This is a genomic window from Pseudomonas asiatica (assembly GCF_040214835.1).
Classification (GTDB): Bacteria; Pseudomonadota; Gammaproteobacteria; order Pseudomonadales; family Pseudomonadaceae; genus Aquipseudomonas; species Aquipseudomonas putida_Z.
Genome location: NZ_CP157874.1, coordinates 5,004,694 through 5,062,364 on the forward strand (window position 1 = coordinate 5,004,694; position 57,671 = coordinate 5,062,364).

The window sequence follows — 57,671 nt, forward strand, 5'->3', positions numbered from 1 at the left end:
TCGACAAGCCGTTCAACCAGGCGCCTTCACTGCATATTGCCCTGCTGGTGATCATCTGGACGATGTTTGCCCGGCACGTGCAGCGCCAGCCCTGGCGTTGGCTGATGCATGGCTGGATGGCACTGATCGGGGTGTCGGTGCTGACCACCTGGCAGCACCATTTCATCGACGTGCCGACCGGGGCATTGGCGGGGTTCGTCTGCGTATGGTTGTGGCCATATCGGGGGCAGCTGCCCTGGCAGCAGGTGCGCCTTGCGCGGGATGCCAAGCGTTGGCGGTTGGCGTTGTTCTATACAGTGGGTGGGCTGCTGTGCGCAGTGCCTGTCGTTGCGTTGGGCGGCGCCTGGCTGTGGTTGAGCTGGCCGGCTGTATCGCTGGCTTTGGTGGCGCTGAACTATGGCGTGCTCGGTGCAGGCGGGTTTCAGAAAGGCGCCGATGGGCGCTTGTCGCATGCAGCCAGCTGGCTGCTGGCGCCTTATCTGGTGGGGGCGTGGGTCAACTCGCGGTTGTGGACCTGGCGGCACCCGCAGGCGGATGAAGTGTGTGATGGCGTCTACCTTGGGCGGATTCCTGGGTGTGGCGCGCAGTTCGCTGCGGTGGTCGATTTGTGCGCAGAGCTACCGTGCCATGTTCAGGACAGCGCGGACAATTGTAGGAGCGGCCTTGTGTCGCGAAAGGGCTGCGAAGCGGCCCCAGCAATATCTGCTGCGAAGCTGAAAATCTGGGACCGCTTCGCAGCCCTTTCGCGACACAAGGCCGCTCCTACACAGGTCGCGTCCGCCGTTGGCTACGCATGTTTTCCTACCCTGGACCTGATCGCCCCGGAAAGCCCATTGCTGCACCAGGCCGCCATCGCTATCGAACGCCTGCGCTCCCAAGGCCCGGTGCTGGTCTGTTGCGCCCTGGGCTATTCGCGCAGTGCCAGCGCCGTGGCCGCCTGGCTGGTGCTCACGGGCCGCTGCACTGACGCTCGCCAGGCCGAGGCGCTGATCCGCAAGGCCCGCCCCGGCGTGCTCCTGCACAGCGCACACCGCCAGGCCTTGCAACAGCTAGGGACACAACCATGACGCTGTACGTGGTGGCCAGCCTGCTGGGCCGTGGCAAACAACTGGAACGCCTGTCGGACGGCCTCACCCTGCTGGCCCTGGCCTACGGCCTGGCGCCCTTGCTGGGTACACAGTTGCAACCACTGGCCAGCCTGCTGTGCATTGCGCTGCTGGTACTAGGCGTGCTGCACAAGTACTGGGCCATTCGCGTGGCCCTGGATGCCGAACTGTTCGCCCGCCTCGCCGCCAGCCGCGACCTGGCGGCGGACACCCAGGCCCTGGACCACGCCCTGTTCGAGCTGAAACTCAAACCGCAGGCCACCGATTCCCGCGCCTGGCCTGCACGCAGCCAGGCCGCGCTGGCCCTGTTACGCCGCCAGGCAGTGTGCCTGGGCCTGCAGCTGTCGCTGGCCTTGGCTACCCTGCTGACACTGCCTTTGAAGGGATGACTACCGATCCATGCTCGCCAACCTGACCGCCTACCTCATCACTTCCGCCGCCCGCCTGATCACCGGCGCCCGCGCCCTGTGGCTGGGCTGCACGCCGCTGCCGGTGCAGCGCCTGTATTTCGCCAACCACAGCAGCCATGGCGACTTCGTACTGCTGTGGGCCTCGCTGCCACAACCGCTGCGCAAGCGTACCCGTCCGGTAGCCGGCGCCGACTACTGGGCCAAGCCGGGCATTCGCGACTTTCTCATCCGCAAGGTCTTCAATGGTGTGCTGATCAACCGGCAACACAGCGCTGGCCAGGGCAGCCCGTTGCAACCGATCCTCGAAGCCGTGGCCCAGGGCGACTCGCTGATCTTCTTCCCGGAGGGCACTCGCAATCTCGGCGACGAGCCGCTGATGCCGTTCAGGAGCGGGCTGTACCACCTGGCAGCAGCCAACCCCGAAGTCGAACTGGTGCCGGTATGGATAGCCAACCTCAACCGGGTGATGCCCAAGGGCCGTGCCTTGCCGTTGCCGTTGTTGTGCACATTGAGCTTTGGCGAGCCGCTGCACCTGCAGGCGGATGAAAGCAAGCAAGCCTTTCTCGAGCGGGCCAGCCAGGCCCTGCTGAACCTGGCCCCCAAGGATGCCTGAGATGGACGACAACACCCTTTCCCTGTTCGCCGGCATCGGCGCCCTGCTGCTGCTCGCCAGCGTGATCGGCCGCCTGCTCAAATGGCGCGCCGGCCAGGCACCGCACGCGGTGATCGACAACCTCAACGCCCGAATCAACGCCTGGTGGGTGATGGTACTGGTGATCGGCATCGCCTTCCTGTTCGGCAAGTACGGCGTGATCGTGCTGTTCTACGGCGTATCGTTCTATGCCTTGCGCGAGTTCATGACGCTCACCCCGACCCGGCGCAGCGACTACCCGGCACTGGTGGCGGCGTTCTATGTGGCGCTGCCGGTGCAGTACGTGCTGATCGCCATGGACTGGTACGGGTTGTTCAGCATCTTCATCCCGGTGTACCTGTTCCTGTTGCTGCCGATCCTGGCCAGCTTCGGCGGCGACACCACGCGCTTTCTCGAGCGTGCCTCGAAGGTGCAGTGGGGGCTGATGATCGCGGTGTACTGCGTGTCGTCGGTGCCGGCATTGATGACCCTGGACATCCCGGGTTACGAGGGCCGCAACTTGCTGCTGATTGCCTGGCTGATCCTGGTGGTGCAGATCAGCGACGTGCTGCAGTACGTGTGCGGCAAGCTGTTCGGCAAGCACAAGGTAGCGCCCAACCTGTCGCCATCCAAGACCGTCGAAGGCCTGGCCGGCGGCGTGGCACTGGCCACCCTGATCGGCGCCCTGCTGTGCTGGATCACCCCATTCACCTTCTGGCAGGCCGCACTCATGGCGCTGGCGGTGAACGCCATGGGTTTCTTCGGCGGGTTGGTGATGTCGGCGATCAAGCGCGACCGTGGGGTGAAGGACTGGGGGCACATGATCGAAGGCCACGGCGGCATGCTCGACCGCATGGATTCGGTATGCTTTGCCGCGCCGGTGTTCTTCCACTTTGTGCGGTATTGGTGGGCGTAGCGAAAGTGAGCGTACCGATCAGTGCGAAAGGGCCAACTCTCGCAGTGCTGCCGACGCCAGAAAACCGGAGCGGGACGCATAGCGATGATCACGCTTCACTTTTTCGTCGATTCGTTGAAGCAGGTTTTCCGGCAGCGTTGCATTGAAGCGAACCGCCTTGCCCAGGTACGGGGTGACATCAAAATCCACAACGGCCCAGACCCCACCTTCATAGTCAGGGTTCGCCACATGGACGTCGACTTCCTGTGCCTGCGGCAATGCCTCGTTATCTGCGACCAACCCTTCAAAATGCAGTGCCAGCGCTTCCTGAACATTCTCCAGTGCTTTTGCAACAGTGGCACCGGCGCTGAAGCAACCGGGCACATCAGGTACGGTCACGCCGTAGTCCGAGTCGGCGTCTTTGTGCAATACGACCGGGAATTTCATTGACTACCTCCGTTGATGCTCGTGCTGACAGTGCCGTTGGCTTGAATCAAGCCAGCCTGCTTCAAGATGCTGCGTACTGTGCCCTTGGGGAGCTCACTCTTGGGATGAGGAACCGTGACTCGCCCCCTTTTTTTCGGGTGCCTGAACTGGTGATGACTACCTTTCACATCAACCTGATACCAGCCGTCGGCTTCGATAAGCTGGATAACTTCACGACTGCGCATTCATTCTTCCTCGGCAGTCGATGTGTATCATACACACCGAATTGACCAGAACAAAGCGCACTACACACTATGCACACACGTCGCGACTAGCGGACAGATTGGATGGCAAAGTAAGAACATGCCTTCTGACACGTAGGAAATCAGCAAGCACCATCGGGTACCAATACCCCCCTAGGGTATCGGTGCCGCCGGTCTGCTACTTGAGGTACGACCGCAGCAACGTCGCCACCTTGTCCGCCTCGTCCTGCCGCTCCTCGGCACTCAGCCCGTCCGCCACCAGGTGTTCGCGGATATGCCCTTCCATCACTTCGGCCATCAGCCCGTTCACCGCACCGCGCACGGCGGCGATCTGCTGCAGTATCGCCAGGCAGTCCTTGTCCTGCTCCAGCGCTGTCTCCAGGGCGGCGGCCTGGCCTTTGATCTTGCGCACCCGGGTCAGCAGCTGCTTCTTGCTCTTCAGGGTATGTGCCATTGGGTTTCACACCATGCTAGGTATACTGGGGTATAGTATATTTCTCGACGTTCCGGGAGCATGATAAACCATGGCGACACAAACCTCAGACCGCTGGCAGCACAGCCACCAGTTCCATACCAGCAACCTGGGCGCCGAGCGCAAGACGCGCCTGGCCGTTTGGCTGACCGCGGTGATGATGGTGGCGGAAATTACCGGTGGCTGGTTCTTCAATTCCATGGCGTTGCTGGCCGACGGCTGGCACATGAGCTCCCACGCCCTGGCCCTGGGCCTGTCGCTGCTGGCCTATGCCGCCGCGCGGCGTTATGCCGGCGACCGGCGCTTTGCCTTCGGCACCTGGAAGATCGAGATTCTCGGCGGCTACTCCAGCGCCCTGCTGTTGCTGGGCGTGGCCGGGCTGATGGCATTCCAGTCGGTGGAGCGCCTGCTGGCACCGGGGCCGATCCGCTATGACGAGGCGATCTTCATCGCCGCCGTGGGCCTGGCCGTCAACCTGATCTGCGCCTGGCTGCTGCGTGACGACCATCACCATCACGATCATCATCACCATGACCACGGCCACCATCACCACGACCTGAACCTGCGCTCGGCCTACCTGCATGTGATGGCCGACGCCGCGACTTCGGTGCTGGCTATCGTCGCCCTGCTGGCCGGCAAGTACTGGGGCGCCGGCTGGCTCGACCCGGTCATGGGCCTGGTCGGTGCGCTGCTGGTGGCGCTGTGGGCCCGCGGGCTGCTGCGCGATACCGGGTGGGTGCTGCTGGATGCGGAGATGGACGCGCCGGTAGTGGAAGAAATCCGCGCGGTGGTCGCGCAGCTGCCGGTGCCGGCCAGCATCACCGACCTGCACGTGTGGCGCGTGGGCAAGGACCAGTACGCCTGCATTCTTGGCCTGGCCGCCCAGGCCGAACTCAGCGCCGACAGCGTGCGCCAGGCCCTGGGCGTACACGAAGAACTGGCGCACATCACCGTCGAGGTCAACCGCCTGGCATAGCGCGACCAGACAGCTGGACGTCGAGCCCAGGCAACTGCGGCTCGGCCGATGGCCCTATGGTGACGAGTCATTCAGCCAGTCACCAGGAGTTGTGCCATGTCCGATTTCATCACCGTCCTGCGCGAAACCTGCCCGACGCCGGTCGTGGACGCCACCAAGTGGAAGCGCATCGGCGGCGATCCGCACACCGTCAACCTCAACGCCTATCTGTCAGCCGACGGCAGCAAGATCATGGGCACCTGGATCTGCACCCCGGGCAAGTTCGAGGTCAACTACGAGAAGTGGGAGTTCTGCCACTTCCTCGATGGCTACTGCATCATCACCCCGGAAGGCGAAGAGCCGAAGCACCTGAAAGCGGGTGATGTGTTCGTGATCGAACCGGGGATGAAAGGCACCTGGGAAGTGGTCGAGACCGTGCGCAAGTACTTTGTCTTTGCTTGATTCATAAGCGGACTTTGCCTGGTCATGTGGGATGCGCAAAAAGTCCCACATGACGCCGCTCAGGTTCAAGCATGATGATCAAAGGGTCCGCGAGTCGAATAAAATATCCTGCTGCAAGTATAACAGTGGCTTTCGGCGCATCGCCCTCGACTAGGAGTGGTCACTCTTCAAAGGTTTCACACCCTTCTGAGAAAGACAAACGACTCTGTAGTTGACTTTGTTTCGCGAGGTACGATCTTCGATAGACCTCAGGAACTTTTCCGGTTCTGCCAGATTCAGCTCTCTCAAGGTAGCAGTATCCAAATCCCACCACTCGCTGTCCATGAGCCTGGCAATGATGTCTTCAGCATGTCGATACTTGATGACTTTTGCCGGATTCCCACCCACGATCGCATACGGCGGCACATCACGCGACACCAAAGCCTGGGTCGCGATGATGGCTCCGGTCCCGACCTTCACGCCTGCAAGGACAGTGGCTCCGGCGCCAATCCATACGTCGTGACCTATCTGGGCAAGCGCTTCATCAGCTCGGTACTCCAGATTTCCTCCATCTTCATACTGAAATGGATGGGTACTTACCCAGGAGGATGGGTGTGTGTGTTTCTCTTGACCAATGACACAATCGGAGCCAATGGAGCAGAATCGACCTATGGAAGATACAAATGAAAGATGGGTACCACTTCTAATATAGGTGTAAGCACCAATCCCAACTTGGGAAGATCGGATTTTTATATGGCCCAGCTGAACATATTCCTCTAGATCCGCACTGGCATATTTACTGAATGTTGATGGCCCGGCAGCAATCTTACCCCCGTGAGACCTGACTATTCGCTTGTAACGAGCGGTTTTGATTGACTCTATTATCTTGAACATGAAGATGGCTCGAGTTTCCCTATCTGGAAACTATAGCAAATTGACATCTTAGGTTGAAGATGCTTGTTGCCTGTGCAAATGTCAGTAAACCCATCACAATACGTGGAATAAATCTGGCCGCCCGCCGGCAAAAAAAATCGCGGATCAGACGCCCTTCCCTCTGGTGCGCAGTTACAGAGGGAAGGCCGCCTGGCCCGCGATGAAGTCCTCGCTCGTCAATCTTTCTTGCGGTAACCCTCGACGATCGCCGAGAAGTCCTTGCCACCCTCGCCGCGCAGGCTCATGGCCTGATATAGCTGCTGGGCCACAGCCCCCAGAATCACCGGTTGATGCGCCTGGCGTGCAGCCTCGGTGGCCAGCCCCAGGTCCTTGAGCATCAGCTCGGCGCCAAAGCCACCGGTATAGCCACGCGATGCCGGCGCGGTTTCGATGATGCCCGGCCACGGGTTGTAGGTGTCCGAGCTCCAGCAACGCCCGGTCGAACTGTTGATGATGCCGGCCAGCACCTTGGTGTCGATGCCCAGCGCATTGCCCAGGGCCATGGCCTCGGACACGCCGATCATCGAGATGCCCAGCAGCAGGTTGTTGCAGATCTTGGCGATCTGCCCTGTGCCGACTTCACCGCAGTGCACGATGTTGCGGCCCATCTGCTCCAGTACCGGCTTGAGGGTGGCAAACAGCTCGGTGCTGGCACCGACCATGAAGGTCAGGGTGCCTGCCGCCGCGCCGCCGGTGCCACCGGACACCGGCGCATCGCCCATGTCCACGCCCTTGGCCGCTGCGGCCTTGGACACATCACGCGCAGTCTGCGGGTCGATGGTGCTGCAATCCACGGTCGGCGTGCCGGGGCGAATGCCGGCCAGCACGCCGTCTTCGTTCAGGTACACGCTGCGCACATGGGCAGCAGCCGGCAGCATGGTGATCACCAGCTCGCTATTGGCCGCCGCGTCCTTTGGCGAAGGGCTGATCTGCCCGCCCAGTTCTGCCAGCTCGGCCAGCACGGCCTTGTTCAGGTCGAACAGGTTCAGTTGGTGCCCGGCCTTGATCAGGTTGCGGGCCATGGGTGCGCCCATGTTGCCGAGCCCGATGAATGCGATACGCATGACTCTCTCCTTAGCGCAGGCTGATGGCTTAGCGCAGGCTGATGGTGGTGTTCACACCGTCGTTGACGCTGTCATCATCGAACCAGCGGGCGGTGACGGTCTTGGTCTGAGTGTAGAACTGCACCACTTGCTTGCCGTACGGGCCGAGGTCGCCGAGCTTGGAACCACGCGAGCCGGTGAAGCTGAAGAACGGTACCGGGACCGGGATCGGGATGTTGATGCCGACCTGGCCGATGTCGATTTCGCTCTGGAACTTGCGCGCTGCCGCGCCGCTCTGGGTGAACAGGCCGGTGCCGTTGCCGAACGGGTTGGCGTTGACCAGGGCGATGGCCTCGTCGAGCGTATCGACTTCCAGGGTCACCAGCACGGGGCCGAAGATTTCCTGGGTGTACACCTGCATGTCAGTCTTCACGCCCGAGAACAGGGTCGGGCCAATGAAGTTGCCTTGCTCGTAGCCCGGCACCGTGACGTCACGGCCGTCGAGTTCCAGCTTGGCGCCTTCCTTGATGCCGCTTTCGATCAGGCCCAGCACACGCTCCTTGGCGCGCTTGGAAACCACCGGGCCGACATCGGTGCCTGGCTCGCAACCGGCATTGACCTTGAGCTTGCTGGCCGCGTCCTTGATATCCGGCAGCCATTCGCGAGCCTTGCCCACCAACACCGCCACCGAGGTGGCCATGCAGCGTTGGCCTGCTGCACCGAAGGCGGCACCGACCAGGGCGTTGACGGTTTGCGTGCGGTTGGCATCGGGCAGCACCACCGCGTGGTTCTTGGCGCCCATCATCGACTGCACGCGCTTGCCGTGCTGGCTGCCCAGGTTGTACACGTGGGTGCCCACTTCGGTGGAGCCGACGAAGGAAATCGCCTTGATGTCCTGGTGGGTGCAAATGGCATCCACCACTTGCTTGCCGCCATGCACCACGTTGAGCACGCCAGCCGGTACGCCGGCTTCCAGCGCCAGTTCGACCAGCAGCATGGTCGACAGCGGGTCCTGCTCGGACGGTTTGAGCACGAAGGTGTTGCCGCAGACGATGGCCATGGGGAACATCCACAGCGGGATCATCGCCGGGAAGTTGAACGGGGTGATGCCGGCGCACACGCCGATCGGCTGGCGCAGGGTGTAGGTATCGACGCCGCCGGCAACGTTCTCGGCGAACTCGCCCATCTGCAGGGTGCCGATGGAGGCGGCGTGCTCGACCACTTCCAGGCCGCGGAAGATATCGCCTTCGGCGTCGGCCAGGGTCTTGCCCTGCTCGGCACTGAGGACCTGGGCGATGCGTTTGGTGTTTTCGCGGATCAGCGCCTGCAGCTTGAGCATGATGCGCATGCGCGCGCCGATCGGCGTGTTACGCCAGGTCTGGAAGGCACGTTGGGCAGCGGCCACGGCCGCGTCGACTTCTTCGACGGTGGCGAACGGTACGCGCGCCAGCACCTCTTGGGTGGCCGGGTTGACGATGTCGCGCCATTCGGTGGTCGTGGACTCGACCCATTGGCCGTCGATCAGCAGCTTGACCTGCTCGATTTTGGTCTGGTTAGGGGATTGCGGTGCGTTCATCTGCGTTCTCCTTGGAATTATTGTCGGGACGAGATCGCCAGCGCCGTGCAAACGCGAGGTGGCGTCCTGAGGCTTGTTTCGAGTATAGATGTGCAAACATCCAACAAGAACGCACAAAAAAACCGGATCATCATGCAAAAAGACCTCACATCCCTGAGCGCGCTCAACTGGGACGACCTGAAGTTCTTCCTTGAAGTGGCGCGTACCCGCAAGGCCAGCAGCGCCGCCAAGCGCCTGAGCGTGGACTACACCACGGTGTCGCGGCGCATCAGCTCGCTGGAGGGGGCGCTGGGCACCTTGCTGTTCGAGAAATCCCGGACCAACGGCTTTGTCCTCACCGCCGAGGGCCAGCGCCTGCTTGGCTATGCCGAGTCGATCGAGAGCACGCTGCACATGGCCTGCGAGCAGGTGTCCGGGTCGGGCGTGGCGTTGTCGGGGCATGTACGCATGGGCTGCACCGAAGGCTTCGGCAGCTTCTTCGTCACCCCGCAGCTAAGCCACTTCGTCGATGCCTACCCGGCGATTTCGGTGGATATCCTGCCGCTGCCGCACTTCATCAGCCTGTCCAAGCGCGAGGCGGACATAGTCATCGCCCTGGAGCGGCCGGAGCATGGGCCTTATGTGTGCTGCAAGCTGTGCGACTACCGCTTGCGGCTGTACGCGACCCAGGGCTACCTGGACAGCCATGCACCGATCAACCAGATCGCGGACCTGGCCAGGCACCCGTTCATCAGCTACGTGGACGACCTGGCGTTCAGTTCGGAGCTGCTGTACCTGGCCAACCTGATCCCCAGCGCCAGCGCGCATTTGCGCAGTACCAGCGTGATTGCGCAGTACACGGCTGCGTTGCAGGGGCGTGGGCTGGCGATCTTGCCGTGCTTCCTTGCGGCGCAGGACCCGCGGCTGGTGACGGTGTTGCCGGAGGAGATCGAGGTGACACGCCAGTTCTGGATGTATTGCCGGGAGGATTTGAGGAAGTTGAAGCGGATTACCCTGCTGTGGGATTACATTCGCGGGGTGACCGAGGCGAATGCACCGTTGTTGATGGGGGAGACCCGAGAGATGCGGTTTGCTCAGGAATAAGGGGGCTGCGTTGCAGCCCATCGCCGGCAAGCCAGCTCCCACGGGTGCAGCGTTGATCTCGAGGTTATCGCTGTACCTGTAGGAGCGGCCTTGTGTCGCGAAAGGGCTGCAGAGCAGCCCCGGCAACTTGTGCATCTGCGCTGAAACCCCGGGGGTAACACAGATAAAGTGGGAGCGGGTTTACCCGCGAAGCAGACAACTCGGTGCATGGCACCGGCTTCGCCGGTGTTCGCGGGTGAACCCGCTCCCACAGGGATATCTGATAGCCCGTATGCTGTGGTCAGTAGGAAGCCACCACAATGGACACCCGCCGGTTCTCGGTGCGCCCGGCGCTGGTGCGGTTGTTCGCCACCGGCTGGCTGCTGCCCAGCCCGCGGGACTGGATGTTCTGCGCCGGCATGCCTACCCCGACCAGCGCCCTGGCCACGCTCTGCGCGCGGCGCTCGGACAGCTGCTGGTTATACGCCGCCTTGCCGGATGAGTCGGCATGCCCATCCACCCGCACGCCCTGGATGCCAACGCCGAGCAGCGCCTTGCCAATGCGTTCGACAATCGCCTGGCTCTGGCTGTTGAGGCTGTCCAGGTCGCTGCCGAACAGCACCTTGCCGGACAAATCGTAGGCCCAGCCTTCGTCGGTCGGGGTAAAGCCTTCACGCTTGAGCACGGCAATCTGCTCGGCGGTCAGGCCTTTGGGCGGAGCGCTCTGGCAGCCGGTCAGCGCCAGCACGGCAAGCAACAAGGCCCAAAGGGGGAAACGCAAAGCCTGTATCACGGGTTCAACTCCTGTTCTTGATTTCGCTGGCGGACCGTTCCGTCTGCGCCATTTGCCAATGACCACGGCGTTTGCGCTTGGCCTGGTACATCGCTGCATCGGCGGCATTCAGAAGACTGGCAGGGTCAGCGCCGTCATCCGGGTAATAGGCAATACCGACACTCAACGAGGTGGCGATACTGCGACCGCTGTCCAGCTGCACCGGCAACTTCATGCTGGCAACGATCTTCTCGGCAATGTGCTCGGCGTCCTGGCGCGAATGCAAAGGCGTCAGCAGCACGGCGAACTCGTCGCCACCCAAACGCGCCACCAGGTCGTGCTCGCGCAGTTGGGCACGCACGCGGTCGGCCACGCTGATCAGCACTTCGTCGCCCACCGCATGGCCGAGGGTGTCGTTGATCTGCTTGAAGTGGTCGCTGTCGAGGAACAGCAGCGCCAGGTGATCTTGCTGCCGTTCTGCATTGCGCACACTGCGGCTCAGGCGCCCCTCGAAGAAGGCGCGGTTGGGCAGGCCGGTCAGGCTGTCGTGGCTGGCCTGGTGCGCCAGGGTCTGGTTTTCGCTCTGCAGGTGGCTTTGCCACACCTCCAGTTCGTCCAGCAGGGCGTTGAAGTCATTGCCCAGTTCGTTGAGCTCGGCAATCGGCGCTTCCGGCACGCGCCGGTCAAAACTGCGCTCGCGGCGGGCGGCGTGGGCGACACTGGCCAGGCCACGCAGCGGGCGGACGATATCGCTGAGCAGACGCCGCGACAGGTATTGGGCAGCCAGGGCGCTGAGCACCGTGCAGAACAGGATGCCGGTCAGCCCGCTGAACAGGAACAGCAACAGGCTTCGCCCCTGGCCAACCAGCTCGATGCGCCCGACCTGCTGTTGCTGGTGCGTGATCGGCAGGTTGATCGGCTCATCCAGCAAGGCGGTGGCCACCTGCGCCTCCAGCCGCGCGAGCACGCCGGTATCGCTGCGCTGCCAATGCGCCAACTGCTCGCCTTCGTTGTTGAAGACCCTGGCTTCGGCCACTTCCTCGGTACTGGCAATCAGCGCCAGCGACTCATTGGCCGCTGCGCTGTCGTCAAACACCACCGCCGCTTCCACGGTGTAGCTGATCGAGCGGGCGATCAGGTGCAGGTTGTCGTTGGCGTAGACACGCAGGGCGAGCACGCCCAGCAGGGTCAGGGATATGCCGGCCAGGCCCACGGCGAGCAAGGCGACGCTGAGATGGCCACGGCCCAGCACCGAGCGCAGGGTCGGGCGCACGCCGCGCTTGCGGGTTCGTTTCATGGTTGCACCGCCCGGCGCCGCGACAATTGCAGCACGCTGGGGTGAATGCGCACGCCGGAGCGTGCCACCGAATCCAGGTTGACTTCAAAGGCTACCTGCTGGTCGCTGACCCGCAAGCAGAACAGGCTGCCGACCGTGCACGGGTCGTCTGCCTCGCTGATGCTCAGCACCGGGTGGCCACTGACGCGCTCGAACAGCCGGTCGCGCTGGCCCTGGTCGAGTTTGCCGATGTAGATGGCGTCGCAGGCCTGGGCGACCTGGCTATCGTCTGCCAGCAGCCGCCGCACCTGCAGCGGTCGGCCGGACTCCTGCACATGGCCTTTGATCAGGTCATCGGCGTATTCGGTCGGGCCGACCACGCACAGGCGCAAGGGCGAGGGTTCGACGGGCCAGCGGGCGTAACTGAAGATGCCCAGCACCACCTGGGTGACGGCCTTGGCACGTTGCTGCGCCTGGGCGGCAGTTATGGCGGGGTCTGCCTGGGCCGGGCCTGCGGAAAGGAACAGGGCGGCCAGCAATAGCGAAAGCACACAGCTCGTCACTCGCCTTGCGGCCACTTTCATGTGGGAAATCTCTTAAGGTCCTTTCCGATATCGGCGCAACGATAGCACATGGCCGCATGCTTGTATGAAAGCCGCTGATCCAATGCGATCCTTGTGGGAGCGGGCGTGCCCGCGAAGCAGGCACCACGGTGGCTGGCACGGGCTGCGCCCGTGTTCGCGGGCACGCCCGCTCCCACAGGGGATCTCCCATTGGCTCACTACAGGGTCAGACCTGCTCCAGCATCAACCCGGAAATTCGCCGTACCTTGCGCGCCACCGCCTCTTCGAAAATACCCTGGCGGGGCTCGACCAGGCTGAAGCAGTGCTTGGCGCGAGTGATGCCGGTGTATACCAGCTCCTTGGTCAGCACCGGGTTGAGCGCATCCGGCAGCACCAGCGCGGTGTGGCTGAACTCCGAGCCCTGGGACTTGTGCACGGTCATGGCGAATACCGTTTCCACTTCGTTCAGCCGGCTGGGCAGGACGAAGCGTACGCCGCCGCTGCCGTCGTTACGCGGGAAGGCCACGCGCAACAGGGGTTCGCCGCGCTCGTCCGGCAGGCGCAGGGCAATGCCGATGTCACCGTTCATCAGGCCCAGGCCGTAATCGTTGCGGGTTACCAGCACCGGGCGCCCTTCGTACCAAGGCTGCTGGCTGTCGATCAGCCCGGCATTGTGCAGTACCCGCGCCACCCGCTCGTTGAGGCCTTCGACACCCCAGGCGCCGCGGCGTACCGCACACAGCAGCTGGAAGTCTTCGAAGCTGTGCAGCACCTTGCCCGCCCATTGCTCCCACGCGGGGTCGTCAACGGCGGTATCGAGTGCCGGGCGAAAACGGCCAAGGGTACGCAGGTAGCTGCGATAACCCTGCGGGCCGTCGCTGCCGCGGTTCAGGCCGTCGAGCAGCAGGCGGTCGAAGGCGCGGTCCTGTTCGTGCTTCAGGGCCAGGCTGTACACATCGGGCGGCGGCGTGGCCAGCAGGTTGCGCGCCGCATGGGCGTCCTGGCGGTTGACCAGCCGGGCCAGCTGGCCAATGCCGCTGCCTTCGCCGAAACGCCGCGAGAAGCGCAGCATTACCACCTGCTGGGCCAACGGGTTACGTTGCTCATCGCCGGCCTTGAGGCCGCTGCCCGCCAGCGACTCGCCACCGGTCTGCTCCAGCCATGCCTCGGTCGCCGGTGAGTAACAGCCCTCCTCGGCATCCCGGCACAGGTCACCCAGTACCGCACCGGCTTCGACCGAGGCCAGCTGGTCCTTGTCGCCCAGCAGTACCAGACGTGCCCGTGGCGGCAGGGCATCGAGCAGGTTGGCCATCATTTCCAGGTCGATCATCGACGCTTCGTCGACCACCAGCACATCCAACGGCAGCGGGTTGCCGGCATGGTGGCGGAAGTGCCGCGAACCGGGGCGGCTGCCGAGCAGGCGGTGCACGGTGCTGACCTCGGTGGGGATCTGCCCGCGCACCTCGGTGCTGACCTGCAGGCGCTCGACCTGTTGGCCAATGGATTCGGTCAGGCGCGCGGCCGCCTTGCCTGTCGGCGCGGCCAGGCGAATGCGCAATGGCCTGCCCTGCTCTACCGCCGGCGCCTGCAGCAAGGCCAGCAGGCGCACCACGGTAGTCGTCTTACCTGTGCCGGGGCCCCCGGTGATGATGCTGAAGCCTGCGCGGGTGGCCAGGGCGCAGGCGAGCTTCTGCCAGTCCACCTGGCCTGCCGGCGCACCACCGTCGAACAGTTGCGCCAGACGGCCAGGCAGGTCGGCCGGAGGCGCTTCGGCCTGGGTCAGGCGCTGGCGAAGGGTATGGTCGATGCGCCGCTCGTAACTCCAGTAACGGCGCAAGTACAAACGCTCGCCGCTGAGCACCAGAGGCCGCGCTTGCTGGCCCGGGGTATCCCCGGCGGCCACCAGGGGGCTGGCAGTAATGCGCTGGCGCCAGGCGTGCAGGTCGAGGTTGGCCAGCAACTGCGAGGGCAGCAGCAAGGGGCCGGTCAAGGCGTCGCCTTCAGGCGGCAACGACAGGGCAAAATCGGGCTCGGCCAGGGTTTGCTGCAGGTCGAGGCAGACATGGCCGTGGCCCAGTTGGTGGCTGGCCAGGGCGGCGGCCAGCAACAGCAGGGGGTCGCTACCGGGGGCTCGCTCCTCCAGGAACGATACGAACGCACGGTCCAGGGCACGCAGCCAACCCCGCTCTACCCAGCGGTCGAGCAGTTGCAGCAGGTCACCGCTGTCATGCTGCGGCGCCAGTGCGAGCAGATGCTCGGCGTGCAGCGGGGTGGGCAACAGGTCGACGAGGCTTCGGCTCATATCACGGCTCCGGCAAACAGGTCCTGCTGTACGGGCGGATGCTCACCACGGAACAGCGCATCGAGGCTTTCGATCAGCTCACGCGGTGGCTTGGCGTGGTAAACGCCGTGGCCGCTGCTGCTGGCACCTCGCAGGAAGATGAACAGGGCGCCGCCGACATGGCGGTCGTAGTCGTAGTCAGGCAGGCGGGCGCGCAACTGGCGATGCAGGGCCAGCAGGTACAGCACGTACTGCAGGTCGTAGCGATGCTCGAGGATGGCCTTTTCCATGGCCTGGGCATCGTAGGCCTGGATATCCGGGCCCAGCCAGTTGGACTTGTAGTCGGTCACGTAGTAACGCCCGTCCAGCTCGAAGGCCAGGTCGATGAAACCTTTGAACATGCCATTGAGCACGGTCGGCTGCGCCGCCGGGCGTGCCAGGCCGGGGTGGGTGTGGCGTGCCACCAGGCGGTCGAGTTGTTCGGCATCGACCTGGTGGCTGGCGAACCAGAACTCCATTTCGATCTGGTAGTGGCGCAGCTGCCCGAGCGTCACACCGAGGTCGTTGCCCGGCAACGGCAGCGCTTCGCCCAGCAGGCGCTGCAGCCAGTGCGTCAGGGTGGGGATCCAGCCGGTCCAGTCGCGACGGTTGCAGCGCTGGCCAACGGTTCGCTCGATCAGCCGTGCATTGCCGCTGACCTGGCTGAAGCCCTCGCGGCCAACCCATTCCAGCAAGCCATGCAGGAAGGTGCCGGGGTTAGGCCCGCGCGGGAAGCGGTGAATATCGCCACTGTCGGCCGGGACCTCGCGCAGCACCTGGGTATCGACCACTTCATCATCCAGTAACTGCTGGGCCTGGGAGCTGTCGGCACCGAGGGTCTGGTCGCCGACGCGCAGGGCACTGTACGAGGCAATCCACCAATGCTCGGCGCCCGCTGCGCGGCGCGGTTTGCGGGCAGGTAGCAGCTCATGCTCGGCGTGCGGCATGCGATACACCTGCTCATCTGCCGGCGGCAGGCTCGGGCAAGAGATGTGCGGGCAGGTCTTGGCCAAGGCCTGCAACCAGTCCGTCAGTTGCTGCGAGCCCGGCAGGGCGAGGCCGCCACCCAGCAGGTAGCCGAACGCCGAGCGGTGCAGTTGCGAGCTCTTCTGGTTGCCCCGCTTGAGGTCGGCGACACCCAGCCAGCAGGCATGCTGGGCGCGGGTCAGGGCCACATAGAGCAGGCGCAGGTCTTCGGCCAGGCGCTCGTCGTCGGCGCGCTCGATCTGTTCCTGGTCTGGTGTGAGGGTGAGATGGGCGTTGCCCTGGCTATCATGCCAGGCCAGCGGCAGGCGGCTGCCGTCCACCGGTTTGCTGGTGCAGATGAACGGCAGGTAGACCAAGGGGTATTCCAGGCCCTTGGATTTGTGGATGGTCACCACTTTCACCAACTGCTCGTCACTCTCCAGGCGCAGGATCTGCTCTTCACCAGCCTGGCCGGAACTGGCCAGGTGCTCGGCCAGGTGGCGGATCAGCGCCTGCTCGCCGTCCAGTTCGCCGGCGGCCTGTTGCAGCAGCTCGGCCAGGTGCAGCAGGTTGGTCAGCACCCGCTCGCCATCGCTGCGGCGGATCAGCGTGCGCGGCAGCTGGAAGTCATGCAGCAGGTGCCGCAGCATCGGCAACACGCCCTGGCGCTGCCAGGTGTCGCGGTAACGGCGAAAACGCATGACCCAGTCTTCCCAGACCCGCTCGTCCTGGTTCAGGCGGTCCAGCGCAGCCAGCGACAGATCGAGGGTAAGGCTGGCCAGGGCGGCCTTGAGCAGGCGCTCCGAGTCGGGTTCGGCGCAGGCCTTTAGCCAGGCCAACAGGTCGTGGGCTTCCTGGGCAGCGAATACCGAGTCCTTGTCGGACAGGTACACACTACGCACCTCGCGCGCGGCAAGCTCGGCGCGGACCATCTGCGCTTCATGGCCATCGCGCACCAGGATGGCGATGTCCGATGGCAGGCACGGGCGCAGTTCGCCCTCGGCATTCTGGAAACCAGCCGTGCCTTGCTGGCCGCCATTGAGCAAGGCGACGATATGGCTGGCGCAACTTGCTGCCAGCTGCTGCCGGTAAACGCTGCCGGAGACCGGCTCTTCGCTTTCCAGATGCCAGCATTGAAGGGCTGCGCAGGCTTCACCGTCGATCAACAGCTGCTCGCCACGGCCTTTGGCGCGGACCTCGATGAACGGCAGCGGGTTGTCATCAGCCTCGCGGAACAGGAATGCGCCACGCCCTGCCTCACGCGCCTCGGCCTGCAGGAACACCTGGTTGACCGCCGCGACCATGGCCTTGCTGGAGCGGTAGTTGGTGTCCAGGCTGTGCAGGCGCCCACTCGTGGCACGGCGGGCGGCGAGGTAGGTGTAGATGTCGGCGCCACGGAAGGCATAGATAGCCTGCTTGGGGTCGCCGATCATGAACAGGCCGGTTTCGGCGCGGTTTTCGCTGATCTGGTAGATGCGCTCGAAGATGCCGTACTGCACCGGGTCGGTGTCCTGGAACTCGTCGATCAACGCCACCGGGAACTGTTCGCGGATCAGGCTGGCCAAGCGCTCGCCGGCCTCGCTGGCAAGGGCGTGCTGCAGGCGCAGGAGCATGTCGTCGAAGCCCATTTCCGCACGCCGACGCTTCTCCACTTCGAAGCGTGCCGATACCCAGTTGGCGGCATGCTCGAGCAATGGGGCATCCGGGCTGTCCAGGGCTTGGAGCTGTTGCTGCAAGCTCTGCATGGCATTGAGGGCCGGGTGCTCGGGTGGCTCGCCCTTCCAGGCTTCGGCCATGCCCGCCGGGGTCAGGCGGGTAAAGCCGGTGCCCAGGTCGAGCTCCACCAGTTGTTCGTCTGCCGCCCAGGAACAGAGCTTGTCGAACCAGGGTTCGAAGTAACGGGCCTGCATCTTGCGGCCATCGACCTGTTTGGCGGCCAGTGCATCACGGCAGATCTGGCGCAACTCCTCGGCCCATTGCGCCCAAGGCGCCTTGAGCCGGGCCAACTGCTCGCCACGCTGCTGCAGCGATGCCTGGATCAGTGCCGACGGCTCGGGCCCGTCGTGCTGGGCGCGCACGCGACCGAACAGCGGCCGGATCCGGGGCAGCAAGGCGTCGGGGCTGCCCCAATGGCCACGCACCCAGGCCAGCGCGTCGCCTTGCATGCCGTAGCAGAAGCGCCGCCAGTAGTCGCGCATGACCTGGCCCAGCAGTTCGCTGTGGTCGGTTTCCAGGGTCTGGGTGAACAGGCTGCCGCTGTCGAAGGCATGTTCGCGCAGCATGCGCTGGCACCAACCGTGGATGGTCGATACCGCGGCCTCGTCCATCCACTGCACGGCGATTTCCAGGCGCCCGGCACAGCGTGGCCAGGCTTCTTCCGGATAGTCGTCACGCAGCTGGTGCAGCAGCGGGTCGGCCGCCTCCAGCTCGCCACGGAAGAACCGCGCAGCTTCGGCCAGGCGGGCGCGGATACGTTCGCGCAGCTCTTTGGTGGCGGCGTCGGTGAAGGTCACCACGAGGATCTGCGGTGGTAGCAGCTCGCGGTCGAAGCCCTGCTCGCCACCGTGACCGAGGATCAAGCGCAGGTACAGCGCCGAAATGGTGAAGGTCTTGCCCGTGCCGGCGCTTGCCTCGATCAGCTGGCTGCCATGCAGGGGGAAACTCAGTGCCAGGGGACGGTCCTGGGTCATGCGCCTTTCTCCGGGTTGCCCAGGGTCTGCCACGGGGCGTTGAACAATGGGCGGTACAAGGCTTCGCACCAGCCTTCGAAGGTTTCATCGGCGGTGAGCGCGGCAAAGTCGCGGAACTGCCGGGCCAGGGCGATGCTTTCACTGCGCTCGCCGAAGCTGGTGCGCTCGTCGCCTTCGTAGGCGCGGGCAGCAGCAGCCAGGGCTTTGTCGCTATCGTCCTGGGCCAGCCAGGCGAACGCGGTCTTGGCCGCGACCGGCAACGGCGCATTCATCGCCGCCTGGCGGGCTACCAGCAAGTCGCCCAGCAATTGCGCCGCCTGCTCTTGCGGCAGTGGCGCAAGCAGCAGGGTCAGGTCGCTGGCCACCAGCGCGCTGTTATAGGGGTAGCCCGCCGCGCAGGCCGCCAGGTGCGTGACCCAGGGCGCGATCAGGCGGTGCCACTTGAGGGCGTTACGCCCGGCACTGATGGTGTTGGGTACGGTGGTGATGCTGAGCAGGCTCTGGTCATCCGCCTGGAACACCCGCCCCAGCCAGCCTTCGAGGCGATGCTGGCCGTGCTCGAAATGCACTGGCAATGCCCCCTCGACCAGCTGCGGCCAGCGTTGCAATAGCTGGCGGTGGCGTTGCAGCAGGTCTGGCAGGGGCTCGATCAGCTCGCGCTGCAGTAGTTCGCCGAAGCCGGCCAGTGGCAGCACGCCACAGGCCTGCAAGCGCCGGGCCTGGGCCTGCAGGGCCTGTTCGGCATTGTCCGGCTCGGCCAGCGCTGCACCCAGCAGGCTTTCACTGGCGCCGTAACGTTGCAGGGTGTCGAGGACGAAGGGTTCCTCGTCCGGGGTCGGTGCTTCCAGCGCTTCGAAGTACACCTTCAGACGCTGGCTGAAGAAATGCCGCACCGGGTGGCGCAGGAAGTCATTCAGCTGGGTCAGGCTCAAGGCCTCATCGTCATGGTATGGCGGCAGGCCGGGGTCAGCCTGCTGGTCCTCCTGGCCCTGCTGGTGCAACACCTGCCATTCGTGGGCAAAGCTGAACAGCGGGCTGCCCTTCTGGAAGTAGCGTGGGCTGAACGGTTGCAGCGGGTGCTCCTGGGTCAGTGCGTGCAGCAGTTGCTCGCCCGGTTCTGCTGGCTGCCCCTGCTCCGCGCCTGCCAGCTGCCAGCCGGCTGCAAGGTGATCGCGCAACTGGCCGATCAGTACCGAGGCCGGGCGTTCGCTGTTATCGCGGATGCTGCGCCCGACCCAGCTGACATACAGCTGGTCGCGGGCCGACAACAATGCTTCCAGCAGCAGGTAGCGGTCATCCTCACGGCGCGAGCGGTCACCGGGGCGGTAGTCGCTGGCCATCAGGTCGAAGTCCAGCGGCTGCTGGGCGCGGGGGTAATCGCCATCGTTCATGCCCAGCAGGCAGACCACCCGGAACGGGATGGCGCGCATCGGCATGAGGGTACAGAAGTTCACCGAGCCGGCGAGGAAGCGCTGGGACAACTTGCCCTGGTCGAGGCCCGACAGCCAGGCTTCGCGCACTACGGTCAGCGGCAATGGGTCTTGCAGGCCGACTGCTTCGCACACTTCAAGCCAGCTATCGCGCAGATCCTGCAACTGCATCAGCAGGAACTCGTCGTGCTCGCCCTCGGCCAGGAAAAACACTTGCAGCAAGGCATGCAGGCGCTCGCCCCACTGGCTGACAGTGGCAGGCTCGGACAGGGCCTGGCCGGCCACTTCGAGGGCGTCCAGCAAGGCGACCAGCGGGCCGATCAGTGCCGCATCCAGGCCACCGATTTCATCGTAGGGTTCGATGCCGTCACAGGCCTCACCCACGCCGACGGCATAACCCAGCAGCATGCGCCGCAGGCCGAACCGCCAGCTGTTCTGTTCCAGCCCGGCGGGCAAGCCCAGGCTGGCCCGCTGCTCGGCATTGAGGCCCCAGCGGATGCCAGCCCCCTCGATCCAGCGGTGCAGCGTGGGCAGGTCGTTTTCGCGTATGCCGAAACGGGCGCGGACTGCCGGCACATCCAGCAGGTCGAGCACTTCGCTGACCGCGAAGCGGCTGTCCGGTAGCTTCAGCAGGTGTTCGAGGGCAATCAGCAAGGGTTCGCGGCCACGCTGGCCCTGGTCGGTCAGGGTGAACGGGATGTAGCGCGGATCGTTGCGCTGCAACTGGCCGAATACCGCGCGAATATGCGGCGCATAGGTATCGATGGCCGGCAGCATGACGATCACGTCACGTGGGCGCAGGGTTGGGTCGGCGTTGAACCGGGCCAGTAACTGATCGTGAAGGATCTCCACTTCACGTTGCGGGCTGTGGGCGATGTGGAAGCGAATCGAGCGGTCCTTCGCCGGGTCGACTGGATGCCACTGCTCGCGGGTTTCGGCGAGCGGACGCAGTTCGAGGATGTCGTCCTGCAACTGATTGAGCAGCGTGGTGGGCGAGCCGTCACTGAACAGGTCGATGCGACCGTCGCTGAACACGCCCTGGTAACTGCCAGGGTCATCGTAGCTGTCGAGCAAGTTGATGTAGTCGCGGCCTTGTTTGCCCCAGGCGGCCAGCAAAGGGTGGGCATGCTGGTGCAGCGACTGGTCGTCCAGTTGCAAGGGCATGCCCTGCTTGCGTTGCTGGCGCTTGTACTGGTGGCGCAGCAGGTCCTTGTCGGCAACGATATCGGCCCAGTGGTGGCGGCAGGGGTTGTGCACGCACAGCAGCACCTGGCTGAAGCGTGCCAGGCCGGCCAGTGCCTCGAGGGCCTGGGCTGGCAGCGAGGAGATACCGAATACGATCACCCGGGCCGGCAGACCGGCAGGAGCCTGCTCCAGGCTGTTGATACGTTCGATGAAGCGTTGATGTACGCCGGCACGGCTCTGCGCCATGCCCTGCTCGCCAACATCCTCCAGCAATGCACGCCACAACTCGGCCTGCCAGCGGTTGCCCGGGGGCAGCGCCTTGCGCTCACCGCGAGCGGTGTTGAGGATGTGCTCGCCAGCGGCCCAGTCCTTGAGCCAGTCGGCGCGGTAGACCTGATACTGGTCGAACAGGTCGGCCAGGCGCTCGGCGAGCTGATAGCGCTTGCGCAGGTCGCTGTCGTCGGTGAGGAAGCGTCGCAACGGCTCGAAATGTGGGCGTTCGATCAAGGCCGGGAGCAGACGCATCAGACGCCAGGTCAGCGGTGCCTTGTCGAGCAGGGAGACCTCGGGAATTTCGTCACGGCCCAGCACGCTGCGGTACAGCTGCCACATGAAGCTGCCTGGCAGTTGCACGTCGATGGCGGCGGCGATGCCACAACCACCCTGGTCATCGTCCTGAGGGTCTTCGGCAAGCGCCAGTTTGAGCCATTGGGCGATGCCATTGCTTTGCACCAGGGCGATTTCGTTTTCCAGAGGTGCCAAGGGATAGCGACGCATCCAGCTCACCACCAGGCTGCGCAGGTCGTCGAGGCGGTTGCCGTGGACGATCATGAAGCCGGGGTGGAGGTGAGTGGTAGTGGGCATCGGGAGGTCTCTGGCTGGCGCTGGGGATGAGGGGAAACGATATCACGTAGGTACCATACGGAGAGTATGGCGCAGTGCCATTAGCCGATTGACAAGGCATCGGTGGAACCCTGTTAGCGGCCTTGCGCCGTCTCTGTGGGAGCGGCTTTAGCCACGAAGCAAGCGACGCGGTGGATGGCACCGGCTATGCCGGTGTTCGCGGGTGAACCCGCTCCCACAGAGGAGGGTTGTGCAGGCCTGGGATTTTTTTTGCCAGAAAGACAAAACCCCTACCTGCATGCGCAGATAGGGGTTTTGCGAAATGAATCTTGACGATGACCTACTCTCACATGGGGAAACCCCACACTACCATCGGCGATGCATCGTTTCACTGCTGAGTTCGGGATGGGATCAGGTGGTTCCAATGCTCTATGGTCGTCAAGAAATTCTGTTGCCAGAATGTCCAGATGGACAGCCCAGCGAATTCGGATATGCGATATTTGTGATGTTGCGAACTTTCGGTTATTTCGTCTTCACCACCACAATTTGGCTTTCGTGCGCAAATTGCTTGGGTGTTATATGGTCAAGCCTCACGGGCAATTAGTATTGGTTAGCTCAACGCCTCACAGCGCTTACACACCCAACCTATCAACGTCGTAGTCTTCGACGGCCCTTCAGGGGATTCAAGATCCCAGTGAGATCTCATCTTGAGGCAAGTTTCCCGCTTAGATGCTTTCAGCGGTTATCTCTTCCGAACATAGCTACCCGGCAATGCCACTGGCGTGACAACCGGAACACCAGAGGTTCGTCCACTCCGGTCCTCTCGTACTAGGAGCAGCCCCTCTCAAATCTCAAACGTCCACGGCAGATAGGGACCGAACTGTCTCACGACGTTCTAAACCCAGCTCGCGTACCACTTTAAATGGCGAACAGCCATACCCTTGGGACCGGCTTCAGCCCCAGGATGTGATGAGCCGACATCGAGGTGCCAAACACCGCCGTCGATATGAACTCTTGGGCGGTATCAGCCTGTTATCCCCGGAGTACCTTTTATCCGTTGAGCGATGGCCCTTCCATACAGAACCACCGGATCACTAAGACCTACTTTCGTACCTGCTCGACGTGTTTGTCTCGCAGTCAAGCGCGCTTTTGCCTTTATACTCTACGACCGATTTCCGACCGGTCTGAGCGCACCTTCGTACTCCTCCGTTACTCTTTGGGAGGAGACCGCCCCAGTCAAACTACCCACCATACACTGTCCTCGATCCGGATAACGGACCTGAGTTAGAACCTCAAAGTTGCCAGGGTGGTATTTCAAGGATGGCTCCATGAGAACTGGCGTCCCCACTTCAAAGCCTCCCACCTATCCTACACAAGCAAATTCAAAGTCCAGTGCAAAGCTATAGTAAAGGTTCACGGGGTCTTTCCGTCTAGCCGCGGATACACTGCATCTTCACAGCGATTTCAATTTCACTGAGTCTCGGGTGGAGACAGCGCCGCCATCGTTACGCCATTCGTGCAGGTCGGAACTTACCCGACAAGGAATTTCGCTACCTTAGGACCGTTATAGTTACGGCCGCCGTTTACCGGGGCTTCGATCAAGAGCTTCGCTTGCGCTAACCCCATCAATTAACCTTCCGGCACCGGGCAGGCGTCACACCCTATACGTCCACTTTCGTGTTTGCAGAGTGCTGTGTTTTTAATAAACAGTCGCAGCGGCCTGGTATCTTCGACCGGCATGGGCTTACGGAGCAAGTCCTTCACCCTCGCCGGCGCACCTTCTCCCGAAGTTACGGTGCCATTTTGCCTAGTTCCTTCACCCGAGTTCTCTCAAGCGCCTTGGTATTCTCTACCTAACCACCTGTGTCGGTTTGGGGTACGGTTCCCAGTTATCTGAAGCTTAGGAGCTTTTCTTGGAAGCATGGTATCAACCACTTCGTCGCCTGAAGGCAACTCGTCATCAGCTCTCGGCCTTGAAATCCCGGATTTGCCTAAGATTTCAGCCTACCACCTTAAACCTGGACAACCAACGCCAGGCTGGCCTAACCTTCTCCGTCCCTCCATCGCAATAACTGGAAGTACAGGAATATTAACCTGTTTTCCATCGACTACGCTTTTCAGCCTCGCCTTAGGGACCGACTAACCCTGCGTCGATTAACGTTGCGCAGGAAACCTTGGTCTTTCGGCGTGCGAGTTTTTCACTCGCATTGTCGTTACTCATGTCAGCATTCGCACTTCTGATACCTCCAGCAAGCTTCTCAACTCACCTTCACAGGCTTACAGAACGCTCCTCTACCGCGTCATCAAAGATGACACCCGTAGCTTCGGTGCATGGTTTGAGCCCCGTTACATCTTCCGCGCAGGCCGACTCGACTAGTGAGCTATTACGCTTTCTTTAAAGGGTGGCTGCTTCTAAGCCAACCTCCTAGCTGTCTAAGCCTTCCCACATCGTTTCCCACTTAACCATGACTTTGGGACCTTAGCTGACGGTCTGGGTTGTTTCCCTTTTCACGACGGACGTTAGCACCCGCCGTGTGTCTCCCATGCTCGGCACTTCCAGGTATTCGGAGTTTGCATCGGTTTGGTAAGTCGGGATGACCCCCTAGCCGAAACAGTGCTCTACCCCCTGGAGTGATACATGAGGCGCTACCTAAATAGCTTTCGAGGAGAACCAGCTATCTCCGAGCTTGATTAGCCTTTCACTCCGATCCACAGGTCATCCGCTAACTTTTCAACGGTAGTCGGTTCGGTCCTCCAGTCAGTGTTACCTAACCTTCAACCTGCCCATGGATAGATCGCCCGGTTTCGGGTCTATACCCAGCGACTAAACGCCCTATTAAGACTCGCTTTCGCTACGCCTCCCCTATTCGGTTAAGCTCGCCACTGAATATAAGTCGCTGACCCATTATACAAAAGGTACGCAGTCACCTAACAAAGTAGGCTCCCACTGCTTGTACGCATACGGTTTCAGGTTCTATTTCACTCCCCTCTCCGGGGTTCTTTTCGCCTTTCCCTCACGGTACTGGTTCACTATCGGTCAGTCAGTAGTATTTAGCCTTGGAGGATGGTCCCCCCATATTCAGACAAAGTTTCTCGTGCTCCGTCCTACTCGATTTCATTGACAAGAGATTTTCGTGTACGGGGCTATCACCCACTATGGCCGCACTTTCCAGAGCGTTCCACTAATCTCAAATCAACTTAAGGGCTGGTCCCCGTTCGCTCGCCACTACTAAGGGAATCTCGGTTGATTTCTTTTCCTCAGGGTACTTAGATGTTTCAGTTCCCCTGGTTCGCCTCTTGCACCTATGTATTCAGTACAAGATACTCAGCTTATGCTGAGTGGGTTCCCCCATTCAGAGATCTCTGGATCACAGTCTGTTTGCCGACTCCCCAAAGCTTATCGCAGGCTACCACGTCTTTCATCGCCTCTGACTGCCAAGGCATCCACCGTATGCGCTTCTTCACTTGACCATATAACCCCAAGCAATCTGGTTATACTGTGAAGACGACATTCGCCGAAAATTCGCATGTTGCTCTTTCGAGCAGAACTCACAAATTTTACCTTAGCCTGATTTCCAGCAGTGAAACTGGTCATCAGTCTATATCTATCACATATCCGAATTTTTAAAGAACGATCTGACAAAAGCCAGAAATCAACATTCGAAGCGAATGCTCATTTCCGAGTTCTGATCAGGAACAACATTCGACCCATGCAGGGCCTGATCGCCTTCAACCATGAATCAAGCAATTCGTGTGGGAGCTCATCAGCAGGCTGATGTCGTCGATTAAGGAGGTGATCCAGCCGCAGGTTCCCCTACGGCTACCTTGTTACGACTTCACCCCAGTCATGAATCACACCGTGGTAACCGTCCCCCCGAAGGTTAGACTAGCTACTTCTGGTGCAACCCACTCCCATGGTGTGACGGGCGGTGTGTACAAGGCCCGGGAACGTATTCACCGCGACATTCTGATTCGCGATTACTAGCGATTCCGACTTCACGCAGTCGAGTTGCAGACTGCGATCCGGACTACGATCGGTTTTGTGAGATTAGCTCCACCTCGCGGCTTGGCAACCCTCTGTACCGACCATTGTAGCACGTGTGTAGCCCAGGCCGTAAGGGCCATGATGACTTGACGTCATCCCCACCTTCCTCCGGTTTGTCACCGGCAGTCTCCTTAGAGTGCCCACCATGACGTGCTGGTAACTAAGGACAAGGGTTGCGCTCGTTACGGGACTTAACCCAACATCTCACGACACGAGCTGACGACAGCCATGCAGCACCTGTGTCAGAGTTCCCGAAGGCACCAATCCATCTCTGGAAAGTTCTCTGCATGTCAAGGCCTGGTAAGGTTCTTCGCGTTGCTTCGAATTAAACCACATGCTCCACCGCTTGTGCGGGCCCCCGTCAATTCATTTGAGTTTTAACCTTGCGGCCGTACTCCCCAGGCGGTCAACTTAATGCGTTAGCTGCGCCACTAAAATCTCAAGGATTCCAACGGCTAGTTGACATCGTTTACGGCGTGGACTACCAGGGTATCTAATCCTGTTTGCTCCCCACGCTTTCGCACCTCAGTGTCAGTATCAGTCCAGGTGGTCGCCTTCGCCACTGGTGTTCCTTCCTATATCTACGCATTTCACCGCTACACAGGAAATTCCACCACCCTCTACCGTACTCTAGCTCGCCAGTTTTGGATGCAGTTCCCAGGTTGAGCCCGGGGCTTTCACATCCAACTTAACGAACCACCTACGCGCGCTTTACGCCCAGTAATTCCGATTAACGCTTGCACCCTCTGTATTACCGCGGCTGCTGGCACAGAGTTAGCCGGTGCTTATTCTGTCGGTAACGTCAAAACAGCAAGGTATTAACTTACTGCCCTTCCTCCCAACTTAAAGTGCTTTACAATCCGAAGACCTTCTTCACACACGCGGCATGGCTGGATCAGGCTTTCGCCCATTGTCCAATATTCCCCACTGCTGCCTCCCGTAGGAGTCTGGACCGTGTCTCAGTTCCAGTGTGACTGATCATCCTCTCAGACCAGTTACGGATCGTCGCCTTGGTGAGCCATTACCCCACCAACTAGCTAATCCGACCTAGGCTCATCTGATAGCGCAAGGCCCGAAGGTCCCCTGCTTTCTCCCGTAGGACGTATGCGGTATTAGCGTTCCTTTCGAAACGTTGTCCCCCACTACCAGGCAGATTCCTAGGCATTACTCACCCGTCCGCCGCTGAATCAAGGAGCAAGCTCCCGTCATCCGCTCGACTTGCATGTGTTAGGCCTGCCGCCAGCGTTCAATCTGAGCCATGATCAAACTCTTCAGTTCAATACTGCTTGGGTTTTTAAGAAACCCTAAACTTGGCTCAGCAATCTCAAATGACTATGTGATTTCTCGCATGGCCACTTGTGATGCTGATAATCTTTGTGACTATCAGTCCGTACTCACAAGCACCCACACGAATTGCTTGATTCGATTTGTTAAAGAGCGTTTGGTTAAGAGCTTTTCGTCTCAACCGAGGCGCGCATTCTACGCTTTCCTCATTTGCTGTCAAGCGTTTATTTTGAAGTTTTTTGCGAGAAACTCGTTTAGCTTCAAACACTTGACTCGCTGCGATCTCTCGTAGCGGGAGGCGAATCATACAGCGTTTAGAAGCGCTGTCAACCATCATCTCAACCGCTGCCGATCATTCGATCGTAGCCATTCCAACTTCGCCTCAACTATCTAACTCATTGAATCTCAAGGAGTTTGTCGTTCCGTTGTCGCTGGAAGTGGGGCGCATTATAAGGGGATTCGAGAGGGCGTCAACCTTTAATTTCATTTATTTGAAATATTCCAGGCGAAGACCTTATCAAGGCCACCAGGTGCTCGCCGCAACACCTTCTGCGCCTATGAGATCGAGCGCCGCCCGCGCGGCGCTTCGCGGGGCAAGCCCGCTCCCACATTTGTTGCAACGTGGCCATGCCTGTGAGGGCATGGTTGTCAGCCTTGTTGGCATTGCTGGATCTCGTGGGCATTGATGCCGCCCCACCTGCTTCAAGACGAGCACGAAGGCGGGCAACCATGGCCCGACAGGTTCGGCACGTTGCAACAAATGTGGGAGCGGGCTTGCCCCGCGAAGCGCCGCGCGGGCGGCGCTCGATCTCACAGGCGCCAGAAACCCCAAGACAGACACATCTCAAAGCCAATGCCATCCCAAGACAGGCCCCTGGCAGCCCCACCCAACCCTCAAACCGCCCTCCCCTGCCTCCGACCAGCCCTGGGCAGCACCCGCGAAACCGCGGGAACCCGCAACACCATCAACACAGCCCCAATAACCGCATAGATCGCCCACTCCCGCAGATCCGAGCGCACGATCCACAAGAAATGCAGCAACCCCAACCCAAGTATCACGTACACCAACCGGTGCAGCTTCTTCCAACGCGCACCCAACCGTCGCTGGCTATACCGATTCGAGGTAACCGCCAGGGCCAGCAGCCCAAGAAACCCAAGCGCACCCACAATAATGTAAGGCCGCTTGCGCAACTCAACCGCCAACTGCCCCCAGTCCAGCCCAAGGATAAAGAACAGGTAAGCCAGGATGTGCAGCACGATATAGGCAAACACCCATAACCCCAGCTGCCGGCGCACCACGATCCAGCCCGACCATCCCGTCAGCTTCTGCAGCGGCGTCATGCCCAAGGTAACCAGCAGGAAGGTCAGCGCCCCGAGCCCAAGCCGGTCCATCATGATCTTTCCAGGGTCAGGCCCTAGCAGATTCATCGCCGCCTCATACAACCACCAGACCGGGAACAGGCACCCCACGATGAAGATGGCCAGACGAAACCAGGGGTAACGCATCAATAGTTCTTCCGCAGGTCAAGCCCGGTATACAGCGACGCCACTTCATCGGAATAGCCATTGAACATCTGGGTTTCCCGCACATTGGGACTGAACAGCCCGCTGGGCAGCCGCCGTTCACGCGCCTGGCTCCAGCGGGGGTGGTCGACCATCGGGTTCACATTGGCATAGAACCCATATTCATCCGGCGCCAGCCCTTCCCAGGTGGTGCCCGGTTGCTCGGCCACCAGGCTGATACGCACGATCGACTTGATGCTCTTGAAGCCATACTTCCACGGCACCACCAGCCGCAACGGCGCGCCATTCTGGTTGGGCAGCTCCCGGCCATACATGCCGACCGCCAGGATCGCCAAAGGATGCATCGCCTCATCCAGACGCAAGCCTTCTCTATAAGGCCAGTCGATCAAGGCGAACCCCGAACGCTGCCCCGGCATGTGCTCCGGGTCTTTCAGGGTTTCGAAGCGCACATAGCGCGCCTTGGACGTCGGCTCGACCTGCTTGAGCACCTGCGCCAACGGGAAGCCCAGCCACGGAATGACCATCGACCACGCCTCCACGCAACGCAGCCGGTAGATGCGCTCCTCAAGCTGGTACGGTTTGACGAAGTCTTCCAGTGCATAGCGCCCGGGCTTGCCCACTTCGCCATCGACCACAACGCTCCACGGTTCGGTTTTCAGGCTGTCGCCATTGGCCGCCGGGTCACCCTTGTCGGGCCCGAACTCGTAGAAGTTGTTGTAGTGGGTGGCATCCTTGAACGGCGTGATTGCCTCACCCTTTACCGTTACTGCCTGCCATCGAGTGGCCGCGAGCTTTTCACTGAACCAGCCAGGCGCCCTGCCCGCCTCGACATCGGCGTAACGGCTGGCTTCAGCCGCGCGCGCCATGCTCGGCAAGGCACCCAGGGCCAGGCCGGCCAACGAGCCACCCAGCAGGGTACGACGGGAGAGGTAGATGCCTTCGGGGGTGATCTCCGACGCCTTGCACTCGGAAGACCTGGGAAGCTTGATGAGCATGAGCGGCTCCACAGCACTGGATAACGGATGTACCAGTAAGACTATGGAGCCGGCGGGTTATTCCTGCATTAAATGATTGTCACGCTTTGCGACGGCGTGCCTTGAGCAGGAACTGGATCGGCCCCGAAGCCGCATAGGCGAGGAAGATCAGCAGCAAGATACGCGGCGGGTCGCTGAACACCACGGCAAACACCAGCACCACGGCCAGGATAGCCACGAACGGCACACGTCCCTTGAGGTCCAGCTCCTTGAAGCTGTTGTACTTGATGTTGCTGACCATCAGCATGCCGGCAGCAGCCACCAGCAGCGCCACCAGGAACGACAGCTTGGAGCCCTGGATGCCGTAGTCGCTGAACGCCCACACGGTACCCGCGACCACGCCCGCGGCAGCCGGGCTGGCCAGGCCGATGAAGTAGCGCTTGTCGGCGGTGCCGACCTGGGTATTGAAGCGTGCCAGGCGCAGTGCTGCACCGGCCACATAGATGAAGGCGACCATCCAGCCGACCTTGCCCATGTCGCCCAGCGCCCAGCCAAAGGCCAGCAAGGCCGGAGCCACACCGAAGGCGACCATGTCCGACAGCGAGTCGTACTCGGCACCAAAGGCGCTCTGGGTGTTGGTCATGCGCGCGACACGGCCATCGAGGCCGTCGAGCACCATGGCCACGAAGATGGCGATGGCAGCGAAGGCAAAGTACTTGCTCGCCTCGCGCGGGTCACCGGCGCTCAGGGCGCTCTGCGCGCTCATCGAGCTGATGATGGAATAGAAACCGGCAAACAGGTTGGCGGTGGTAAACAGGTTGGGCAGCAGGTAGATGCCGCGATGGCGCACCTTGCGCCCTTCGGCGTCATGCCCTTCTTCAACGTGCTCATCGACAGGTAGCAGGCTTTCGGCGTCGGAGGGCTTGTTCGGCTCTTCGGGACGTTCGCTCATGGAGGGTACCTTGCAACAGGATGGAAAATGTTCGACACGGGCCTGCAAAACAGGTTCTGACGGCAGGCCACTGGTCTGCTTTATACCAGAAGCTGACTGTCAGAACGAAAAAACGCGGCCGAAGCCGCGTTTTTCATCTTTCGATAAGACTTAGTTCTTGGTCTTGTCGACGATTTTGTTAGCCGAGATCCACGGCATCATCGAGCGCAGTTGCTCGCCGATGATTTCGATGCCGTGAGCGGCGTTGTTGCGGCGCTTGGCGGTCATCGATGGGTAGTTGGTAGCACCTTCGGAGATGAACATCTTCGCGTACTCGCCGTCCTGGATGCGCTTCAGGGCGTTGCGCATGGCCTTGCGGGATTCTTCGTTGATGACTTCCGGACCGGTTACGTACTCACCGTACTCGGCGTTGTTGGAGATCGAGTAGTTCATGTTGGCGATGCCGCCTTCGTACATGAGGTCAACGATCAGCTTCAGTTCGTGCAGGCACTCGAAGTAGGCCATTTCCGGCGCGTAGCCAGCTTCGACCAGGGTTTCGAAACCGGCCTTGACCAGCTCTACGGTACCGCCGCACAGAACAGCCTGCTCACCGAACAGGTCGGTTTCGGTCTCGTCCTTGAAGGTGGTTTCGATGATGCCGGTACGGCCGCCGCCTACGCCCGAAGCGTACGACAGGGCAACATTCTTGGCGTTGCCGGAGGCGTCCTGGTAGATGGCGATCAGGTCAGGGATACCGCCGCCCTTGACGAACTCGGAGCGAACGGTGTGGCCCGGGGCCTTCGGCGCGATCATGATCACGTCGAGGTCGGCACGTGGAACAACCTGGTTGTAGTGGATCGAGAAGCCATGGGAGAAGGCCAGGGTAGCGCCCTTCTTGATGTTCGGCTCGATTTCCTGCTTGTACAGTTGGCCCTGGAACTCGTCCGGGGTCAGGATCATGACCAGGTCGGCAGCAGCGACGGCAGAGGCAACGTCGGTCACTTTCAGGCCATGGGCTTCTGCCTTGGCAACGGTGGCCGAACCTTTACGCAGACCGATGGTGACATCTACACCGGAGTCCTTCAGGTTGCACGCCTGAGCGTGGCCCTGGGAACCGTAACCGATGATGGCGACTTTCTTACCCTGGATGATGGAAAGGTCGCAGTCTTTATCGTAGAAAACTTTCATGAAAATACCCCTGGTTATATCTCGGCCCCTGCGGAGCCATCGCTAATTTTTGAATTTAGATGCTGAGCACTTTGTCGCCACGGGCAATGCCGGTAACGCCGCTGCGCACGGTTTCGAGAATCGATGCAGTGCCGATCGCCTGGATGAAGCTGTCCAGTTTGTCGCTGGTGCCGCTCAGCTGCACGGTGTACACGCTGGCGGTCACATCGACGATCTGGCCACGGAAGATATCCGTGGTGCGCTTGATCTCGGCGCGCTGGGCACCGGTGGCCTTGACCTTGACCAGCATCAGTTCACGCTCGATGTGAGCGCTTTCCGACAGGTCGACGAGCTTGACCACTTCGACCAGCTTGTTCAGGTTCTTGGTGATCTGTTCGATCACTTCGTCATGGCCAACGGTGGTCAGCGTCAGACGCGACAGGGTCGGGTCTTCGGTCGGCGCCACGGTCAGGCTTTCAATGTTGTAGTTACGCTGGGAGAACAGGCCGACCACGCGGGACAACGCACCTGGTTCGTTTTCCAGCAGCAGGGAGATGATGTGCCGCATATCAGGTACGCTCCGTCTTGCTCAGCCACATGTCACGCATCGAGCCATCCTTGATCTGCATCGGATAGACGTGCTCACTGCGGTCAACTGCGATGTCGATGAACACCAGGCGGTCCTTCATCGCAAACGCTTCTTCCAGCTTCGGCTTGAGGTCCTTCAGGCTGGTGATGCGGATACCCACATGGCCATAGGCCTCGGCCAGCTTGATGAAGTCAGGCAGCGACTCGACGTACGAGTGCGAGTGACGACCGTTGTAGGCCATGTCCTGCCACTGGCGGACCATGCCCAACACACCGTTGTTCAGGTTGACGATCTTCACCGGCAGGCCGTACTGCATGCAGGTGGACAGCTCCTGGATGTTCATCTGGATGCTGCCTTCGCCGGTCACGCAGGCCACGTCCTGGTCCGGGAAGTTGAGCTTGACGCCCATCGCCGCCGGGAAGCCGAAGCCCATGGTGCCCAGGCCACCGGAGTTGATCCAGCGGTTCGGCTTGTTGAAGCGGTAGTACTGCGCCGCGAACATCTGGTGCTGGCCCACGTCGGAGGTGACGAAGGCATCGCCATTGGTCACTTCGCACAGGGTCTCGATGACTTTCTGCGGTTTGATGACATTGCCGTCACCCTTGTCGTAAGGGAACAGCTCGCCATTGCCACGCCATTCGTCGATCTGCTTCCACCAGGCATCCAGCGCCGCCTTGTCAGGCTGCTCGCCGATTTCCTTGAGGATGCCGAGCATTTCGCTGAGCACGCTGTCGACCGGGCCGACGATCGGCACGTCGGCCTTGATCATCTTGGAGATCGACGCCGGGTCGATGTCGATATGGATGATCTTGGCGTTCGGGCAGAACTTGGCCGGGCCGTTGACCACGCGGTCGTCAAAACGGGCACCGACGGCGAAGATGACGTCGGCATGGTGCATGGCCATGTTGGCAGTGAAGCTGCCGTGCATGCCGAGCATGCCGAGGAACTGACGGTCGGTACCCGGGAAGCCACCCAGACCCATCAGGGTATTGGTGACCGGCAGGTTCAGCGACTTGGCGATTTCGGTCAGGGCTTCGGAGCCACCACCGAGGATCACGCCGCCACCGGAGTAGACGATCGGGCGCTTGGCCGCCAGCAGCATCTCGGCAGCCTTGCGGATCTGGCCGGAGTGGCCGCGTACCGCCGGGCTGTAGGAGCGCAGCTTGACCTTTTTCGGGTAGACGTATTCGAACTTCTCGGCCGGGTTGGTCATATCTTTTGGAATGTCGACCACGACCGGACCTGGGCGACCGGATTGCGCCAGGTAGAATGCTTTTTTCAGAACTTCGGGGATTTCGCTGGCATGTTTGATCATGAAGCTGTGCTTCACGATCGGCCGCGAAATACCGATCATGTCGGTTTCCTGGAAGGCATCGGTACCCACCATGGTGCTAGGCACCTGGCCGGACAGGATGACCATCGGAATCGAGTCCATGTAGGCGGTGGCAATACCGGTAATGGCATTGGTCGCGCCCGGGCCGGAGGTTACCAGCACCACGCCGGCCTTGCCGGTGGCGCGGGCGTAACCGTCCGCCATATGGGTAGCTGCCTGCTCATGACGAACCAGGATGTGCTCGACTTCCGGTTCCTTGAACAGCGCGTCGTAAACATGCAGGAGAGCACCACCAGGGTACCCGTAGATGTGCTTAACGCCTTCGTCACGCAAAAAGCGGACGACCATCTCAGCGCCAGATAAAAGCTCCACGTTGTTCACCTCTAAAACGCCAGAATACCGCCCTCACTGGACGGGTCTTAATAGGTTTACTGCCAAGCAGAGCATGAGCGAACGTCAGCACTGACTGAGCAAGTATTGGGAGCGCCCCAGAGTGTTGCGGGGTTTTCCCACCCAGCGCGAGGTAACGCGTTGCGGGGTGTAACAGGTCGGCGCGGGTGTGCGCCTCATGATCTGCTTAGCGGGTCTGCTTCTGGCAGTCCCTCTACAGCGGAGATTGGATTCTTCTGATTCGGCGCCAACAAGTCAAGAAAAATTATTGCCAATTTTTCCCCAAGATGAATTCCTGCCACCACTAAAAATCGCTTCAGCAGCAGAATAAATAAGATTTCCACAAAAAAGGGCCACAATCTGCGGCCCTTGAAGGAAAAACTGAAGAAATCAGGCGGAAGGAGCAATCAATTGGTCAAATGCTGCCAACAGGCGGCGTAGCTCACGACTTTGCTCTGGCCGGTCGGTAAACACGGTTTCGGCCATGACCAGGATGCCGGAGGCGTTGGGCAACGGGTGGCCCAGTTCGATGATGATCTTCATGCGCGGCAGGAAGATCCATTGCAGCCACTGCTCGAAACTGAGGGTATCGACAGCGAAAGGCACCGTACTGGCCAGTGCCTCGTCGCTTGGCGGCTCGTCATCCCACCAGCCTTGCACCTGCAACTCTCGTTCGATCAGCAGCAGGTGGTCGGCAACATCCAGAATGCGCTGCTCGATCATCACGAATTGACCCGTGCCTTTTGCCGGGCCAGTGCGGCACCAGCGCTGTCACCCTGCTTCTCGCGGGCCTGGGCGATGGTGTTCCACAGCTCGGCCTGCAGGCTCGGGCGGCCGTTGGCGTAAGTCAAAGCACGACGCGCCAACTGCTCGGCCTGCGGTGCATCACCTTGCGACAGGCGTACCTGGGCCAGACGGTACAGTACCTGCGGCTCGCGCGGGGCAATGCGCTGAGCACGCTCCAGGCTCGATGCGGCACCGTTGAAGTCACCGCTGCCCTGCTGGGTCTTCGCGGTGGTCAGCAGCGCCAGCACCGGGCCGTCCAGCTGCTCGTCGGCCGACAGGCCACCGGTAGCAGCACCGCTACGCGGAATACCGGTTGGCGCGCTGGTGCTTTGCGGGGCGCTGTTCATCGCCGCGATGTCGAAGGGTTCGTCGGCGATCGGGTTGGGATTGGTGGTCATTGGTGCCGAACTGACCGGCCCAGTGGTAATTGGGCCTGGGGTGATCGGCCCCGGGGTAATCGGCGAGGTGCTGATTGGCGCCGCGCCATTGGCCGCCGGGAACGTCTGGATGCCCGAAGCGCCAGCGCCCTGCGGGATCATCACGGTCACGCCGGAGTCTTCAGGCAGCGTTTGAGCCTGCGCGGTACCCGCGTTATAGCCACCCGCAGAGCGATTGGCCGTCACGCGTTCGCTGTTGGACACCCGGGTGCTCGAGTCGACCACCGGAATATTGCCGCGCGGGACGCTGGCGCACCCCTGGAGCACAGCCAGCGCCGTCACGGCAGGAAACAGCCACTTGTTCACGTCACACCTCATCAATGCAGCCTGTGCTTAATTCATCCAGCCCTTGACCCAGTCCATGACCGATTCAACTGGATCCTGCTCGCCGCCACAGGTCGCGCCGGCGGGCGGTTCACTGCCGCGAATATACGGCATCTGCACCGCTCCCGGACAGCTGCCATCAGACCCATGGCCACTGTACGGGTCGATCCAGGCCTGCACCACGTTGTCCGGTTGCGGCATGTCCAGCGGCAGCGGGTCGGCCTTCTTCATGAAGCTGGTCCACACCTGCAGGGCACCTGTGGCACCGGTAAATGGCGTCTTGCCGTTATCGTCACGGCCCATCCATACCACGGCCAGCAGGTCCTGGCTGAAACCGGAGAACCAGCTGTCGCGCGAATCGTTACTGGTACCGGTCTTGCCCGCCAGGGTGAGATTGCGCGGCAAAGTGTTGTACACCGAGCGGCCGGTGCCTTCGCGCATCACCCGCTGCATGGCGTTCTGCACCAGGTAGATGGCCCCCGGGTCGAAGGTTTGCTGGATCTGGAACGGGTAGCGCTTGAGCGGCTCGCCCTCGGCGGTGAGCACGCTGCGGATACCGCGCATCGGGGTGTTGAAGCCGCCGTTGGCGATGGTCTGGTACATGGTCGCGACCTGCATCGGCGACATGCCGCCGGCACCCAGCAGCATGGCCGGGAAGGCTGGCCAGTCGACATTCACACCCAGCCTGCCAATGGTCTTGATCACGTTGGGCACGCCCACATCCAGGCCGATCTTGGCAGTCGACAGGTTGTAGGAGTTGGCCAGCCCCTGGTACAGGTAGATGGTGCCATGCGGGCGGCGGTCGTAGTTTTGCGGGCGCCAGACCTGGCCGTCGGCACCTTTGACCGAGAACGGCTCGTCCTGAACCAGGCTGGTCAGGGTGTACCTGGTCGGTTGCTCCAGCGCGGTCAGGTAAACCGCCGGCTTGACCAGCGAGCCGATCGGCCGCACGGCATCGATGGCGCGGTTGAAGCCGGCGAAACCGGCCTGACGGCTCCCGATCAGCGCCTGCACTTCACCGGTTTCCGGGTTGGTCACGACCATCGCTGACTCCACCTCGTCCGCCCCCTTGCGGCCTGCCAGGCGCTTGAAGGTCTCGCTCATCGAGGTTTCGGCCTTCATCTGCAGGATCGGGTCGAAGCTGGTGAAGATGCGCAGGCCTTCTTCGGTCAAGTCTTCATCGCGGTAGTCCTGGCGCAGCTGGCGCTTGACCAGGTCGAGGAATGCCGGGAACGAGCTGTCGGCCAGGCTGCCGCGCTTGGTCACGCCCAGCGGCATCTTCTTCGCTGCATCGACTTCGGCCTGGCTGGCCACGCCCTGCTCGGCCACCAGGTCGAGCACCAGGTTGCGGCGGGCCAGGGCGCGGTCCGGATAGCGACGCGGGTTGTAGTAGGACGGCCCCTTGACCATGCCCACCAGCAAGGCGATCTGGTGCAGTTTCAGCTCCGACAGCGGTTGGCTGAAGAAGAACTGGCTGGCGAGGCCGAAGCCGTGCACCGCACGCTGGCCATCCTGGCCGACGAACACCTCGTTGAGGTAGGCCTCGAGGATCTCGCGCTTGTCGTAGTGCAGCTCCAGCAGTACGGCCATCATCGCCTCGGTCAGCTTGCGGCTGAGGCTGCGCTCGCTGGTGAGGTAGAAATTCTTCACCAGCTGCTGGGTCAGGGTACTGCCACCCTGGCGCATGGAACCTGCCGAGGTGTTGACCCACATGGCCCGGGCGATGGACTTGGGCGACACCCCGAAGTGGCTGTAGAAATCGCGGTCTTCCGTCGCCACCAGGGTTTCGAGCAGGTACGGCGGTACCTGGTCGATCTTGATCAGGATGCGGTCTTCGAGGTTTTTCGGGTATATGCCACCGATCATCAGCGGCTCCAGGCGCACTACGTCGAGCGTCTTGCCGTTGGCGCCGGAAAGGCCCGCCACGTAATCGCCGGAGAAGCGCACACGCACGAACTGCGCCGGCTCCATGCCCTCGTAAAACTGGAAGCCGCGGGTATTGAGCTCGACGGTGTTGCCGTTGACTGCCGCCGCGCCCGGGCCGTTGGCCGCGCTTTCACGCCGGTAGCCGAGCGCGTCCAGCTCGGTGAGGAAGTCGTTCTTGCTCAGCTTCTGGCCGGAGAACAGCTCCAGCGGCCGGGCATACACCTTGGCCGGGATGGTCCAGCGCTTGCCGGAAAACTTTTCCTGGACGACAGCATCGAGGTAAACCGCGAAGCCGGCAACGATCACCAGGCCGACCAGGCTGAGCTTCAAAGCCCAGCCCAGCCAGGCGCAGGAGCGGCCGGTCGGGCGTTTCTGAGGGGTACGGGGATTTCGGGTTCGGGTCATGGCGGCGGATTATACGCACTTTATAAAGGCTGGGCAGACGCCCCCGGCGGTAGGCAGGGACGGCACCATTGACCATAATGGCGCATTCGAATTCCCTGCCCCCGGAAGGATTTCCCGTGAGCCAAGCCCTTATCACTGCGTTGCAGAACCCCGCCCTGTACCCTCACCCCGTGGATGGGTTCCAGCTCATCGAGACGCATATCTCCTGGGTCCTGCTCACTGGCGAGTATGCCTACAAGATCAAGAAGCCGATGAACTTCGGCTTCCTCGACTTCACCAGCCTGGACCAGCGCCAGCATTTCTGTAACGAAGAATTGCGTCTGAACCAGCGCCTGACCGACGGCCTGTACCTGGAAGTGTTGCCGATCACCGGTAGCGTCGACGCGCCGCAGATCGGTGGTGAAGGCGAAGCCATCGAGTACGTGCTGAAGATGCGCCAGTTCCCCCAGGGGCAGATGCTCAACACCCTGCAGGCCAATGGCGAACTGAACGCCGCGCACATCGACCAGATGGCCCGGCAGATCGCCGAGTTCCACCTGCAGGCCCCACGCGTTCCGGTGGAGCACCCGCTCGGCACGCCGGACAGCGTGATGGCGCCGGTGGAACAGAACTTCGAGCAGATTCGCCCGTTCCTCAGCGACAAGGCCGACCTGCAGCAACTCGACGCCCTGCAGGCCTGGGCACGCAGCAGCTTCGAGCGCCTGCATGGCCTGCTGGAAAAGCGCAAGGCCAATGGTTTCATCCGTGAATGCCACGGTGACATCCACCTGGGCAACGCCACCCTGATCGACGGCAAGGTGGTGATCTTCGACTGCATCGAGTTCAACGAACCGTTCCGTCTGACCGACGTGTATGCCGACACCGGCTTCCTGGCCATGGACCTGGAAGACCGCGGCCTGAAATGCCTGGCCCGCCGCTTCATCAGCCAGTACCTGGAACTGACCGGCGACTACGAAGGCCTGGAACTGCTCAACTTCTACAAAGCCTACCGCGCGCTGGTGCGGGCCAAGGTTGCACTGTTCAGCATGCCAGCCGATGCCGATGGCGTGCAGCGCGCCACCACCCTGCGCACCTACCGCAACTATGCCAACCTGGCAGAAAGCTACAGCGCCATCCCGTCGCGCCTGCTGGCCATTACCCACGGTGTTTCGGCAGTGGGCAAAAGCCACGTCGCCATGCGCATGGTCGAGGCCCTGGGTGCCGTCCGCGTGCGTTCGGATGTGGAGCGCAAACGCCTGTTCGGCGACCAGCAGCAGGCTGACGCTGGCCAGCTAAGTACCGGCATCTATGACCAGGACGCCAGTGTCGCGACCTACCAGCGCCTGCACGAGGTGGCGGCGACCGTGCTGCGAGCCGGCTTCCCGGTAGTGCTGGATGCCACCTACCTCAAGCGTGATCAGCGCCAGGCCGCGGCGGACATCGCCAGCCAGACCGGCGTGCCATTCCTGATCCTCGACTGCCATGCGCCGGATGCGGTCATCGCCAGCTGGCTGGAGCAGCGCCGGGCAGAAAACACCGACCCGTCAGATGCCACCCTGGAAGTGGTCAAGGCCCAGCAAGCCAGCCGTGAGCCGCTGAGTGCGCAAGAGCTGGTGCAGAGCACCCGCGTCGATACCCAGAGTGCCGGGAGCATGGACCAGGTGATCGAGCAGATTCGCCAGCGCTTGCCTGGGCTGTAAGGTCAGCGTTTTCCTGGGCCGGCCTATTCGCGGGTGAACCCGCTCCCACAGGTACTGCGTCAGTCGTGAGGCTTGCAGATAACCTTGTGGGAGCGGGTTTACCCGCGAAGAGGCCGGCACAGGACATCTCGTCGCCCCCTATGGCAAAAGGCCGCGCATTTCCCATCCCCCGCTACACTCCTCTCTGACCTGCTCGCGATTTATCCCCCAATCCCCGTTCAGCCATCGCAAGGAGGCTCGATGAACGATGAATTGCAGCATCTGAAGAACCTTGGCAAGACCTCTGCGCAGTGGCTGCATGCAGCCGGCATCCACAGTGCATCGGATCTGCGCCGCCTGGGCGCGGTGGGTGCGTACCAGGCCGTGAAGACACGAGGGTTCCGCGCATCGAAGGTGCTGTTGTATGCCATTGAAGGCGCCCTGCTGGACATGCACTGGAACGATCTGCCGCTGGAGCGCAAAGAAGCGCTCAACCAACAACTGGATGCGAAAAGCCCCGCGCAAAAAAATCAGAAATAATTTCAGGAAGGGGATTGACGACGAAATGAGAATCGTTATGATTATCACAACTGGTCGCGAGACTGGTTGGATAAGCTAAGAGCCCCTGGTTCGGACTCTCAGATTATCTCCTCATCAGGCTAATCACGGTTATTGACCCGGCAATTTGCCGGGTCTTTTTTTGCCTCTTTGCAGCCCTGTCACCGCAGTTGCGCGCAATAGTCCTGCTCCGGCATCGCTGCCGTGTACCACACAAAATCAGCCTCGCCTGCCTCGACCTGCTCACCGACCTCTGCCAACCGCAGTACCTTGCTCTCCCCCTGCGCTTGCAGGTCAGCCAGGTGCAACGGCACACCCAGGTCCTTGCGCACGTGATAAGCCCCGGCCAGCAGCAGTGCCGGCTGCGGCGCCGCCAGCAAGCGCTCGGCCATGCGCCGGTCGCGCTGCTGCTGCACGGCCAGCATCGCCGGCAACTGGCTTTCTGGCAGCATCCCGCAATGCCCGGCACGCACATGCTCCAGCAAGGCGGCCTTGACCATCGGCGCATTGGAGCGTTCGCCCGGTAACGAAGCTGGCTGTCGATAGGCCTGGCGCATCTCGCCGGGCGAGAGGTTGGCGGCCAGCACAGGCATCCGCTGCTGCAAAGCCTCAGTCACGATTGGCCCGTACAGCTGCCAATCCCAGCCGTCCTGCCATGCCAGGGCCTTGGACAGGTCTGCCGGCAAAGGTTGCCCCGCAAGCTTGTCCAGCAGCGGTTGCTGCTCGGGCTGCAGCATTTCCAGCAGCAGGCTGCCCTGCACACGTTGGCCTTGCAGGGCGCGCAGCAGCCACAGCTGCAGTGCGTGATGGTCGGGGTTGTCGTGCTTCTCGCCGACCAGCACCCGGGGGGCGGCAGACAGGCGCTGCACCAGTTGCTCAGGGCTGATCAGCTGGCCATTGGCAAGATCGACGATATGCCCCAGCTCGGCATGGCTGCGCCCCTCACTGCTCTGCCAGGCGGGCAGCGGTGGCAGGCTGGCCTGGCAGCCACCCAGTACCAGCACCAGGCACAGCGAGAAAGCGGACAGCAGCGGATGTCGCATGGGCAGTACCTCCATTCATGGCCTGCACGAGCCCTTGTAGGAGCGGCCTTGTGTCGCGAAAGGGCCGCAAAGCGGCCCCAGATTTTCAGCAGTGATGCACAAATTGCCGGGGCTGCCCTGCAGCCCTTTCGCGACACAAGGCCGCCCCTACAAAGATCGCGCCGGCGTTAGCGGGTGATGATCAGCGGATGCCCACGCTCCGGGTGCGCCTGTACCAGTACATCGATCCCATATACCGCCCTCAACGCCGCCGGCGTCAGCACTGCTTCAGGTGTGGCAAAGGCATGGCAGCGCCCCTGCTCCAGCAGCAGGATACGGTCACAGTAGCGCGCCGCCAGGTTCAGGTCATGCAGGATCACCAGCACCGCGGCGCCACGGTCGGCAAAGCGGCGCACGGCTTCCAGGGTGGTGTGCTGGTGCAACGGGTCGAGCATCGAGGTTGGCTCGTCGAGCAGCAGCGTGCTACCCGCTTCGCCCGGCCACAGCTGCGCCAGTACACGAGCCAGGTGCACCCGTTGCCGCTCGCCGCCAGACAACGCCAGGTAACTGCGCTCCACCAGGTGCCAGGCATCCGCCGCCCGCAAGGCCGCTTCGACGATTTCCGCATCGCGCCGCTGCCCGGTGCCATGGGGCATGCGCCCCATGCCCACCACTTCCTCGACCCGGAACGAGAACCCCAGGCTAGACACCTGCGGCAACACCGCCAGGCGCCTGGCCCGTTCCTGCCCGGCCCAGTTGGCCAGCGGCCTGCCCTGTAGCGTCACCCATCCGCGATCAGGCGCCAGCTCACCACACAGTACACCCAGCAGGCTGCTCTTGCCGGCACCGTTGGGGCCGAGCACGCCCACCACCTGCCCCGGGCTCAGCTGCAAATGAATGTCATGCAGCACTTCGTTGCTGCCCCGCCGCAAGAACAGGCCCTCGGCTTGCAACATCAGCTGCGCCCTCGTATCAGCAGGAACAGGAAAAACGGTGCACCGATAAAGGCCGTGACGATGCCGATCGGCAGCTCGGCAGGCGCCAGCAGCAGCCGCGCCGCCAAATCGGCGAACAGCATCAGCACACCGCCCGCCAACAAGGAAGCTGGCAGCACCACACGGTGATCAGGCCCGGCCAGCAAGCGCACCAGGTGCGGTACCACCAGGCCGATGAAACCGATCAACCCGGCAGCCGCCACCGCCGCACCCACGCCCAGCGCCGTGCAGAACACCAGCTCGCGCTTGAGCCGCTCCACATCGATGCCCAGGTGGCGCGCCTCCGACTCACCCAGCAGCATGGCATTCAACGCCTTGGCCCGGCGTGGCAGCCACACTGCCACGCCCGCAGCCACCAGCAGCAACGGCCACAGCCGCTGGTAACTGGCACCATTGAGGCTGCCCAGGTTCCAGAACGTCAGCGTGCGCAGCGTGGCGTCGTCGGCCAGGTAGGAGAACAACCCCACGGCAGCACCACCCAGCGCGGTCATGGCCACACCGGCCAGCAGCATCGTGGCGACGTTGGTCTGGCCATCGCGCCGCCCCAGGCGATAGACCAGCGCAGTCACGCCCAGCCCGCCGATGAAAGCACACAGCGACAACAGGTAAGGGGCAAGCACATCCGGCATGCCGCCCAGCCAACTGCCGCCAACGATGGCCACCGCTGCGCCCACCGCCGCCCCGGCGGCAACCCCTACCAGCCCAGGGTCGGCCAGCGGGTTACGGAACAGCCCCTGCATCGCCACACCGGACAACGCCAGCACCGCGCCCACCGCCAACCCCAGCAAGGTGCGCGGCAGGCGGATCTGGCCGAGGATCATCTCGGCCTGCTGCAGGCCGTCGGCGGCAACGGGCAGCCCCAGCAGGCGCAGGCCGACACGCAGGGTATCGAATAGCGGCAGGCTGACCGGCCCCAGGGCCAAAGACAACCACACCGCCAACAGGCACAACAGGCTCAGGCAAACGAACAGCGTGCGTGGCTGGACCCGCTGTTTCATTGGGCGAGGCCGGCCTTGGCAGCCGGATAGAAGGTGGCCGCAAGCAACTGCAGTGTTGCCGGCAGGCGTGGCCCGAGCCCGCCGACCAACAGCGTCGGGTCAAGCGATACCAGGCGTTTCTCGCGCACGGCGCGCGAGGCCGCCAGCGCGGGGTTTTCTTTCAGCAACGCCTGCAAGGCCTGCTCATCGGCCAGCGCCCGGTCGGAAAACACGATCACATCCGGGTCCAGCGCCGCCAGTGCTTCGCTGGAGAAATTCTTGTAGCCCTGATGTTCTGCCAGGTTGCGCCCGCCTGCCTGGCTCAGCAGCCAGTCACCGGCAGTACCCTGCCCGGCGATCAGCGGCTTGGCCCCGGCATGCCCGACCAGCAGCAACACCCCTGGCGCCTTCTGCTCCGCCCGGGCCTGCCTGACCTTGGCCTGCAAGGCATCGAGCTGCTGGTGGTAGCCCGACGCCAAGACCGCGGCCTGCTGTTCTGCGCCCAGCAACTGCCCCAGGTGCTTGAGGTTTTCATCCACCGCCGCCAGTTCGGCCTTGCTGGAGAACAGTTCGACCCGCACGCCAGCCTTGCGGATTTGCGCCAGTACCGGTGGCGGCCCCATTTCCTCGGTGCCCACCAGCACATCCGGGCGCAGGCTGAGAATGCCTTCCGCAGACAGCTGCCGCTGGTAGCCGACACTGGGCAGTGACTTCAGCGATGGCGGATGCTGGCTGGTGGTGTCCACCCCCACCAACCGCGCTTCACCACCCAGCGCGCTGATCCATTCGCTCAGTGCACCACCAGCGCTGACCCAACGCTGCGGCAGCTCGGCCGCCGGGGCCTGGGTGGAGAGCACAAGGCTCGCGCACAGGGCGAGCAAGGCGACGGGACGGCGCATCATCGGGTTCCTTCTGCAGGCGGGCCGCGCGCCTTGTGGCGGGCGACGGAACTGCGCACCATAAGCAGCCGGGCGCAGCGAATGCGGGCAATTTGATAATTATTCGCATTGACGCGTCAAGCCACCACTTGTTTCACGAGTCGTCCTTGCCATGCACTTCCTTTGTACCTCCCACGGCCTGGCCGAAGGCCAAAGCCGCGCCTTCAGCGTAGACGGCATCGAACTGTTCGGCGTACGCCGCCAGGGCCAGGTGTACCTCTACCGCAATCGTTGCCCGCACCGCAGCATCCCGCTGAACTGGGCGGAAGATGCGTTTCTCGATGACAGCGCCAGCCTGATTCACTGCGCCCATCATGGCGCGCTGTTCCTGATCGAAAGCGGCGAATGCGTGGCCGGGCCGTGCGAGGGCGAGCAACTGCAGGCCCTGGGCTGCCACGAGGACAGCCAGGGCATCTGGTTCAAGGGGTAAGCAGCACCGGCAGGCGGCGGTCGATGACGATGCCTTCGGCGTCCAGGCGCGTGCCGTAGGCCAGCACCTCCACCCCGTCCGCCACCGCCGCGCGCAGGGCCTGGGCATAGGCCGCATCGATTTCCTCGGCCGGGCGCACCGCGTCGATACCGGTCAGGTTCACGCAATACAGCTGCACCGCCCGCACGCCCTGCCTGGACAGCTTCGCCAGCTCGCGCAAGTGTTTGGCACCGCGCTGGGTCACCGCATCAGGGAAGGCCGCGACCGTGCTGTCTGGGTAGCCCAGGGTCACGCTCTTGACCTCGACATAGGCCGGGGCACCGTCGAATTCCAGACGAAAGTCGATGCGGCTGCCTTCCTCGCCGTAGGCCACTTCACGCCTTAGAGCGCTGAAGCCGGCCAGTTCGGCGATGATGCCCGCACGCAGGGCCTCTTCGACCAGCGTATTGGCCCGCCCGGTATTCACACAGGCCAGCCGACCCTGCGGGGTTTCGCTGATTTCCCAGGTGCCCGGGAGCTTGCGCTTGGGGTCGTTGGAGCGGCTGAACCACACCTGCCCGCCTTCTCGCATGCAGTTGAGCATGGAACCGGTGTTCGGGCAGTGGATGGTCAGCTGTTCGCCGCCGGGCAGTTCGATATCCGCCAGAAAGCGTTTGTAGCGGCGCAGCAGGCGTCCCTGTTCGAGTGGGGGATGGAATTGCATCAGCCTTGCCAGCTCCGCAGACCGCGGGCGATCCGTTGTACCGCCTCTTCCAGGCGCGGCAGGCTTTGGGTGTAGGCAAAGCGCACATGGTGGCCGGCCAGGTGACGGCCGAAGTCCAGGCCCGGGGTAAAGGCCAGGTGCTCGGTCTCCAGGAAGTGCCGGCAGAAGGCGAACGCGTCACCGCCAAAGGCACTGATGTCGGCATACAGGTAGAACGCCCCCTGCGGCTCGACGGCAATGCGGAAGCCCAGTTCGCGCAGGGCAGGCAACAGGTAGTCGCGGCGGCGGGCGAACTCGGCCCGGCGCTCCTCGAAAATGGCCAGGGTCTCGGGCTGGAAACACGCCAGCGCGGCGTGCTGGGCCATGCTGGGCGCACTGATGTACAGGTTTTGTGCCAGCTTCTCCAGGTCGGCCACCGCGCCAGGAGGCGCCACCAGCCAGCCGAGGCGCCAACCGGTCATGCCGAAATACTTGGAAAAACTATTCAGGACGAATGCCGAGTCGTCCACTTCCAGCACGCTGGGTGCGTCCATGCCATAGGTCAGCCCGTGGTAGATCTCGTCCACCACCAGGTGGCCATGCCGTTCGCGGGTGGCGCGGGACAGGCCGGCCAGCTCGTCACGCCCCAGCACGGTGCCGGTCGGGTTGGCCGGCGAGGCGACCAGGGCTCCGACCGTGTCCTTGTCCCAGTAGCGGTCGACAAGGTCGGCAGTCAGCTGGTAATTCACGTCCGGGCCCACCGGCACCAGCTGCGCCCCGCCCTCGACCAGGCGCAGGAAGTGGCGGTTGCACGGGTAGCCTGGGTCGGCCAGCAGCCAGTGCTTGCCTGGGTCTACCAGCAAGCTGCTGGCCAGCAGCAGCGCACCGGAGCCACCCGGGGTGATGAGGATGCGTTCAGGGTCGACACTCAGGCCGTAACGCTGGCCATAGAACCCGGCAATGGCTTCGCGCAGTGCCGGCAGGCCGCGTGCGGCGGTGTAGCGGGTGTGCCCGGCGGCCAATGCTGCCTGGCCGGCGGCAACGATGGGCGCGGCCGTGGTGAAGTCCGGCTCGCCGATTTCCAGGTGGATCACGTCGTGTCCGGCCGCCTGCAGCTCGTTGGCCCGGGCCAGCAGCGCCATGACGTGGAAGGGTTCGATGGCGCGGCTGCGCGCACTGTAGGGGTGGGCCATGACCTTCTCTCAATTGGGTCTAAACTGGAGATTCTACCTCTGCACGCCACCGAACGTGCGGCTCGCGCCGCTGTCAATTACCAGGATCGGGCGGGGTAGCGCACCCCCGATCTATCTGGTAAGTTCGGCGGCTCGCAGTCGCAGGGCCGGCGGGTGCCGGAGATGGAGCAGCCTGCGCATTGGATCAGATGAGTGAGAGGCGGTCTATTCATGTCCACCGTAGAAAAGCAAAAAGCCCAGACCATGTACGGTGTCGAGCCCTACGTAGAAACCAAGGGTGAAGAGTACATGGGCGAGCCCATGAAAAAGCACTTCACCAAGCTTCTCGGCGCCTGGAAGCAAGAGCTGATGAACAGTGTCGACCGCACTGTGGACCACATGAAGGACGAGGCAGCCAACTTCCCCGACCCGGCCGACCGTGCCAGCCAGGAAGAAGAATTCGCCCTGGAGCTGCGCAACCGCGATCGCGAGCGCAAGCTGATCAAGAAAATCGACAAGACCCTCGACAAGATCAAGGCCGACGAGTACGGCTGGTGCGAATCGTGCGGCATCGAGATCGGCCTGCGTCGCCTGGAGGCCCGCCCTACCGCCGACCTGTGCTTCGACTGCAAGGAAATCGCCGAGAAAAAGGAAAAGACGGTCGGCAAAGGCTGATCTTTCTTTCCACCTGAACGGGGCGCATCATGCGCCCCGTTTCATTTATATGCCCAGCCTGACCATGACCGAATCAAGCTACATCGGGCGTTTCGCCCCCACCCCCAGCGGCTTCCTGCACTTCGGCTCGCTGGTCGCAGCCCTCGCCTCCTGGCTCGATGCCCGCGCCGTGAACGGCCGCTGGCTGCTGCGCATGGAAGACACCGACCCGCCTCGGGAAATGCCCGGTGCTCGCGATGCGATCCTGCAGACCCTGGAGCGCTACGGCCTGGAGTGGGACGGCGAAGTGGTGTTCCAGAGCCAGCGGCACGATGCCTATGCCGCGGTGGTCGACCGCCTGTTCAACATGGGCCTGGCCTACGCCTGCACCTGCTCGCGCAAGCAGCTTGAGGGTTACAACGGCATCTACCCGGGCCTTTGCCGCAACGCCGGGCATGCTCGGGAAGGCGCGGCGATCCGCCTGCGCGTGCCAGAGCTGATCTACCGCTTTACCGACCGCGTGCAGGGCGAGTTCCAGCAGCACCTGGGGCGTGAAGTGGGCGATTTCGTCATCCAGCGCCGCGACGGGCTGTATGCCTACCAGCTGGCGGTGGTACTGGACGATGCCTGGCAAGGTGTTACCGACATCGTGCGTGGGGCCGACCTGCTCGACAACACCCCGCGCCAGCTGTACCTGCAAGAGTTGCTGGGCTTTTCGCAGCCGCGTTACCTGCATATTCCGCTGATCGTGCAGCCGGACGGGCACAAGCTGGGCAAGTCGTACCGCTCGCCGCCGCTGCAGGCGGACCAGGCGACACCGCTGTTGCTGCGGGCGTTGCGGGCGCTGGGGCAGGAAGCAGACCCGGAGTTGTTGCTGGCAACGCCGGCGGAGGTATTGGCGGTAGCTCGCAGGCAGTGGCGGCCCGAGGCGATTGCGCAGCGGACCACGGTGCCAGAGGCTGATTTGCGCTGAGGCAGGCCCGGCCCTTTCGCGGGTAAACCCGCTCTGAGGAAAGCGCATTACCTGTGGGAGCGGGTTCACCCGCGAAGAGGCCGGCACAGGCAACCCACCCCTCAAAAACAAAAGCCCAATAAATTCAACCTCTTGGCGAACACCATGGATTCCCGCTAGCATCCGCCCAGCCATTTGCGCCAATAATAAGTCCAAGCCCGCAGCGCCCAACCATCGAGGCCAGCATGTACATCTATCGTTTGGTCCTGCTTCTGGTCGTGGGGATCTACCTGTTCTCCCCGGCCATCATGGACTGGTGGATCGAACCGACCGGAGCCTGGTATCGCCCTTACCTGCTCTGGCTGATCCTGATCGTCGTCACCTTCATCCTGCAGAGCCAACGAGATGCCGATGAGCTTTAGCCTGACCCAGATGATCCTGATCAGCGCCGCGTACCTCATGGTGCTGTTCGGCGTGGCCTGGATCAGCGAGCGGGGGTTGATCCCGCGCTCGATCATTCGCCACCCGCTGACCTACACCCTGTCGCTGGGCGTATACGCCAGTGCCTGGGCCTTCTATGGCTCGGTGGGCCTGGCCTACCAGTACGGCTACGGCTTCCTTGCCTGTTACCTGGGGGTGTCCGGTGCGTTCCTGCTGGCGCCGGTGCTGCTTTACCCGATCCTCAAGATCACCCGTACCTACCAGCTTTCCTCGCTGGCCGACCTGCTGGCGTTCCGTTTCCGCAGCACCTGGGCCGGGGCGCTGACCACCATCATCATGCTGATCGGCGTGCTGCCCTTGCTGGCCCTGCAGATCCAGGCGGTGGCCGACTCGATCAGCATCCTCACCGGTGAACCGGTCAAGGCACGGGTGGCCTTCGCCTTCTGTGCGCTGATCATCCTGTTCACCATCTTCTTCGGCTCGCGGCACATCGCCACACGCGAAAAGCACGAAGGGCTGGTGTTCGCCATCGCCTTCGAGTCGGTGATCAAGCTGCTGGCCCTGGGCGGTATCGGCCTGTACGCCCTGTATGGCGTGTTCGGCGGCCCGCACGAACTGGAAGTGTGGCTGCTGCAGAACCAGACCGCCCTGGCGGCTCTGCATACGCCGCTGCAGGAAGGCCCATGGCGCACCCTGCTGCTGGTGTTCTTCGCGTCGGCCATCGTCATGCCGCACATGTACCACATGGCCTTCACCGAAAACCTCAACCCGCGCTCGCTGGTCAGTGCCAGCTGGGGCCTGCCGCTGTTCCTGCTGCTGATGAGCCTGGCCGTGCCGCTGGTGCTGTGGGCCGGCCTGCGCCTGGGCGCCACCACCAACCCCGAGTACTTCACCCTGGGCCTGGGGCTTGCCGCCAACAATCAGGCACTGGCGCTGCTGGCCTACGTCGGCGGTTTGTCGGCCGCCAGCGGGTTGATCATCGTCACCACCCTGGCGCTGTCGGGCATGGCCCTCAACCACCTGGTGCTGCCGTTGTACCAGCCGCCGGCCGAAGGCAACATCTACCGCTGGCTGAAGTGGACCCGCCGCGCGCTGATCGTCGCCATCATCACCGCCGGGTTCATGTTCTACCTGACCCAGAACAACCACCAGAGCCTGGCCAACCTGGGCATCGTCGCCTTCGTGGCCACGTTACAGTTCCTGCCGGGCGTGCTGTCGGTACTGTACTGGCCGACTGCCAACCGCCGTGGCTTCATCGCCGGCCTGCTGGCCGGCACCCTGGTGTGGATGGTGACCATGCTGCTGCCACTGCTGGGCAACCTGCAGGGCTTCTACATCCCGCTGCTGGACATGATCTACGTGCTGGACGACACCAGCTGGCACATGGCGGCCATCGCCTCGCTGGCGGCCAACGTGCTGTTGTTCACCCTGATCTCACTGTTCACCAACGCCAGCAACGAAGAGGTCAGCGCCGCCGAAGCCTGCGCGGTGGACAATGTGCGCCGCCCGCAACGCCGCGAACTGCACGCCGCCTCGCCACAGGAGTTCGCCACCCAACTGGCCAAGCCGCTGGGCGCCAAGGCCGCACAGAAGGAGGTGGAGCAGGCCCTGCGCGACCTTTACCTGCCATTCGACGAGCGCCGCCCCTATGCCTTGCGCCGCCTGCGCGACCGTATCGAGGCCAACCTGTCCGGCCTGATGGGGCCGAGCGTGGCCCAGGACATGGTCGAGACCTTCCTGCCGTACAAGTCCGGTAACGAAAACTACGTGACCGAGGACATCCACTTCATCGAAAGCCGCCTGGAAGACTACCACTCGCGCCTGACCGGCCTGGCCGCCGAGCTCGACGCCCTGCGCCGCTACCACCGCCAGACCCTGCAGGAACTGCCCATGGGCGTCTGCTCGCTGGCCAAGGACCAGGAAATCCTGATGTGGAACAAGGCCATGGAAGAGCTCACCGGCATCGCTGCCAAGCACGTGGTCGGCTCGCGCCTGGTCACCATCAGCGAACCCTGGCGCGGCCTGCTGCAAGGCTTCATCAACGTGCCCGACGAGCACCTGCACAAGCAGCGCCTGGCGCTGGACGGCCAGCCGCGCTGGCTGAACCTGCACAAGGCGGCCATCGACGAGCCGCTGGCCCCGGGCAACAGCGGCCTGGTGCTGCTGGTAGAGGACCTTACCGAAACCCAGGCGCTGGAAGACAAGCTGGTGCACTCCGAACGCCTGGCCAGCATCGGCCGCCTGGCCGCCGGCGTGGCACACGAGATCGGCAACCCGATCACCGGCATCGCCTGCCTGGCGCAGAACCTGCGCGAGGAGCGTGAGGGCGATGGCGAAATCATCGAGCTGTCCAGCCAGATTCTCGAACAGACCAAGCGGGTATCGCGCATCGTCCAGTCGCTGATGAGCTTCGCCCATGCCGGCGGCAGCCACCAGAACAGCGAAGAGCCGGTATGCCTGGCCGAAGTGGCGCAGGACGCCATCGGTCTGCTGGCGTTGAACCGGCGCAATTTCGAAGTACAGTTCTTCAACCTCTGCGACCCGGAGCACTGGGCCGAAGGGGACCCGCAGCGCCTGGCCCAGGTTCTGATCAACCTGCTCTCCAACGCCCGCGACGCTTCGCCGCCCGGCAGCGCCGTGCGCGTGCGCAGCGAAGTCAGCGAGCACACCGTCGACCTGATCGTCGAGGATGAGGGCAGCGGGATCCCGAAGAACATCATGGACCGCCTGTTCGAACCCTTCTTCACCACCAAGGACCCGGGCGAAGGAACCGGACTGGGGCTCGCTCTGGTCTATTCCATCGTGGAAGAGCATTATGGGCAAATCACCATCGACAGCCCGGCCGATATCGAACGGCAACGTGGCACCCGGATCCGCGTGACCCTGCCCCGGCATGTCGTAGCGACGTCCCCTGAAATTCGAGACCGTCGAGAGAATTGAATCAATGCCGCACATTCTGATCGTCGAAGACGAAACCATCATCCGCTCGGCCTTGCGTCGCCTGCTCGAACGGAACCAGTACCAGGTCAGCGAAGCCGGCTCGGTGCAGGAAGCCCAGGAACGCTTCAGCATTGCCACCTTCGACCTGATCGTCAGCGACCTGCGCCTGCCTGGCGCGCCCGGCACCGAGCTGATCAAGCTCGGCCAGGGCACCCCGGTGCTGATCATGACCAGCTACGCCAGCCTGCGCTCGGCGGTAGACTCGATGAAAATGGGCGCGGTGGACTACATCGCCAAGCCCTTCGACCACGACGAGATGCTGCAAGCGGTGGCGCGTATCCTGCGCGACCGGCAGAACGCCCCAGCTGCCGCACCGGCGGCCGAGCCACGCGCCACCAATGGCAAGGCCGCCCCGGCCGACAAAGGCAGCGCGGCAGCCGCCAATGGCGAAATCGGCATCATCGGCTCGTGCCCGCCAATGCAGGACATGTACAGCAAGATCCGCAAGGTCGCGCCCACCGACTCCAACGTGCTGATCCAGGGCGAGTCGGGCACCGGTAAAGAGCTGGTCGCACGCGCCCTGCACAACCTGTCGCGTCGGGCCAAGGCACCAATGATTTCGGTGAACTGCGCAGCCATCCCCGAGACACTGATCGAGTCCGAGCTGTTCGGCCACGAGAAAGGCGCGTTCACCGGCGCCAGCGCCGGGCGCGCTGGCCTGGTGGAAGCTGCCGATGGCGGTACCCTGTTCCTCGACGAAATCGGCGAACTGCCGCTGGAAGCCCAGGCGCGCCTGCTGCGCGTGCTGCAGGAAGGCGAGATTCGCCGGGTGGGTTCGGTACAGTCGCAAAAGGTCGATGTACGCCTGATCGCCGCGACCCACCGCGACCTGAAGAACCTGGCCAAGGCCGGCCAGTTCCGTGAAGACCTGTATTACCGCCTGCACGTGATCGCCCTGAAACTGCCTGCCCTGCGCGAGCGCGGCAGCGACGTCAACGAGATCGCCAGCGCCTTCCTCGCCCGCCAGAGCGCGCGCATCGGCCGCGACGACCTGCACTTCTCGGCCGAAGCCGAGCAGGCCATTCGTCACTACAGCTGGCCGGGTAACGTGCGAGAGCTGGAAAACGCCGTTGAGCGCGCGGTGATCCTCAGCGAGAGCGCAGAAATTTCCGCCGACCTGCTGGGCATCGACATCGAGCTGGGCGACCTGGAGGAGGACGAAATCCTCGACAACGCCCTGGTCGTGGCCAGTTCGGCGAATGCCAGCCATGAGCCGACCGAGGACCTGTCGCTGGAAGACTACTTCCAGCACTTCGTGCTCGAGCACCAGGACCACATGACCGAGACCGAACTGGCCCGCAAGCTCGGGGTCAGCCGCAAGTGCCTGTGGGAACGCCGCCAGCGCCTGGGTATCCCTCGGCGCAAGAGCAACGCTACCAGCGAGTAACCGCGCTGCCTGGGCGGGAGGTTCCTCCTGCCCTGATCCCTCTCTATCTGCCGTTCCGGCCTCTTCGCGGGTGAACCCGCTCCCACAGAAATCTCACTGCCCTCAAGGGTGGTGCAATCCTTGTAGAAGCCGGCTTACCGAGATTTAGCGAAACCTGCGCAGCCCCTGTGGGAGCGGGTTCACCCGCGAAAGGGCCAGCAAAGCCAGCGCACACACCCCAGGTAACACATCAGCCCCCGCAAAAATCTGTTACCCAAGCTTTCCGCCGTAACAGTTCCCGAGGCGTACGGTAACGAAATTTCGACATTTTCGACCGCTGAAAAACTGCTCACCACCTCCAACCCATTGATTTTACTGGGTTTGCGAAAGTTGGCACGGCACCTGCTATATGTCTGGTACAAGAACAATAACAAGCACTGCAACTCAGAATAAGAACAAGACGAAACGGCTCACGCACAATAAAAACAAGACGGCGGAGGCGCAGCTAACTGATTCTTTTGGAGAGGATGCGTGTTTGGGGCTTGCCCCACAACCAGGCAGAGAACAATAAAAACTGCACTAAAAAGCAGCGCCTGAACTGGTTGGATCGACAGATCAACGTGACATCAGCGACCAAAGCAATCCGTTTGCTCTTAACCCCTGGATTGGGGGTCGTCCACAAGCTTCGAGATTTGTGGACAGGGCACTCAACAAAAACAAGAAGCCCAGCAAAAAAACAATAAGAGCACGCAACGACTTCTTGGGGAGCTTAGGCTCCCCTTGTCGTTTCTACCCTTCCGGCAGGCATCCTGCTACCGCCTACACCATTCCTTGAGTAAATGCTAGAATCCCCGCCCATCATGCGGCCATTCTCCTATTCTTGGCCGAACATTCCTTCAAACAGTGCATCCCATGCTGAAGAAGCTGTTCCAGTCGTTCCGCCCGCCCGTACCGGGCCCGCACCACAGGCGCACCACGCCTGAGGTGATCAACAAGAGCCAGCACTCGCTGCAACGCCACCAGTTCAGCCGCCATGCGGTGAACATCGTGGAACGCCTGCAGAGCGCCGGTTACCAGGCTTACCTGGTCGGTGGCTGTGTCCGCGACCTGATGCTGGGCATCACGCCGAAAGACTTCGACGTCGCCACCAGCGCCACCCCCGAACAGGTCCGTGCCGAGTTCCGCAACGCGCGCATCATTGGCCGCCGCTTCAAGCTGGTCCACGTGCATTTCGGCCGTGAGATCATCGAAGTCGCCACCTTCCGCGCCCACCACTCGGAAGACGACCAGGGCGACAGCCACCGTTCGTCGCACAATGCCAGTGGCCGCATCCTGCGTGACAACGTGTATGGCACCCTGGAAGAGGACGCGCAACGTCGCGACTTCACCATCAACGCCCTGTACTACGACCCGGTCAGCGAGCGCATCCTCGACTACGCCAACGGCGTGCACGATATTCGCAACCGCCTGCTGCGCCTGATCGGTGACCCTACCCACCGCTACCAGGAAGACCCGGTGCGCATGCTGCGCGCGGTGCGTTTCGCCGCCAAGCTCGACTTCGGCATCGAAAAGCACACGGTCCAGCCGATCCGCGAGCTGGCCCCACTGCTGCGCGAGATTCCGCCAGCACGCCTGTTTGAAGAGAGCCTCAAGCTGTTCCTCTCCGGCCAAGGCGCCATCGTCTTCGAGATGCTGGTCGACCTGCAGTTGTTCGAGCCGCTGTTCCCGGCCAGTTCGCATGCCCTGGACGAGCGCCCGACCTACACCCACACGCTGATCAGCCAGGCGCTGAACAACACCGACCTGCGCGTGAAGCAAGGCAAACCGGTAACCCCGGCCTTCCTCTTCGCCGCGCTGCTGTGGCCAGCCCTGCCGGCCCGCGTGCTGCACCTGCAGAACCAGGGCGTGCCGCCGATCCCGGCCATGAACGGTGCGGCCCACGACCTGATCGCCGAGCAATGCGCACGCATCGCCATCCCCAAGCGCTTCACCCTGCCGATCCGCGAGATCTGGGACATGCAGGAGCGCCTGCCACGCCGCAGCGGCAAGCGCGCCGACATGCTGCTGGACAACCCGCGCTTCCGCGCCGGCTACGACTTCCTGCTGCTGCGTGAAAGCGCCGGGGAAGAAACCGACGACCTCGGCCAGTGGTGGACCGACTACCAGGATGCCAACGACAGCGAGCGCCGCGAGATGATCCGCGAGCTGGGCAGCCGTGACGAAGGCACAGGCGCCGGCCCGCGCAAACGCAAGCGTAGCGGTGGCAAGCGCAAGCGCAGTGGCGACGAGGCCTTCGAGTGAGTACCCGCGCCTATATCGGCCTGGGCAGCAACCTGGATGCACCTGCCGAGCAGTTGCGCAGCGCCTTGCAGGCCCTCGACCAGGTCGAAGCCACACGCCTGGTGGCGGCCTCGGCCCTGTACACCAGCGATTCGCTGCTGCCCGGCCAGCCGCGCTACACCAACGCCGTCGCCGCCCTGGACACCGCCCTGTCACCGCTGGCCCTGCTCGATGCACTGCAGGCCATCGAGAACGATCAGGGCCGCGTGCGCAAGGAACGCTGGGGCCCGCGCACACTGGACCTGGACATCCTGCTGTTCGGCGACCAGGTGCTCGATGAGCCGCGCCTGAAAGTGCCGCATTACCACATGCATGCCCGGCCTTTCGTGCTGTACCCGCTGGCGGAACTGGTACCGAGCGATTTCCGCCTGGCCGACGGCCGCGCCCTCGCGCAACTGCTCGACGACTGCCCGCTCGTCGGCCTGGAACGCCTGTAAACCGGGCGTTCCAGCCTTGCACACTGGCGCGGTAACGCCAGTAACACCCTGATCGTAACAATGCGGTAACAGGGTGATTGACTTCCCCAACCTCGCTCACGACTATAGGCGTCCCGTGTGGCACCAAAGTGCCGCATACCCGTATTTAGGCCCGGACGGACCTGTGCCCGAACATCACGCGCGATGATGTGCCGCTCCGGAAGATGACTACACGCGTTGAATGCAGTCGTTTCTTACAGCGCCTGAACGAGGAATTTCCTACATGCCTGAAGTAACCCTGACCACCCTCAATGGCCTCAAGGCCAAGGGTGAAAAAATCACCATGCTGACCTGCTACGACGCGACCTTCGCCAAGGCCGCCAGCCAGGCCGGTGTCGAAGTGTTGCTGGTGGGCGACTCGCTGGGCATGGTCCTGCAAGGCCACGACAGCACACTGCCGGTGACCACCGCGGACATGGCCTACCATACCGCCAGCGTCAAACGTGGCAACGACGGCGCGCTGATCCTCGCCGACCTGCCGTTCATGGCGCACGCCACCCCGGAGCAGGCCTTCGCCAACAGCGCCACGCTGATGCAGGCCGGCGCCCACATGATCAAGATCGAAGGTGCTGCCTGGCTGGCCGAGACCATCCGCCTGCTGGCCGAGCGTGGCGTGCCGGTGTGCGCGCACATGGGCCTGACCCCGCAGACTGTCAACGTGCTGGGCGGCTACAAGGTGCAGGGCCGCCAGGAAGCCCAGGCCCGGCAGATGCGCGCCGACGCCATTGCTCTGGAACAGGCCGGTGCAGCCATGCTGCTGCTCGAATGCGTGCCCAGCGAACTGGCGGCGGAAATCACCAGTGCCGTATCCATCCCGGTGATCGGCATTGGCGCCGGCAGCGGCACCGATGGCCAGGTACTGGTCCTGCACGACATGCTCGGCCTGTCGCTGAGCGGCCGGGTACCGAAGTTCGTGAAGAACTTCATGCAAGGCCAGCCGGATATCCACAGCGCCCTCGTCGCTTACGTCGAGGCGGTCAAGCAAGTCAGCTTCCCAGGCAGCGAACACGGGTTCAGTGCATGAATACAGTCAAGACCGTCCGCGAACTGCGCGCCGCAGTCGCCCGCGCCCGCGGTGAAGGCAAGCGCATCGGCTTCGTGCCGACCATGGGCAACCTGCACAGCGGCCATGCCGCCCTGGTGACCAAGGCTGCGCAGCGCGCCGATTTCGTGGTCGCCAGCATCTTCGTCAACCCGCTGCAGTTCGGCGCCAACGAAGACCTCGACAAGTACCCGCGCACCCTGGCCGCCGACCAGGAGCGCCTGCTCCAGGCTGGCTGCAATCTGCTGTTCGCGCCCAGTGTCGAAGAGATGTACCCCGACGGCATGAGCGTGCAAACCCGCGTCAGCGTGCCCCACCTTTCCGAAGGCCTGTGCGGCGCCAGCCGGCCCGGGCATTTCGAAGGCGTGGCCACCGTGGTCAGCAAGCTGTTCAACATGGTCCAGCCCGACCTTGCCGTGTTCGGTGAAAAGGACTTCCAGCAGCTGGCGGTGATCCGCGCCATGGTGCGCGACCTGAACATGCCGATCCAGATCATCGGCGAGCCCACCGTGCGGGCCGAGGACGGCCTGGCGCTGTCGTCGCGCAACGGTTACCTCACGCCTGAGCAGCGTGCTGCGGCGCCAGCGTTGTACCG

The 57,671-nt window shown here is 62.7% G+C and carries 46 protein-coding genes and 3 rRNA genes (2 of these 49 only partly in view); 19 read left to right on the top strand and 30 right to left on the bottom strand.

Translation table 11 applies throughout. The annotated features are described in order from the left end of the window. The 4 genes in view from ABNP31_RS22350 to ABNP31_RS22365 are tightly spaced (at most 10 nt apart) and all read left to right on the top strand, a layout consistent with a single transcriptional unit that may run on beyond the window. Window positions 1–1,067 carry the 3' portion of a serine/threonine protein phosphatase gene (locus ABNP31_RS22350; protein WP_350012770.1) on the top strand. Its footprint begins 382 nt before the window's first position, so 1,067 of the gene's 1,449 nt are visible here — the last part of the coding sequence; its start codon lies beyond the left edge, outside the window; the stop codon is at window positions 1,065–1,067. Next, window positions 1,064–1,495 (top strand): hypothetical protein, encoded by a 432-nt coding sequence (locus ABNP31_RS22355; RefSeq protein ID WP_350012771.1) that lies wholly within the window; start codon window positions 1,064–1,066, stop codon window positions 1,493–1,495. The genes ABNP31_RS22350 and ABNP31_RS22355 overlap by 4 nt, the downstream gene beginning before the upstream one ends. A 10-nt stretch (window positions 1,496–1,505) precedes the next feature. Beyond that, window positions 1,506–2,129, top strand: coding sequence for a lysophospholipid acyltransferase family protein (locus ABNP31_RS22360; protein ID WP_025340660.1), 624 nt, complete (start codon window positions 1,506–1,508; stop codon window positions 2,127–2,129). A gap of 1 nt (window position 2,130) precedes the next feature. Beyond that, complete coding sequence (locus tag ABNP31_RS22365; RefSeq protein WP_350012772.1) at window positions 2,131–3,063, top strand: phosphatidate cytidylyltransferase; 933 nt, start codon at window positions 2,131–2,133, stop codon at window positions 3,061–3,063. Between the two features lie 18 nt (window positions 3,064–3,081). On the opposite strand, the gene ABNP31_RS22370 is transcribed toward ABNP31_RS22365, so the two are convergent. The 3 genes from ABNP31_RS22370 to ABNP31_RS22380 form a co-directional block, all read right to left on the bottom strand. After that, the gene (locus ABNP31_RS22370) at window positions 3,082–3,489 is read right to left on the bottom strand and encodes a type II toxin-antitoxin system HicB family antitoxin (protein ID WP_003258416.1); all 408 of its coding nucleotides are present in this window, start codon (window positions 3,487–3,489) and stop codon (window positions 3,082–3,084) included. Beyond that, window positions 3,486–3,713, bottom strand: a complete 228-nt coding sequence (locus ABNP31_RS22375) for a type II toxin-antitoxin system HicA family toxin (RefSeq protein ID WP_350012773.1) — start codon at window positions 3,711–3,713, stop codon at window positions 3,486–3,488. The genes ABNP31_RS22370 and ABNP31_RS22375 overlap by 4 nt, the downstream gene beginning before the upstream one ends. 196 nt (window positions 3,714–3,909) lie before the next feature. Next, complete coding sequence (locus ABNP31_RS22380; protein ID WP_003258414.1) at window positions 3,910–4,185, bottom strand: metal/formaldehyde-sensitive transcriptional repressor; 276 nt, start codon at window positions 4,183–4,185, stop codon at window positions 3,910–3,912. Between the two features lie 70 nt (window positions 4,186–4,255). Between ABNP31_RS22380 and dmeF the strand changes: the two genes are divergently transcribed. Together dmeF and ABNP31_RS22390 are read left to right on the top strand one after the other, a co-directional pair. Beyond that, window positions 4,256–5,179 carry a CDF family Co(II)/Ni(II) efflux transporter DmeF gene (gene dmeF, locus ABNP31_RS22385; protein ID WP_350012774.1) on the top strand — a complete coding sequence of 308 codons (924 nt, stop codon included), beginning with the start codon at window positions 4,256–4,258 and terminating at the stop codon, window positions 5,177–5,179. A 96-nt stretch (window positions 5,180–5,275) separates the two neighbouring features. Next, the gene (locus tag ABNP31_RS22390) at window positions 5,276–5,620 is read left to right on the top strand and encodes a cupin domain-containing protein (protein WP_003258412.1); all 345 of its coding nucleotides are present in this window, start codon (window positions 5,276–5,278) and stop codon (window positions 5,618–5,620) included. 150 nt (window positions 5,621–5,770) lie between these two features. Here the strand turns inward: ABNP31_RS22390 and ABNP31_RS22395 are convergent, their stop codons facing one another. From ABNP31_RS22395 to ABNP31_RS22405, 3 genes are all read right to left on the bottom strand, one after another. Then, window positions 5,771–6,493 (bottom strand): CatB-related O-acetyltransferase, encoded by a 723-nt coding sequence (locus ABNP31_RS22395; RefSeq protein WP_085664484.1) that lies wholly within the window; start codon window positions 6,491–6,493, stop codon window positions 5,771–5,773. A 215-nt stretch (window positions 6,494–6,708) separates the two neighbouring features. Then, window positions 6,709–7,596 carry a 3-hydroxyisobutyrate dehydrogenase gene (gene mmsB / locus ABNP31_RS22400; protein ID WP_025340663.1) on the bottom strand — a complete coding sequence of 296 codons (888 nt, stop codon included), beginning with the start codon at window positions 7,594–7,596 and terminating at the stop codon, window positions 6,709–6,711. 28 nt (window positions 7,597–7,624) lie between these two features. After that, window positions 7,625–9,151, bottom strand: coding sequence for a CoA-acylating methylmalonate-semialdehyde dehydrogenase (locus ABNP31_RS22405; protein WP_350012775.1), 1,527 nt, complete (start codon window positions 9,149–9,151; stop codon window positions 7,625–7,627). Window positions 9,152–9,283: 132 nt separating this feature from the next. On the opposite strand from ABNP31_RS22405, the gene ABNP31_RS22410 reads away from it, so the two are divergent. Beyond that, a complete protein-coding gene (locus tag ABNP31_RS22410) occupies window positions 9,284–10,234 on the top strand; it encodes a LysR family transcriptional regulator (protein ID WP_025340665.1) in 951 nt (316 codons plus the stop codon). Between the two features lie 280 nt (window positions 10,235–10,514). On the opposite strand, the gene ABNP31_RS22415 is transcribed toward ABNP31_RS22410, so the two are convergent. The 18 genes from ABNP31_RS22415 to mrcB form a co-directional block, all read right to left on the bottom strand. Continuing rightward, complete coding sequence (locus ABNP31_RS22415; protein ID WP_075046399.1) at window positions 10,515–11,006, bottom strand: OmpA family protein; 492 nt, start codon at window positions 11,004–11,006, stop codon at window positions 10,515–10,517. Between the two features lie 4 nt (window positions 11,007–11,010). Beyond that, window positions 11,011–12,282 (bottom strand): diguanylate cyclase domain-containing protein, encoded by a 1,272-nt coding sequence (locus tag ABNP31_RS22420; protein WP_350012776.1) that lies wholly within the window; start codon window positions 12,280–12,282, stop codon window positions 11,011–11,013. Continuing rightward, window positions 12,279–12,845, bottom strand: coding sequence for a YfiR family protein (locus tag ABNP31_RS22425; protein ID WP_085664488.1), 567 nt, complete (start codon window positions 12,843–12,845; stop codon window positions 12,279–12,281). The genes ABNP31_RS22420 and ABNP31_RS22425 overlap by 4 nt, the downstream gene beginning before the upstream one ends. Before the next feature lie 205 nt (window positions 12,846–13,050). Beyond that, window positions 13,051–15,126 carry an exodeoxyribonuclease V subunit alpha gene (gene recD, locus ABNP31_RS22430; protein ID WP_238066940.1) on the bottom strand — a complete coding sequence of 692 codons (2,076 nt, stop codon included), beginning with the start codon at window positions 15,124–15,126 and terminating at the stop codon, window positions 13,051–13,053. Next, on the bottom strand, window positions 15,123–18,800 hold the full coding sequence (gene recB / locus ABNP31_RS22435; protein WP_238066941.1) for an exodeoxyribonuclease V subunit beta: 3,678 nt from the start codon (window positions 18,798–18,800) through the stop codon (window positions 15,123–15,125). Before recB ends, recD begins: the two co-directional genes overlap by 4 nt. Next, window positions 18,797–22,279, bottom strand: coding sequence for an exodeoxyribonuclease V subunit gamma (gene recC, locus ABNP31_RS22440; RefSeq protein WP_350012777.1), 3,483 nt, complete (start codon window positions 22,277–22,279; stop codon window positions 18,797–18,799). Before recC ends, recB begins: the two co-directional genes overlap by 4 nt. A gap of 306 nt (window positions 22,280–22,585) precedes the next feature. Then, window positions 22,586–22,701, bottom strand: a 5S ribosomal RNA gene (rrf, locus tag ABNP31_RS22445). Window positions 22,702–22,837: 136 nt separating this feature from the next. Further along, window positions 22,838–25,729 (bottom strand): 23S ribosomal RNA (locus ABNP31_RS22450). Window positions 25,730–26,044: 315 nt separating this feature from the next. Continuing rightward, window positions 26,045–27,581: ribosomal RNA gene (locus ABNP31_RS22455) — 16S ribosomal RNA — on the bottom strand. Together the 16S, 23S and 5S rRNA genes form the textbook arrangement of a ribosomal RNA operon. Before the next feature lie 900 nt (window positions 27,582–28,481). Next, window positions 28,482–29,093, bottom strand: coding sequence for a protein-methionine-sulfoxide reductase heme-binding subunit MsrQ (gene msrQ, locus ABNP31_RS22460; RefSeq protein ID WP_350012778.1), 612 nt, complete (start codon window positions 29,091–29,093; stop codon window positions 28,482–28,484). Continuing rightward, window positions 29,093–30,106: a protein-methionine-sulfoxide reductase catalytic subunit MsrP gene (gene msrP / locus ABNP31_RS22465; RefSeq protein WP_350012779.1), complete on the bottom strand. Its 1,014-nt coding sequence runs from the start codon at window positions 30,104–30,106 to the stop codon at window positions 29,093–29,095. Before msrP ends, msrQ begins: the two co-directional genes overlap by 1 nt. Before the next feature lie 79 nt (window positions 30,107–30,185). Further along, a complete protein-coding gene (gene pssA, locus ABNP31_RS22470; protein ID WP_003250045.1) occupies window positions 30,186–31,037 on the bottom strand; it encodes a CDP-diacylglycerol--serine O-phosphatidyltransferase in 852 nt (283 codons plus the stop codon). Between the two features lie 150 nt (window positions 31,038–31,187). Next, a complete protein-coding gene (ilvC, locus tag ABNP31_RS22475; protein WP_013974255.1) occupies window positions 31,188–32,204 on the bottom strand; it encodes a ketol-acid reductoisomerase in 1,017 nt (338 codons plus the stop codon). A gap of 55 nt (window positions 32,205–32,259) precedes the next feature. After that, complete coding sequence (gene ilvN / locus ABNP31_RS22480) at window positions 32,260–32,751, bottom strand: acetolactate synthase small subunit (RefSeq protein WP_003250040.1); 492 nt, start codon at window positions 32,749–32,751, stop codon at window positions 32,260–32,262. Window position 32,752: 1 nt separating this feature from the next. Then, window positions 32,753–34,477 carry an acetolactate synthase 3 large subunit gene (locus ABNP31_RS22485; RefSeq protein WP_015271834.1) on the bottom strand — a complete coding sequence of 575 codons (1,725 nt, stop codon included), beginning with the start codon at window positions 34,475–34,477 and terminating at the stop codon, window positions 32,753–32,755. A gap of 408 nt (window positions 34,478–34,885) precedes the next feature. Further along, a complete protein-coding gene (locus tag ABNP31_RS22490; RefSeq protein WP_031324603.1) occupies window positions 34,886–35,218 on the bottom strand; it encodes a YqcC family protein in 333 nt (110 codons plus the stop codon). Beyond that, window positions 35,218–36,036 carry a tetratricopeptide repeat protein gene (locus ABNP31_RS22495; RefSeq protein ID WP_085663625.1) on the bottom strand — a complete coding sequence of 273 codons (819 nt, stop codon included), beginning with the start codon at window positions 36,034–36,036 and terminating at the stop codon, window positions 35,218–35,220. The genes ABNP31_RS22490 and ABNP31_RS22495 overlap by 1 nt, the downstream gene beginning before the upstream one ends. A gap of 15 nt (window positions 36,037–36,051) precedes the next feature. Continuing rightward, window positions 36,052–38,373, bottom strand: a complete 2,322-nt coding sequence (gene mrcB / locus ABNP31_RS22500) for a penicillin-binding protein 1B (RefSeq protein WP_350012780.1) — start codon at window positions 38,371–38,373, stop codon at window positions 36,052–36,054. A gap of 116 nt (window positions 38,374–38,489) precedes the next feature. On the opposite strand from mrcB, the gene ABNP31_RS22505 reads away from it, so the two are divergent. Beyond that, window positions 38,490–40,052: an AAA family ATPase gene (locus ABNP31_RS22505; RefSeq protein ID WP_085663624.1), complete on the top strand. Its 1,563-nt coding sequence runs from the start codon at window positions 38,490–38,492 to the stop codon at window positions 40,050–40,052. Window positions 40,053–40,292: 240 nt separating this feature from the next. Next, entirely contained in the window at window positions 40,293–40,571 is a 279-nt protein-coding gene (locus tag ABNP31_RS22510) for a TfoX/Sxy family protein (RefSeq protein ID WP_013974260.1), read from the top strand. Between the two features lie 179 nt (window positions 40,572–40,750). Here ABNP31_RS22510 and ABNP31_RS22515 read toward each other — a convergent pair whose 3' ends face one another. From ABNP31_RS22515 to ABNP31_RS22530, 4 genes are all read right to left on the bottom strand, one after another. Continuing rightward, window positions 40,751–41,632: a ChaN family lipoprotein gene (locus ABNP31_RS22515; protein ID WP_238066945.1), complete on the bottom strand. Its 882-nt coding sequence runs from the start codon at window positions 41,630–41,632 to the stop codon at window positions 40,751–40,753. A gap of 167 nt (window positions 41,633–41,799) precedes the next feature. Then, window positions 41,800–42,567: a heme ABC transporter ATP-binding protein gene (locus ABNP31_RS22520; RefSeq protein ID WP_350012781.1), complete on the bottom strand. Its 768-nt coding sequence runs from the start codon at window positions 42,565–42,567 to the stop codon at window positions 41,800–41,802. Then, on the bottom strand, window positions 42,567–43,550 hold the full coding sequence (locus ABNP31_RS22525) for a FecCD family ABC transporter permease (RefSeq protein WP_350013430.1): 984 nt from the start codon (window positions 43,548–43,550) through the stop codon (window positions 42,567–42,569). Before ABNP31_RS22525 ends, ABNP31_RS22520 begins: the two co-directional genes overlap by 1 nt. 50 nt (window positions 43,551–43,600) lie before the next feature. Then, a complete protein-coding gene (locus ABNP31_RS22530; RefSeq protein WP_350012782.1) occupies window positions 43,601–44,485 on the bottom strand; it encodes a heme/hemin ABC transporter substrate-binding protein in 885 nt (294 codons plus the stop codon). A gap of 148 nt (window positions 44,486–44,633) precedes the next feature. On the opposite strand from ABNP31_RS22530, the gene ABNP31_RS22535 reads away from it, so the two are divergent. After that, a complete protein-coding gene (locus ABNP31_RS22535) occupies window positions 44,634–44,951 on the top strand; it encodes a Rieske (2Fe-2S) protein (protein ID WP_025340682.1) in 318 nt (105 codons plus the stop codon). On the opposite strand, the gene sfsA is transcribed toward ABNP31_RS22535, so the two are convergent. Then, window positions 44,941–45,654: a DNA/RNA nuclease SfsA gene (sfsA, locus tag ABNP31_RS22540; RefSeq protein WP_085663619.1), complete on the bottom strand. Its 714-nt coding sequence runs from the start codon at window positions 45,652–45,654 to the stop codon at window positions 44,941–44,943. The two genes, ABNP31_RS22535 and sfsA, sit on opposite strands and share 11 nt — an antisense overlap. Next, window positions 45,654–46,826 carry a pyridoxal phosphate-dependent aminotransferase gene (locus tag ABNP31_RS22545; RefSeq protein ID WP_075046415.1) on the bottom strand — a complete coding sequence of 391 codons (1,173 nt, stop codon included), beginning with the start codon at window positions 46,824–46,826 and terminating at the stop codon, window positions 45,654–45,656. Before ABNP31_RS22545 ends, sfsA begins: the two co-directional genes overlap by 1 nt. A gap of 210 nt (window positions 46,827–47,036) precedes the next feature. On the opposite strand from ABNP31_RS22545, the gene dksA reads away from it, so the two are divergent. The 9 genes from dksA to panC form a co-directional block, all read left to right on the top strand. Beyond that, entirely contained in the window at window positions 47,037–47,480 is a 444-nt protein-coding gene (gene dksA / locus ABNP31_RS22550) for an RNA polymerase-binding protein DksA (protein WP_025340685.1), read from the top strand. 64 nt (window positions 47,481–47,544) lie between these two features. Further along, window positions 47,545–48,432 carry a tRNA glutamyl-Q(34) synthetase GluQRS gene (gene gluQRS / locus ABNP31_RS22555; protein ID WP_238066947.1) on the top strand — a complete coding sequence of 296 codons (888 nt, stop codon included), beginning with the start codon at window positions 47,545–47,547 and terminating at the stop codon, window positions 48,430–48,432. 224 nt (window positions 48,433–48,656) lie between these two features. Then, entirely contained in the window at window positions 48,657–48,833 is a 177-nt protein-coding gene (locus ABNP31_RS22560) for a hypothetical protein (protein WP_003250005.1), read from the top strand. After that, complete coding sequence (locus ABNP31_RS22565) at window positions 48,817–51,792, top strand: sensor histidine kinase (protein WP_025340687.1); 2,976 nt, start codon at window positions 48,817–48,819, stop codon at window positions 51,790–51,792. The genes ABNP31_RS22560 and ABNP31_RS22565 overlap by 17 nt, the downstream gene beginning before the upstream one ends. A 4-nt stretch (window positions 51,793–51,796) precedes the next feature. Next, window positions 51,797–53,239, top strand: a complete 1,443-nt coding sequence (locus ABNP31_RS22570) for a sigma-54-dependent transcriptional regulator (protein ID WP_013974271.1) — start codon at window positions 51,797–51,799, stop codon at window positions 53,237–53,239. A gap of 891 nt (window positions 53,240–54,130) precedes the next feature. Beyond that, window positions 54,131–55,519: a polynucleotide adenylyltransferase PcnB gene (locus ABNP31_RS22575; RefSeq protein WP_015271847.1), complete on the top strand. Its 1,389-nt coding sequence runs from the start codon at window positions 54,131–54,133 to the stop codon at window positions 55,517–55,519. Then, window positions 55,516–55,995, top strand: a complete 480-nt coding sequence (gene folK, locus ABNP31_RS22580) for a 2-amino-4-hydroxy-6-hydroxymethyldihydropteridine diphosphokinase (RefSeq protein WP_085663618.1) — start codon at window positions 55,516–55,518, stop codon at window positions 55,993–55,995. The genes ABNP31_RS22575 and folK overlap by 4 nt, the downstream gene beginning before the upstream one ends. Before the next feature lie 262 nt (window positions 55,996–56,257). Next, window positions 56,258–57,058, top strand: a complete 801-nt coding sequence (gene panB / locus ABNP31_RS22585; RefSeq protein ID WP_025340690.1) for a 3-methyl-2-oxobutanoate hydroxymethyltransferase — start codon at window positions 56,258–56,260, stop codon at window positions 57,056–57,058. Further along, on the top strand, window positions 57,055–57,671 hold the 5' portion of the coding sequence (panC, locus tag ABNP31_RS22590) for a pantoate--beta-alanine ligase (protein ID WP_085663617.1). Its footprint extends 247 nt past the window's final position; the window shows 617 of its 864 coding nt (coding positions 1–617); its start codon is at window positions 57,055–57,057; its stop codon lies off the right edge, out of view. Before panB ends, panC begins: the two co-directional genes overlap by 4 nt.

Bases quoted from the DNA above. Each gene is read 5' to 3' on its own strand.
- ABNP31_RS22570 (WP_013974271.1), top strand. From the start codon at position 51,797: ATGCCGCACATTCTGATCGTCGAAGACGAAACCATCATCCGCTCGGCC.
- recB (WP_238066941.1), bottom strand. From the start codon at position 18,800: ATGACCCAGGACCGTCCCCTGGCACTGAGTTTCCCCCTGCATGGCAGC.
- ABNP31_RS22355 (WP_350012771.1), top strand. From the start codon at position 1,064: ATGACGCTGTACGTGGTGGCCAGCCTGCTGGGCCGTGGCAAACAACTG.
- ABNP31_RS22410 (WP_025340665.1), top strand. From the start codon at position 9,284: ATGCAAAAAGACCTCACATCCCTGAGCGCGCTCAACTGGGACGACCTG.
- gluQRS (WP_238066947.1), top strand. From the start codon at position 47,545: ATGACCGAATCAAGCTACATCGGGCGTTTCGCCCCCACCCCCAGCGGC.
- ABNP31_RS22565 (WP_025340687.1), top strand. From the start codon at position 48,817: ATGCCGATGAGCTTTAGCCTGACCCAGATGATCCTGATCAGCGCCGCG.
- recC (WP_350012777.1), bottom strand. From the start codon at position 22,279: ATGCCCACTACCACTCACCTCCACCCCGGCTTCATGATCGTCCACGGC.
- ABNP31_RS22370 (WP_003258416.1), bottom strand. From the start codon at position 3,489: ATGAAATTCCCGGTCGTATTGCACAAAGACGCCGACTCGGACTACGGC.
- panB (WP_025340690.1), top strand. From the start codon at position 56,258: ATGCCTGAAGTAACCCTGACCACCCTCAATGGCCTCAAGGCCAAGGGT.
- ABNP31_RS22575 (WP_015271847.1), top strand. From the start codon at position 54,131: ATGCTGAAGAAGCTGTTCCAGTCGTTCCGCCCGCCCGTACCGGGCCCG.
- ABNP31_RS22390 (WP_003258412.1), top strand. From the start codon at position 5,276: ATGTCCGATTTCATCACCGTCCTGCGCGAAACCTGCCCGACGCCGGTC.
- ABNP31_RS22530 (WP_350012782.1), bottom strand. From the start codon at position 44,485: ATGATGCGCCGTCCCGTCGCCTTGCTCGCCCTGTGCGCGAGCCTTGTG.
- ilvC (WP_013974255.1), bottom strand. From the start codon at position 32,204: ATGAAAGTTTTCTACGATAAAGACTGCGACCTTTCCATCATCCAGGGT.
- ABNP31_RS22360 (WP_025340660.1), top strand. From the start codon at position 1,506: ATGCTCGCCAACCTGACCGCCTACCTCATCACTTCCGCCGCCCGCCTG.
- dmeF (WP_350012774.1), top strand. From the start codon at position 4,256: ATGGCGACACAAACCTCAGACCGCTGGCAGCACAGCCACCAGTTCCAT.
- ABNP31_RS22535 (WP_025340682.1), top strand. From the start codon at position 44,634: ATGCACTTCCTTTGTACCTCCCACGGCCTGGCCGAAGGCCAAAGCCGC.
- mmsB (WP_025340663.1), bottom strand. From the start codon at position 7,596: ATGCGTATCGCATTCATCGGGCTCGGCAACATGGGCGCACCCATGGCC.
- ABNP31_RS22560 (WP_003250005.1), top strand. From the start codon at position 48,657: ATGTACATCTATCGTTTGGTCCTGCTTCTGGTCGTGGGGATCTACCTG.
- ABNP31_RS22545 (WP_075046415.1), bottom strand. From the start codon at position 46,826: ATGGCCCACCCCTACAGTGCGCGCAGCCGCGCCATCGAACCCTTCCAC.
- sfsA (WP_085663619.1), bottom strand. From the start codon at position 45,654: ATGCAATTCCATCCCCCACTCGAACAGGGACGCCTGCTGCGCCGCTAC.
- ilvN (WP_003250040.1), bottom strand. From the start codon at position 32,751: ATGCGGCACATCATCTCCCTGCTGCTGGAAAACGAACCAGGTGCGTTG.
- ABNP31_RS22395 (WP_085664484.1), bottom strand. From the start codon at position 6,493: ATGTTCAAGATAATAGAGTCAATCAAAACCGCTCGTTACAAGCGAATA.
- ABNP31_RS22375 (WP_350012773.1), bottom strand. From the start codon at position 3,713: ATGCGCAGTCGTGAAGTTATCCAGCTTATCGAAGCCGACGGCTGGTAT.
- ABNP31_RS22405 (WP_350012775.1), bottom strand. From the start codon at position 9,151: ATGAACGCACCGCAATCCCCTAACCAGACCAAAATCGAGCAGGTCAAG.
- pssA (WP_003250045.1), bottom strand. From the start codon at position 31,037: ATGAGCGAACGTCCCGAAGAGCCGAACAAGCCCTCCGACGCCGAAAGC.
- mrcB (WP_350012780.1), bottom strand. From the start codon at position 38,373: ATGACCCGAACCCGAAATCCCCGTACCCCTCAGAAACGCCCGACCGGC.
- ABNP31_RS22490 (WP_031324603.1), bottom strand. From the start codon at position 35,218: ATGATCGAGCAGCGCATTCTGGATGTTGCCGACCACCTGCTGCTGATC.
- recD (WP_238066940.1), bottom strand. From the start codon at position 15,126: ATGAGCCGAAGCCTCGTCGACCTGTTGCCCACCCCGCTGCACGCCGAG.
- ABNP31_RS22520 (WP_350012781.1), bottom strand. From the start codon at position 42,567: ATGTTGCAAGCCGAGGGCCTGTTCTTGCGGCGGGGCAGCAACGAAGTG.
- ABNP31_RS22420 (WP_350012776.1), bottom strand. From the start codon at position 12,282: ATGAAACGAACCCGCAAGCGCGGCGTGCGCCCGACCCTGCGCTCGGTG.
- msrP (WP_350012779.1), bottom strand. From the start codon at position 30,106: ATGCTCATCAAGCTTCCCAGGTCTTCCGAGTGCAAGGCGTCGGAGATC.
- ABNP31_RS22510 (WP_013974260.1), top strand. From the start codon at position 40,293: ATGAACGATGAATTGCAGCATCTGAAGAACCTTGGCAAGACCTCTGCG.
- ABNP31_RS22495 (WP_085663625.1), bottom strand. From the start codon at position 36,036: ATGAGGTGTGACGTGAACAAGTGGCTGTTTCCTGCCGTGACGGCGCTG.
- ABNP31_RS22515 (WP_238066945.1), bottom strand. From the start codon at position 41,632: ATGCGACATCCGCTGCTGTCCGCTTTCTCGCTGTGCCTGGTGCTGGTA.
- msrQ (WP_350012778.1), bottom strand. From the start codon at position 29,093: ATGCGTTACCCCTGGTTTCGTCTGGCCATCTTCATCGTGGGGTGCCTG.
- ABNP31_RS22425 (WP_085664488.1), bottom strand. From the start codon at position 12,845: ATGAAAGTGGCCGCAAGGCGAGTGACGAGCTGTGTGCTTTCGCTATTG.
- ABNP31_RS22365 (WP_350012772.1), top strand. From the start codon at position 2,131: ATGGACGACAACACCCTTTCCCTGTTCGCCGGCATCGGCGCCCTGCTG.
- dksA (WP_025340685.1), top strand. From the start codon at position 47,037: ATGTCCACCGTAGAAAAGCAAAAAGCCCAGACCATGTACGGTGTCGAG.
- ABNP31_RS22380 (WP_003258414.1), bottom strand. From the start codon at position 4,185: ATGGCACATACCCTGAAGAGCAAGAAGCAGCTGCTGACCCGGGTGCGC.